This window comes from Agrobacterium cavarae (assembly GCF_004310285.1).
Lineage (GTDB): Bacteria > Pseudomonadota > Alphaproteobacteria > Rhizobiales > Rhizobiaceae > Agrobacterium > Agrobacterium cavarae.
The window spans coordinates 56,999-113,262 of the sequence record NZ_SISF01000023.1; the positions used below are offsets into that span (position 1 = coordinate 56,999).

Here is a 56,264-nt window from a genome sequence, read left to right on the forward strand (position 1 = left end):
CGCGCTCGCTCAGAACCCGTTATAACCAGCGCGTCGCAATCAAACGCGCCCCAAAGGGGGCGTGACGTCCTATTTGCGGGACAGCGTGACGAAGGCCGTGCCGCGCACGCGAACCGTCATTTCGCAAGGCGCGCTGTCGGTACGTTCGCAATAGCGCGGGTGCATTTTCAGCACGAAGACCATGTTGCCGAAGCGCTGGATGAAATCGTAGCCATAGATTGTTGCGGTGGCGATCAGAAGATAGCCGCCCTCTTTCACCTGCACATAAAAATTATAAGGGCAGCCATCGTCGTTGCAGGTGGTGCTCTTGTGACCGTCGCAGGTCAGGCCCCCACGATTGGTGACCGCATCCATCAGCCCGTCATTGTTGATATCGATGCGGGAGATGTAGTCCGGTCCGAACTCGGCAACCTTGCACTGCTTCTGGAAGAAAGCCTTCTCATAAACTTCCGGATCGCTCACCAACTCCTGTTGGGCGCGCGCTGGCGTCATCGGGCTCAAAAGCGCCAGAAGGCAGAGCATGGATGAGAAGAGACGTGTCAAGGCCGTGTCCTTCGTGGTCTGATCGCTGCCGTCAGAGGTGTCCATAAGCAAAACGACTTCACCTTTACCGGATTTGCGTTATGGATGGCGCAGCATGTTGATGGCGAGGTCTATAACCCGCCGCGCTTGCGTCACACTGACCGTCACTGCGAAAATGAGGAGCGCCTCGTCATGTCACTTCTGGCTTTCCTCGATTATGCGGGTGTCGCGGTGTTTGCAGCGACCGGCGCGCTCGCCGCCTCGCGCAAGCAGTTGGATTTCATCGGCTTCATGTTCTTTGCCGCAGTGACCGGTATCGGCGGCGGCACGCTGCGGGATCTGGTGCTTGGGCGTGCGCCTGTCTTCTGGGTGGTCAACCCCACCTATATTCTTGTTTGCGTCGGGGTGGCGGCACTCGTCTATTTTACCGCGCACCTTTTCGAATCTCGTTACCGCCTGTTGATCTGGCTCGATGCCGTCGGCCTTTCGGCCTACTGCGTTATGGGGGCAGCAAAGGGGCTCGCGGCAACGGGTTCGCCCACGGTCGCCATTGTCACCGGAACGATGACCGCCACCTTTGGCGGCGTGCTTCGCGACATTCTGGCCGGCGAACCATCCGTGCTTCTGCGCCCGGAAATCTATATCAGTTGCGCGCTGGCCGGCGCCTGCGTGTTCACCGGCGTGCATTTCCTCGGCGCGCCACTGATCGTCTCGTCGACGGCAGGAGTTCTTACCGCTTTCGGCATTCGCAGCGGCGCACTGATATTCGGCTGGACTTTCCCGCCGTACAGGTCTCGCCCAGGCCGTCCGCCGGAAGATGTGATGTGAAGCCCGAAAACGATAAAGGCACCTTCCGGTGCCTTTTGATCAATCAATGCGGTGTCAGCGCTCTTTGCGCCGCAAACGGATGACGACATCCACATGGGCGATTTCCATACCCGCCGGCGGTTCGGGAAGATTGCCGATCTGCAGGTTGTTGACTGGAATATCGAGAACCTCGTTCTCACCTTCAACGAAAAAGTGATGGTGATCGGAGACATTGGTGTCGAAATAGGTCTTCGCACCCTCAACGGCCAGCACGCGGATCAGGCCAGCCTCGGTGAATTGGTGGAGAGTATTGTAGACGGTTGCAAGCGAAACGGGCACACCGGCCGTCACCGCCTCGTCATGCAGTTCTTCTACCGTCAGGTGGCGGTCGCCCTTCGCGAACAGAAGATCGCCAAGCGCAATGCGCTGGCGTGTCGGGCGCAGGCCGAAGCGGCGTAGCCGTGTTCCAATGTCCAGGGTGGCGTCAAATGCCATCGGTCAGGGTTCCTAAGAACGGTTATAAAGTGCGTCTTGACGATGCATATATCTTTTAAGGGCAGGGCTTTCAATAGTTTCCGGCGGAGACGCCTCGCCTATTGCCGGCGAAAGGGCCGTTTTTGCAATTTTCCTCTGGTTCCGTCCTTACGCTTCCTGTATGCGGGCGCCATATTGAGAACAGGCCCCTGGCAAGTTGGTCTGCTCCAATGTGTATGCGGCCCTTGTGGCGCTTCATTTTGAGCCTAACTTGCTTTACAGAAGTCTATAAACACGATGAGATGGGAAACGGAAGCAATGGCAACGAGGCAATCCAGCTATAATTATGAGGAAATCCTGGCATGTGGCCGCGGCGAACTGTTCGGTCCCGGCAATGCACAGCTTCCTCTGCCTCCAATGCTGATGGTTCATCGTATCACTGAAATTTCCGAGACCGGCGGCGAGTTCGACAAGGGCTTCATCCGAGCCGAATATGACGTGAAGCCGGATGACTGGTATTTCCCGTGCCACTTCCAAGGCAATCCGATCATGCCGGGCTGCCTTGGCCTTGACGGCATGTGGCAGTTGACGGGCTTCTTCCTCGGCTGGCTGGGTGAACCGGGCCGTGGCATGGCGCTTTCCACCGGCGAAGTAAAATTCAAGGGCATGGTTCGTCCTGAAACCAAGCTTTTGCAGTATGGCATCGATTTCAAGCGCGTGATGCGCGGCCGGCTCGTGCTCGGCACCGCCGATGGCTGGCTGAAGGCCGATGGCGAAACCATCTATCAAGCGACGGACCTTCGCGTTGGTCTGTCTAAGGAAAAGACCGCCTGACGTCTTTGACAAGACGGGCGCCACGCGCGCCATCTGCGGCAAGCTCTAAGAAAAGGTCACCTTCATGAGAAGAGTAGTAGTCACCGGCCTCGGTATCGTTTCATCGATCGGCAGCGACGCGGGCGAAGTCACGGCTTCCTTGAGAGACGCCAAGTCTGGCATTTCGTTCTCGCCAGACTTTGCCGAACACGGCTTCAAATGCCAGGTCTGGGGCAAGCCCTCGCTTGATCCGACCGATCTGGTGGACCGTCGCGCCATGCGCTTTCTCTCCCAGGGTGGGGCGTGGAACCATGTGGCGATGAAGCAGGCAATCGCCGATTCCGGCCTGGAAGAGGGCGATATTAGCGGCAATGAGCGCACCGGCATCATCATGGGCTCGGGTGGTCCGTCTACCCGCACCATCGTTGAAGCATCCGACATCACGCTGAAGAACAACAGCCCGAAGCGCATTGGCCCGTTTGCCGTGCCGAAGGCCATGTCGTCCACGGCATCGGCGACCCTTGCCACATGGTTCAAGATCCACGGCGTCAACTACTCCATCTCGTCGGCCTGCTCGACGTCTGCGCACTGCATCGGCAATGCGGCTGAAATGATCCAGTGGGGCAAGCAGGATGTGATGTTCGCCGGCGGCCATGAAGACCTTGACTGGTCCATGTCGAACCTTTTCGACGCCATGGGCGCCATGTCCTCCAAGTATAACGACACGCCTTCGGTCGCCTCGCGCGCCTATGACGTCAACCGCGATGGTTTCGTGATTGCCGGCGGCGCAGGCGTTCTGGTTCTGGAAGAGCTGGAGCATGCCAAGGCCCGCGGCGCGAAGATCTATGCCGAAATCGTCGGCTATGGCGCGACCTCGGATGGTTACGACATGGTCGCACCGTCTGGCGAAGGCGCCATCCGCTGCATGCGTCAGGCGCTTGCGACCGTGAAGGGTGACGTCGACTACGTCAACACCCACGGCACCTCCACGCCTGTCGGCGACAGCAAGGAAATCGGCGCGATCCGCGAAGTCTTCGGCGACAAGATCCCGCACATCCAGTCGACCAAGTCGCTGACGGGTCACTCGCTCGGTGCTGCCGGCGTTCAGGAATCGATTTACGGTCTGTTGATGATGCAGGAACGCTTCATCGGCGAGAGCGCCCACATCGAAACGCTCGATCCGGAATTCGACGGCGTTCCGATCGTTCGCAAACGCATCGATGATGCCAAGATCGACACCGTGCTCTCCAACTCATTCGGCTTCGGCGGTACCAACGCCACGCTCGTCTTCCAGCGCTATAACGGATAATTGCCCATGAACGGCATCATGCAGGGTAAACGCGGCCTCATCATGGGCGTCGCCAACAATCACTCGATCGCTTGGGGCATCTCCAAGGCGCTGGCCGCGCAGGGCGCGGAACTGGCTTTTACCTATCAGGGTGAAGCCCTTGGAAGACGCGTCAAGCCGCTCGCGGCTGAAGTCGGCTCCGATTTCATCGTGCCCTGCGATGTCGAAGATATTGCATCCGTCGACGCGCTTTTCGAGACCCTGCGCGAGCGCTGGGGTTCGATCGACTTCGTCGTTCACGCCATCGGCTTTTCCGACAAGAACGAGCTGAAGGGCCTTTATGCCGACACCACGCGCGAAAACTTCAGCCGCACCATGGTCATCTCCTGCTTCTCCTTCACCGAGATTGCCAAGCGGGCTGCAAGCCTGATGACGGACGGCGGCTCGATGCTGACGCTGACCTATAATGGCTCCCAGCGCGTGATCCCGAACTACAATGTCATGGGTGTGGCGAAGGCGGCTCTCGAGGCGTCTGTCCGCTATCTGGCAGCCGATTACGGTCCAAAGGGCATCCGCGTCAACGCCATCTCGGCAGGCCCGGTCCGCACGCTTGCAGGCGCCGGTATTTCGGACGCCCGGGCGATTTTTGCCTGGAACGCGAAGAACGCACCGTTGCGCCGAACGGCCGATATTGATGATATCGGTGGCTCTGCGCTCTATCTTCTGTCGAACCTCTCCCGCGGTGTCACTGGCGAATGCCATTATGTGGATTGCGGCTACAACATCACCTCGGTCCCGACACTGGATGAGCTTCGCAGAGCCGACGCCGATTAAGTCCCTCTGCGTGATATGGTTACGTTAAAAAGCCCGGCAGTGCCGGGCTTTTTTGTACCTGGTTGTGGGTTTTTTGTCTTTCTTCCGAGCCGCGCAAAAACGCGTCCACTGTGCTTTGCATGTCGAAAAACAGGACATGCGGCAAATGCGAGGATTTCCGAAAAGGAAATATAAAGAAAGCCCTCATAATGATCCTAATGCGAGACCATTCCCGCAAGATCAGTTTCCGCCAGAGATAGAAAAGCCCCATGCGAAGGCCAATGTTTCAGAAAGCATTACCTGGCAAGTTACTCCGCTCGCGCGACGGCTCCGCCGCGATCGAATTCGCCATCCTTGCCATACCCTATTTCATGGTGATCTTCGCAATCCTGGAAACGTTTATCGCGATGACAGGGGAGCAGCTTTTCGTCAACGCCACCGACACCATGGCGCGCAAACTGCGCACCGGACAGATCGCCAACACGGTGACAGCGGAAGACTTCCGCAAACAGTTCTGTAGCGAAGTGTCGATCATGGTGACGTGTGATGATAAAGAAAGCAAAGCGACTCCCAAGCTCTATATTGACCTACGCCAGTTCAATACCTTCGCAGATATCCCCAAAACCCTGCCGCTGATAAAGACCGGCGATTACTACGATCTGAACACCTCGGCCTTTGGCTTTAAACCGGGAGGGCCGGGCTCGATCAATATGCTGCGCGTCTATTATCGGTGGCCGGTAATTGTCGATCTCATTCGTCCCTATCTGACGAAGGTCCGCCCTGCCGATGGTTCGATGCCTTCCCACTTCCTCATCGTTGCGACCGATGCGTATCGCAACGAGAACTACTAGCGAGCGCAAAAAGATGAAGGTCAAATCCACGCCATCGCAGGCAAAGACCGGGGGCATCTTTCTACGCTTTGCCAAACACCGGGAAGGTGCAGGCGCAATCGAGTTTGCCATCATCTTTCCGCTACTGGTGTCGCTCTATCTCACATCGTTCGAACTGACGATGGGCTTCAGCGTCTATAAGCGCGCCACGCGTGCCGCGGGAATGATCTCCGATATCGTCTCCACTCAGACGAAGATCAACAAGGACTATCTGGCGACGATGAAGGATGTCGCCGCGGCGATCTTCGTTCCCTACGGTACCGATGGATTGAAGCTCAGAATTACCGGCATACAGGTCGACGCAAACCAAAAGGCGACAGTGGCGTGGTCATGGGATCAGGCCGGTGGCCGTCCCTATTCGGTCGGTACCCCAGTCGACGTGCCGGCAAACCTGCTCTCCATCAGCAACTTCGTGATCCATTCAGAACTGTCGGTGCCGCACAACCTGCTGATGTTCATGCCGACAATGGTTTCGGAAAACTCGACCATTACGATTGCCAAGGATTACTACTTCGCCAAGCGCGAGGGCGAACCGATTGTGTGCGGAGACTGCTGAGGCCTGTTGCGCAAAGGCGAACGGACTTGTGAAGAAGAAGGCGCGACGCCGCTTACCATGTGACGCGCAGATACCTCTGGACCAGCTTAAGACACGAAAAAGCTGCGAAACATGGACGTTTCGCAGCTTTTGTTTTGGTCACATGACGTGGTCAGGCGGGCATATCCAGCTTGCGGCTGAAGAATAGCGCCACAATGGTGCAGACTGCACCAGACAGCAGATAGATACCGACGGCGAAGAGGCCAAACTCCGAAGAGAATCCGAGCGCCACGAGTGGTGCGAAGCCTGCTCCGATCAGCCAAGAGATATCAGAGGTCAAAGATGCGCCGGTATAGCGATACTCTCGGCTGAAGCGTGACGCCAGCGCGCCACCTGCTTGACCGAAAGAAAGGCCAAGCAGCGAGAAGCCGATCAACACGAACAGATAGCGACCGATATCACCGGAGCCCATCAGGATCGGTGCGATGAAGCTGAAGACGCCGATCAACGATGCGGCAATCACCAGGAGTTTGCGGCGTCCAATGCGGTCGGCAAGGGCGCCGGACACGACGATCATCCCACCGCCGATAATGGCGCTGATGAACTGAACGAAGAGAAAGTCCGAAAGACGCTGCTGCGTGTGTAGAACCACCCAGCTGATCGGGAAGACGGTGACGAGGTGGAATAGCGCAAAGCTTGCCAGTGGAACGAATGCACCGGTGATGACGACGCGCGACTGGCTCCGCAGCATCTCGAAGACCGGCTTCGGCTCCAGTTCATGCTGCGCCAGCATCGCCTGGAATTCCGGCGTTACGATCATGCGCAGGCGGGCAAAGAGCGCCAGAACATTCAGCGCCAGAGCCACGAAGAACGGGAAGCGCCAGCCCCAGGCCAGAAACTCGGGGTTCGACAGCTGGGTGACGAAGATGATGAAGAACGCGCTCGCAAGACCAAAGCCCATGGCGGCGCCGATCTGCGGCATCATCGCATACCAGCCGCGCTGCTTTTCGGGCGCGTTCATGGCGAGAAGCGAAACCAGACCATCCCACGCGCCTCCAAGACCCAGACCCTGGCCGATACGGAAGACGGCAAGCAGCACCGGCGCCAGGACACCGACATCGCTGTAGGAAGGCAGGAAGCTGATCGCCATCGTCGACCCACACAGGGTGAAGAGGGCGGCGGTCAACTTGACCGCACGACCGAATTTGCGGTCGATCTGCAGGAAGATGAGCGAACCGATCGGTCGCGCAATGAAAGCGAGCGAGAACACGGCGAAGGAATAGAGGGTCGCAGTCAGCGGGTCCGCAAACGAAAAGAAGACGTAGGGGAACACCAGAACGGACGCGATCGCATAAACGAAAAAGTCGAAAAATTCGGTCATTCTCGCCAGAATGACGGCCATCGTAATGCGGTCGGGATCGACAGCAACGGGAGCCTGGCGTGACGGGGCATCAGAGCCCGGAAAAGTTGAGGCCGTATCGGTATAGCTCATAATAATCCCTCCAGCGTATTGCGAACCATGGCGTAACGCAGGCGGCTCCTCATCCGTTGCGTTACATGCGACGGATTGTCACACACCGCACTGCACCCGTCAAACGGAATTGCCTGAAATTGCTTGCCGATGGGGCTCTGTTTGGAGTAACAGCTGGGTAGAGAACGATTGCTTCGCCCAGCTGTCATTGCTGCGGCGCAAAAGGCCGCTGCACCGCGACAAAATTACACATTTATTAAATGACATTTGGCAACTAATCCCGGTCCATACCGAATAATCGAGTTGAAGAACGTGCGCACGATCAAGAAACTTACCACGGCCCTTGCGGGCCTGTCGTCGTTGCTGCTGCTCAGCGGCTGCAACCTCGTCGTCATGAACCCCTCGGGTGACGTTGCCCGCCAGCAGGCCGATCTGATCATCACCTCGACGGTTCTCATGCTGTTGATCATCGTTCCGGTCCTCGCGCTGACAATCTTCTTCGCCTGGAAGTATCGCGCGGCCGCCAAGGCGACCGATTACGATCCCGAGTGGCATCACTCCACCCGTCTGGAAATGGTCATCTGGTCAGCCCCGGTCGCCATCATCCTGATGCTCGGCACCGTCACCTGGATTGCCACCCATCGTCTCGATCCCTATCGCCCGCTCGACCGGATCGACGAAGCGCGCGAAGTGACGCCGGAAACCAAACCATTGACGGTCGAAGTGGTCGCCATGGATTGGAAGTGGCTGTTCTTCTATCCGGAACTCGGCATCGGCAGCGTCAATGAATTTGCCGCTCCTGTCGACGTTCCGATCAACTTCAAGATCACCGGCACGACGGCCATGAACTCCTTCTTCGTGCCAGCCCTTGCCGGTCAGATCTATGCCATGGGTGGCATGCAGACCAAGCTTCACGCCGTCATCAACCGCGAAGGTGTCTATGACGGCTTTTCATCGAACTTCTCTGGCCCCGGCTTCTCCTGGATGCGCTTCAAGTTCCATGGCGTGAGCCAGCAAGGCTTCGACCAGTGGGTCGCGAAGGTCAAGGAAGGCGGCAAGCCGTTCGGTCGCATGGAATACCTGGAACTGGCCAAGCCGAGCGAGCGCAATCCGGTGGAATACTTCGCCAATGTCGATCCTCAGCTTTATGACGCCATCCTCAATCGCTGCGTCGAGCCGAACAAGCTCTGCATGCGCGACATGATGCATGTCGACGCCAATGGCGGCGGCGGCAAGGAGGGCATCGATATCGCCAAGGCGCTGAATTCCGTCGTCTGCACGCCGCTCGCACCCTATGGTGTCGCCACCGGCCCGCAGTCCATGCCTGCTGCCATCGAAGGCCAGACCTTCGAGCCTGCCGCTCTGCCGCAGGTCAAGGCGGAAGCTGCGAAGGCGCCCGGCAACGCCGGCTGAAATTGAAACTGATGATCTGCGGCGCGTATTCGCGCCGCCCTTAAGACTTGAAGCAAGAGGCTAAAATGGTCGCCGCCACCACCGATCAAACGTCCTTCCTGTTCGGGAAGCTGACGCTGGACTCCATCCCGTACCACGAGCCGATTCTCATCGTCACCTTTATCGGGGTGGCCATCGGGGGCATCGCCGTGCTCGGTCTCGTCACCTATTTCCGGCTCTGGGGTTATCTCTGGAAAGAATGGTTTACGTCGATCGACCACAAGAAGATCGGTATCATGTATATCGTTCTGGCACTCGTCATGCTTCTGCGCGGCTTTGCCGACGCCGTTCTGATGCGTACCCAGCAGGCAATCGCCTCTGGCGGTTCGGAAGGCTACCTGCCACCGCATCACTACGACCAGATCTTCACCGCGCACGGCGTCATCATGATCTTCTTCATGGCCATGCCGATGATCACCGGTCTGATGAACTATGTCGTGCCGCTGCAGATCGGCGCGCGCGACGTGTCTTTCCCCTTCCTCAACAACTTCTCCTTCTGGATGACGACCGCCGGCGCCGTGATCACCATGATCTCGCTCTTCATCGGAGAATATGCCCAGACCGGCTGGCTGGCCTATCCGCCGCTGTCGGGGATCGAGGGAAGTCCGAATGTGGGTGTCGATTATTATATCTGGGGTCTGCAGGTCGCAGGTGTCGGAACGACCTTGTCGGGTATCAACCTGATCGTCACCATCATCAAGATGCGTGCACCTGGCATGACCATGATGCGCCTGCCGATCTTCGTCTGGACGTCGCTGTGTTCGAACATCCTGATCGTGGCATCCTTCCCTATCCTGACCGGCACGCTCGCCCTTCTGACGCTTGACCGCTACCTCGGCATGAACTTCTTCACCAATGACCTTGGTGGCAATCCGATGATGTATGTGAACCTCATCTGGATCTGGGGTCACCCGGAAGTGTACATCCTGGTTCTGCCTGCTTTCGGCATCTTCTCGGAAATCGTTTCGACCTTCTCCCAGAAGCGCCTCTTCGGCTACACCTCGATGGTTTATGCAACGGCCGTCATCACCATCCTGGCCTATGTCGTGTGGCTGCACCACTTCTTCACCATGGGCTCCGGTGCGAGCGTCAACGCCTTCTTCGGCATCACGACGATGATCATCTCGATCCCGACGGGCGCGAAGATCTTCAACTGGCTCTTCACCATGTATAAGGGCCGCATCAAGTTCGATGTCCCGATGCTGTGGGCGATCGGCTTCATGATCACCTTCGTCATTGGTGGCATGACCGGCGTTCTGCTTGCCGTTCCTCCGGCAGACTTCGTGCTGCACAACTCGCTGTTCCTGATCGCCCACTTCCACAACACGATCATCGGCGGCGTGGTCTTCGGTGTTCTGGCCGGTATCGTCTACTGGTTCCCCAAGGCCTTCGGTTTCCGTCTCGATCCGTTCTGGGGCAAGATGTCCTTCTGGTGCTGGTTCGTCGGCTTCTATGTCGCCTTCATGCCGCTCTACGTTCTCGGCCTGATGGGTGTGACGCGTCGTCTCAGCCAGTTCGAAGATACGTCCCTGCAGATCTGGTTCGTGATCGCGGCCATGGGCGCTGCCATCATTGCCGTCGGCATAGCCTCCTTCCTGCTGTCGATCGTCTTCGGCTTCCTGAAGCGCGAGCAACTGCGCGACGTCACCGGCGACCCCTTCGATGGTCGCACGCTGGAGTGGTCCACCTCTTCTCCGCCGCCTGCCTACAACTTCGCCTTCACGCCGGTCGTGCATGATGTCGATGCCTGGGCGGACATGAAGAAGCGTGGCGCCGAGCGTCCCGTGGATGGCTTCATCCCGATCCACATGCCGAAGAACACCGGCACGGGCGTTATCCTCAGCGCCATCAGCGTCGCCCTTGGTTTCGGCCTGGTGTGGCACATCTGGTGGCTTGCGGCAGCAAGCATGCTCGCGATCATCGTGGTCTCGATTGCTCACACCTTCAACTACAATCGCGACTACTACATCCCGGCAAAGGATGTAGCTGAAGTCGAAGCAGCGCGCACCAAGCTGCTGGCAACGCAGGCGTAACTCATGTCTCAAGCACCCGCACAGACCGCCGACAGCGCGGAAAAGCCGGTCTTCTATCTGAAGGAAGACCATCACACGGAAAACGGCACAGCGCTCGGTTTCTGGCTCTATCTGATGAGCGACTGCCTGATCTTCGCAACGCTCTTCGCAACCTACGCCGTCGTCGGCCGCAACTACGCGGCCGGACCGTCGGGCGCTGATCTCTTCGATCTGAAGCTCGTTGCGATCAACACCGGTTTTCTTCTCCTGTCGTCGATCACCTATGGCTTTGCCATGCTGGAGGCGCAGAAGAAGAAGGTCAATTCGACCCTGCTCTGGCTCGCCATCACCGGCGTCTTCGGCCTCTGCTTCCTCGGTCTCGAACTCTACGAGTTCCATCACCTCATCGAAGAAGGTGCCGGCCCGCACCGTTCGGCTTTCCTCTCCGCCTTCTTCGCACTCGTCGGTACCCACGGTCTCCACGTCACATTCGGCGTGATCTGGCTCGTGACGCTGATGGTTCAGGTGAAGAAGTTCGGTCTGCACGCCGATAACATGCGCCGTCTGACGTGCCTCTCGATGTTCTGGCACTTCCTCGACGTCATCTGGATCGGCGTCTTTTCCTTCGTCTATCTGGTTGGAGTTCTGTGATGAGTTCGAACACGCATACACACGACCACGCACATGGCCATGCCCATCATGGGGACGACCATCACCATGAGAGCGGCGAGGATCATGGCTCCTTCAAGAGCTACATGATCGGCTTCATCCTGTCGGTCATCCTCACCGCCATTCCTTTCTGGCTGGTGATGGGCGATGTTCTGGAGAACCGCACCGCCACCGTGATCCTGATCATGGTCTTCGGGGTCATCCAGGTCTTCGTCCATATGATCTACTTCCTGCACATGAACACCAAGTCGCAGGGCGGCTGGACCTTCATGTCGCTGCTCTTCACGCTGGTCGTCGTCATGATCGCGCTCGTCGGTTCGCTCTGGGTCATGTACAACATGAACAAGAACATGATGCCGACCATGACCATGGAGCAGATGAAGAATCTGCCCTGACGCACCGGTTCATCGATCAGGTTCGCGCCGAAAGCGGCGCGGACCTTCCCTCCGAGAAGACACATAACCCCATGAATCGGAGAGCGGATTCATGGGGTTATGTGTTTGAGCATGATGCTCTCAAGGAACACCCAATGCAGACCACCGCCAGAAAAGGCATTCGCCCCGCAGCCGTCGTCGTCATCATGATGACCGTCATTCTCACCGGCCTGTTGCTGGCGCTTGGCACATGGCAGGTAAAGCGGCTGTCCTGGAAGCTTGACCTCATTCAGCAAGTCGAGCAGCGAGCCCATGCCGCGCCGGTGGACGCGCCGGCGCCCTCGCAATGGGCATCGCTGACCAATCCTGCAGATTACGAGTATCGTCGGGTACGCCTGGCGGGAATCTTCCGTCATCAGGATGAGGTGCAGGTTTACACCGTCTCCGATCTCGGCCCAGGCTACTGGGTATTGACGCCGCTGCAGCGCGATGATGGATCTTTGGTGATCGTCAATCGCGGCTTCGTGCCGAGCGACAAGCGCGATCCATCGACGCGTCTGGAAAGCGAGTTGCCGGCCAGAGTGGAAATCGTGGGTCTCATGAGGGCGCCCGAAACCGGCGGTCTCTTCCTGCGCACGAACGATCCGCAGAACAATCGCTGGTACTCCCGTAACATAGCGCAGATTGCTGAGGCCAAATCGCTCGGCGCCGTGGCGCCCTTCTATGTGGACGCCGACGCGACGCCCAATCCAGGTGGCCTGCCAATCGGTGGCAAGACCATGCTTGTCTTTCCAAACAACCATCTCTCCTATGCCATCACCTGGTACGTGCTGGCCGCGATGACGGTCGCCGCTGGCTGGTACGTCACACGCAACCTCAATGCGCCGAAGCGAGACGAGGACGATAAGGCGGGCGGTCGGCCCCAATAAAGCGTTTCACCTTTTGCTCTGCGGTGCTCTATATATCGCCGTTACATAGCGACAATCATGTCGCGTCTTTCATGGTGAAGCATGGCACGCGCATTTCTGCTCGTTCTCGATTCCTTTGGTGTGGGCGGTGCGCCTGATGCCGAACATTACGGAGACCTAGGCTCCAACACGCTCGGCCACATCGCCGAGTTCTGCGCCGCAGGTGCGGCGGACAGAGCAGGCCTGAGATCCGGACCATTGAAACTTCCCAACATGTCGGCGCTTGGCCTTTTGGAGATCGCGACACTCGCCAGCGGAACCCGCCCGGCTGGCATGCCGCCCCCGGAACACATTTTCGGTCTGCATGGCTGTGCCAACGAAGTCTCGAAGGGCAAGGACACGCCCTCCGGCCATTGGGAAATTGCCGGAACGCCGGTGCGCTTCGAGTGGGGTTATTTCCCGACCGAGGGTGAAGCCTTCTCACCTGAGCTTGTCGACGCGATCTGCGAGAAGGGCAATCTTCCGGGCATCCTTGGAAATTGCCACGCGTCCGGCACAGACATCATCGCCCGTCTTGGCGAGGAGCATATTCGTACGGGCAAGCCGATCTGCTACACGTCGTCGGACTCGGTCTTCCAGATTGCGGCGCACGAGATGCATTTCGGGCTGGAGCGGCTGGTTGCGCTGTGCGAAATCGTCCGCAAGATTCTCGATCCGCTGAATATCGGCCGCGTCATCGCACGCCCCTTCATCGGGGAGAGTGCGGCGACATTTGCTCGAACGGGCAATCGGCGCGACTTTTCGGTTTTGCCGCCGGAGCCGACGCTTCTTGACCGCCTTGTCGAGCGGGACCGCAAGGTCCTGGCAATCGGCAAGATCGGCGATATCTATGCGCATCAGGGCGTGTCGCGGGTGATCAAGGCCAATGGTAACGATGCCTTGATGGAGGCGACGCTCGAAGCCATGGATGAGGCTCTAAACGGCGATCTCGTCTTCACCAACTTCGTCGATTTCGACATGAATTACGGCCACCGCCGCGATGTTGCAGGCTATGCGGCCGCGCTGGAGGCGTTCGATCAGCGTTTGCCGGAAATTCATCGCAAGATGCAGCCGGGCGATGTCACAATCCTGACGGCTGATCACGGCTGCGACCCGACTTGGCGCGGGACGGATCACACGCGCGAACGCGTGCCGATCATGGCCTTCGGTCCCGGTTTTCGCGAAAGAAATATTGGTATCCGCTCAAGCTATGCGGATATCGGCGAGAGCATCGCCGCTCACCTCAGCATACCGTCCGGACGGCACGGCAGGAGTTTTATGTGACCCATCAATTATTAAAAGCTGAAATCCATTGCCATCTGGAAGGTGCGGCTCCTCCCGCACTCGTGCTGGAACAGGCGCGCAAATACGATGTCGACACCAGCGCCTTCTTGCGTGACGGCGCCTATGTCTGGAATGATTTCGCCGAGTTCATCCGCTGCTATGACGACGTGGCGCAGGTTTTCAAGACGGAAGAAGACTACGCCGCTCTCGCGGAGGCCTATCTCCTCGAACTTGCGGGCGAAAATACCATCTACAGCGAGCTGATCATCTCTCCAGATCACGGCGATCGTATCGGCCTCGGTGCGGATGCCTACCTCTCCGGCATTACCGAAGGGATGCGTCGGGCCAAGGAAAAGACCGGAATAGAGGCCCGCATCATCGTTACCGGTGAGCGCCATTTTGGTCCAGAAAGTGTTATCGCCGCAGCCGAATACGCCGCGCGTGTTCGTCATCCTCTGATCACCGGCTTCAATATGGCGGGTGAAGAACGCATGGGGCGAGTGGCCGATTATGCCCGTGCCTTTGACATCGCCCGAGATGCGGGACTCGGCCTCACCATCCATGCCGGCGAAGTCTGCGGTGCCTTCAGCGTTGCCGACGCACTTGATCTCGTCAAGCCGCAGCGGATCGGCCATGGGGTTCGAGCCATCGAGGATGCGGCAGTCGTCGAGCGTCTGGTGGAACTCGGTACCGTGCTTGAGGTTTGCCCTGGCTCCAACATCGCGCTCAGCGTCTATCCGGATTTTGCAAGCCATCCCTTGAAGCGACTTCGCGATGCTGGCGTTCGCGTCTGCATCAGCTCGGACGATCCACCGTTCTTCGCCACCTCGCTGGCGCAGGAATATGAGATTGCCCGCCACGCTTTCGGCTTGTCGGATGCAGAGATCAACGCGCTGACGCGAACGGCGCTTGAGGCTGCCTTCGTCGATGAGGAGACGCGGAGCAGCCTTCTCGCACGCTTCGATGCCTCGACCGGTGCCGCGGCCTGACCAAAGGCTGCCGGCGCGGGAAACCTCTCACTTCCGGTCTTGCGAAATGCCCGCATTTGGTCGAAGAGAACAAAGATAAAAGCAAAAGGAAAGGCCAGTTTCCATGGACGGCGTAACAGTCATCGATCACCCGCTTGTGCAGCACAAGCTCACCTTCATGCGCAAGAAAGAAACTTCCACGGCCGGCTTCAGGCGGCTGCTGCGCGAGATTTCCACACTGCTCTGCTATGAAGTGACGCGCGATCTCGACCTCACGATGGAGACCATCGAGACGCCCATGGAAACGATCGAGGCACCGGTGCTGGAAGGCAAGAAGCTGGTATTCGCCTCGATCCTGCGCGCGGGCAATGGCCTTCTCGAAGGCATGTTGGAGCTCGTACCTTCAGCGCGTGTCTCGCATATCGGTGTCTACCGCGATCACGATACGCTGGAAGCCGTCGAATATTACTTCAAGGCACCGGAAAGCCTGGATGCGCGCCTGATCATCGTCGTCGATCCCATGCTCGCAACCGGCAACTCCTCGATTGCTGCCGTTGAAAAACTCAAAGAGCGCGGCGCGAAAAACATGCGCTTCCTCTGCCTGCTCGCAGCACCGGAAGGCATCAAGAACTTCCGCGAAGCCCACCCCGATGTGCCGATCTATACCGCGGCGATCGATCGCAAGCTGAACGAGAAGGGCTATATCGTCCCAGGTCTCGGCGACGCGGGCGACCGCATGTACGGCACGAAGTAAGCAGCGTCACAGCGCAAAGCGTGGCGCGATCTTTCAGGTTCGCTTCACACGCTTTCGCTGTTTGTTTACCGCATGCAGTCATCGCAAAACCACTGCCCACTTTTGCGTGGACCAAGCTTGAGTTCAGAAACTGGAAAAGCCCGCCGTCGGAAATGACAGGCGGGCTTTTTCAACTTCGATACTGGGATGATCGGGAGGCCTGCCTCTACCGCGCCAAACGTCCCCGGCTCAGGTCATGCAATGAAACGGCGCGGTCAGGGTTTCCTGCCGCGCCATTCTTATCAGGCATTGTTTTCGTTGATCAGTCGCTTCAGAAGCTCGACCTCATGGCCAAGCTTGCTATCGCCTGAGATCAATTCCTCGATCTTGCGAACCGCATGAAGCACCGTCGTGTGGTCGCGTCCGCCGAAACGGCGACCGATCTCCGGGAAGGAGCGGGGGGTCAGCATCTTGGCGAGATACATGGCCACCTGGCGCGGCTTGACGATGACGCGGGTACGGCGATTGGAGACCAGCTCCTGGCGCGAGACATTGTAGTGGCGAGCAACAATCCGCTGAATATCTTCGATGCGCACGCGCTTGGCTTCACCAGCGCCAACCAGATGGGCGAGCAGTTCATCCACGCGCTCGACCGACAGGTTGGGCTCAAATGAACGGCGGAAGATCAACTGGTTGAAGGCGCCTTCCAGTTCACGGCCGCTGGCGGTGACGCTACGGGCCACGTGGGAGACGATGTCTTCGCCAATGTCGAAGCTTGGATCTTCCTGGCGTGCAGTTGCGATACGCTGCTTCAGCATCTCGTAGCGCATGTCGTAATCGGGACCTTCGATCTCGATCGCCATACCGCCCTGAAGGCGCGAACGAACGCGTGGATCGAGCGACTCCAGTTCCCACGGCGCGCGGTCTGCGGCAACCACCACCTGCTTGGCGCTATCGAGCAGCATGTTCAGCAAATGGCAGAACTCGTGCTGGATCATCTTGCCCTGCAGGAACTGCATGTCGTCGATGATGAGAAGATCGATGTTGCGCAGCGTGTCTTTCAGCGTCAGCGCGTCATTGTCGCGGATAGCGGTGGCAAAGCGCCACATGAAGTATTCTGCCGTCAGATAGACGACGCGCGGATTGCGCGGGCTATCGACTGCGGCATTGGCGATCGCCTGGAGAAGATGGGTCTTTCCAAGGCCAACGCCTGCATGAATGAAGAGCGGATTGAAGCGTACCGCACCCGCACCAGCTTCGGCAATCGTCTTTGCGGCAGCAAGCGCAACGCGGTTGGACGATCCTTCCACAAAGGTGTCGAAGGTAAAGCGCGTGTCGAGCGGGGAGCCAAAGAGTGGACCGGAGCCAGAAGAGCGCGGTGCCATGCTGGGTGCAGACGAACCCGACTGGCTTGCAGCGCTGGTCATCTGCGGTGGGATGAAGGGCTTGGCACGCTGGGCGGAAGGCGTGGCATCCTGGACCGGCTGCGCTCTCTCATCGGTCGCGACAGCGCGAGCCGGACGGCTGGCCGAACGCACCAGGATCTCGACCTTCAGGACGTTGGCGTCTTCCGCCTGCACCAGAGTGGTTATCAGATCGATATAGCGGTTGTTGATCCAGGACTTCAAAAATGTCGTCGGAACGGTGAAGCGAACAACGCTCTTGGACACCGAGTGCAGCTTCAGCCGCGCGAACCAGCTTGCATAGACTTCAGGACCGACCTGCGCCTTCAGTCGCGCGCTAAAGCGCTCGAACAGCGCATCGTTCTTCATATTCGATATATTCCCCGCCGCATCATTGCAAACTGCATCACAAGCGTTCTGTGCGCGGTCCCCGTTTGCCACCGCACCCATTGCCAAATTCAATTGCATTCCTGCCGCCTTTCAAATTGCCAATCATAGCCTGGCAGAGCGTCAAGCTTCGCCAGAGATACCCCACCTACTGTCCCCGTAAGGATGGCCCCTCTAAAACCATCCTGAAGCGCAAGGCTTCAACCGCGAGCCGGCTATCCCGCTAACCTCTCCATCATGAAGAGGCATGCTACTCTCAATGCATACTCTCACATCACAACTCGGACACCCGTCACCAAGACACACGTCTATCTTTCTACAACCTGTGAGGTTGTAGCCAAACACATCCAGTGACTTGAAAAAACGGGTCCGAACAGAACCCGTCCGCAAGGAGCTTACGCCTTCGAACTTTGTTTCGAGATAGCTTGTGGATAGATATCCGCGCCCCTTGTCGAGATGCATTTAGGCAGGATCGCATACGGAGATCAATGGCGTTTTTTCTGTGGCTGAGCCGATCTGCCATTGACTCGTGGAGGGCCTTTTGCATGGCCGACAGGCTTGTTTGGAGAATCGCTTATGAATCAATGAGATTCATTTTCGAGCTATTTTTGAGGCCGGTTTTGACAGAAAAATAAAAAAATCCTTGACTCAAGATTGTGGCTGCCTTCCGCAGCGGAAAGATAGCGTCTCTTGAAAGACCTTCTGTAAGTCACTGAAATTAAACAGCTTTTTGCGTCACGCATTTGAAGCATAAATGTCATGCTCATTGCGAAACCGTTAACAGGTCGTTAGAATCGGAAAAAGCCCGGCCGAAGGGCCAGGCTTTTTCAATCACAATATTGTCTTAGCCGGATTAGGCCGAAAGGGCCTTCACGCGCTGCGCCAGACGAGAAACCTTGCGCGATGCAGTGTTGAAATGCATGACGCCCTTCGTAGCGGCGCGCTGGATTTCTGGCTGTGCAGCCTTGAGCGCTTCAGTCGCAACAGCGAGATCGCCAGTTGCCAGGGCCTCTTCGACCTTGCGAATGAAACCGCGGACGCGCGAACGGCGAGCCTTGTTGACTGCGGTACGGCGAGCGATCTTGCGAGTCGCCTTTTTCGCCGAAGTTGTATTGGCCATGTATGCCTCTCTTCGAATTCAAACCAAAATCCGCAACCACAGGATAGGGTCGTTCGAAGACCTCATGTTCCAAAATTGCGGGAGTAACTGGGACAAGCCGGATGACTTTCCCTAACCGTGGGCGGGCATATAACCCTAAAGCCGCTGCCCGTCAACGCGTTTTGCGTAAAAACACCGAGATTCCGACTCCCGACAGACACCGGCTTGGCGGGTGCCGCCGCCTATTTGTTATGGAAGAGCGGCTTTCTCTTTTCGATGAATGCCTCCATACCTTCTTTCTGATCGTCCGTGGCAAAAAGCGACTGGAACAGGCGCCGCTCGAAGCGCAAACCCTCCGACAGCGAAACCTCGAAGGAGCGGTTGACACTCTCCTTCGCCATCAGCACCGAGGCCCGAGACAGGGATGCAATCACGCTTGCGGCCTCGACAGCCTCGTCCAGCAGCTTGTTAGGAGTGACGATGCGCGAGACGAGACCGGCACGCTCGGCTTCAGCGGCATCCATCTTGCGACCTGTCAGCACGAGGTCCATGGCCTTCGCCTTGCCGACCGCGCGGGTCAGCCTTTGCGAACCGCCCATGCCAGGAATGATGCCCAGCGTGATTTCCGGCTGGCCGAACTTCGCCGTATCGGAGGCGATGATGAAATCGCACATCATGGCAAGTTCGCATCCTCCACCGAGCGCGAAGCCAGAGACGGCGGCAATCACCGGCTTGCGGCTTGCCGCCACATCATCCCATCCTCCCAGAAAATCGCCAAGATAAGCATCGACGAAATTGAGCGTACTCATCTCCTTGATATCGGCACCGGCGGCAAACGCCTTTTCCGATCCGGTGATGACGATGGCGCCAATGGAATCATCTGATGAGAAGGCCGAGAGAATATGGCGTAGCTCTTTCAGCAGCGTGGAGTTCAGCGCGTTGAGCGCTTTCGGGCGGTTGAGCGTAACGACGCCGACGGCATCGCGCTTCTCGACAATGATCGTCTCGTAATCCATGGCTTTCTTCCTCTCCCTTATTTCTGGCAGGCCGCGCAATAGAACGTGGAGCGTCCGCTCTGCGTAATCCTCTCGACCGTACCCCGGCAATCGGGGAAGCGGCAAGCATGGCCTTCTCGATCATAGACCGAAAAGGAATGTTGGAAATATCCAAGCGAGCCGTCGGTCTGGATATGATCGCGCAGCGACGAGCCGCCGGCTGCAATCGCATCAGCGATGACGTCGCGTATGTGCCGCGTCAACTCTTCCAGAGCAGGCTTCGGCTTGCCCTTCTTGGTGACAAGCGTCGACGCCGCACGAAGCGGCGAAAGATGGGAGCGCCAGAGCGCTTCGCATACATAGATATTGCCGAGCCCCGCAATGAGTTTCTGGTCGAGCAGGGCGCCTTTGAGCGGCTGCGTCTTTCCCTCGAAGCGGCTGGCAAGGTAGTCGGCGCTCAGAGCATTTCCGGTCGGCTCGGGACCAAGACCGGCAAAGGCCGGATAAAGGTCGATATCGGCACGGCGCACCAGATGCATGAAGCCGAAACGGCGCGGGTCATTATAAATGACGCGTGTCTTGTCCGCGCCGCGCGTCAGATGAAAGATCACATGGTCGTGCTTGCCATCCTTGGAGCGCGGGTGGTGAAACTCGCCGGGCGTCTCACCGGGTGTTTGAGCCTCCTCATTTCCGCTTTCGATGCGGAACGAACCGGACATTCCGAGATGCGAGACGATGGTCAGGCCATTGTCGAGTTCGATCAGCAGATACTTTGCCCGGCGCCCGAGCGACAGGATCTCGCGACCTTCCACGAGTTCGGCAAATCCTTCCGGAAAGGGAAAACGTAAGTCCGGGCGCGTGAGGAGCAGTCGTTCGATCCGCGCGCCTTCCATAACGGGCGCTAAGCCGCGTCGAACGGTTTCCACTTCAGGCAATTCGGGCATGGCACTCTCTTCACGTCTGTTTATCGCGGCGACCTTGTGGTCTATAGACGGCACACATACATGTCGCGGGCCATATCTATGGTGCAACAGATAGCGTTGCAGAGCCGTTTCCGCTATGTGTTGGTTTGAAGAGTTAGAGTCCTTTGTGCGTCTTAAAGGACGCACGGTACACTAGTTGTCATTGAGGAATGGAGACTGATCATGACCGAAGCCCGCACGACAGCCGAAGGCGGTATGGAAACCTCCTATGGCTTCCGTCAGGTCAATGAAGGCCAGAAGCAGGGCATGGTCAATGACGTCTTCCATAAGGTTGCCAAGCGCTATGACATCATGAATGACGTGATGTCAGCCGGCCTGCACCGGGTTTGGAAAGACGCCATGGTCGCCTCACTTTCCCCCCGCAAGGACCCATCCTACAAAGTTCTCGATGTGGCGGGCGGTACCGGCGATATTGCCTTCCGCATCGTCGAAGCCTCCAATCGTCTGGCGCATGCCACCGTTCTCGATATCAACGGCTCGATGCTCGGCGTCGGCGAGGAGCGGGCGGCCAAGAAAGGCCTGACGGAAAATCTGACCTTCGTCGAGGCCAATGCCGAAGAACTGCCCTTCGAGGCCAACAACTTCGATGCCTATACGGTCGCCTTCGGCATCCGCAACGTGCCGCGCATCGATGTGGCGCTGTCGGAAGCCTATCGTGTGCTGAAGCGCGGCGGACGTCTTCTGGTGCTGGAATTTTCCGAAGTGGAAATGCCGCTCCTCGACAAGGTCTATGACGCTTGGTCCTTCAACGCCATTCCGCAATTTGGCAAGATGATCACCGGCGACGCCGAGCCCTACCAGTATCTGGTCGAGTCGATCCGCAAATTCCCACGGCAGGATGACTTTGCCGCCATGATCCGGACCGCGGGCTTCTCGCGCGTCAGCTACACCAACTATACCGGCGGAATTGCCGCACTGCATTCCGGCTGGAAGCTCTGATCGATGGCATTTCCAGGACATAGCAGGGCATTCGCATGAGCACGCTTGGCGCATATTTTCGACTCGCCAAGGTTGGCTGGGTTCTCGTCCGCGAGGGTGTGGTTCTGGCGCTGCCCGACGAGGGGCTGCCCGCCTCTGCGAAATTCGTCAAGGGCATGTTGAAGCCTCTGGCGCGCAACAAGGCATTGAGAAGTGAGCGCAGCGATCGACTTTCGAAGGCTGTCAGCCGTCTTGGACCGTCCTATGTCAAGATGGGCCAGTTCCTGGCCACCCGGCCGGATGTGGTTGGCGCAGACTTTGCCGAAGATCTGGCCGGTCTGCAGGACCGCATGGATTTCTTTCCCGTTGCTGCTGCCAAGGCCAACATCGAAGGCTCGCTCGGTCGTCCGATCTCTGAGCTTTACGTGGAATTCGGCGATCCGATAGCCGCGGCCTCCATCGCCCAAGTTCACCCCGCCGTCATCGACACGCCATCAGGGCGCAAGAAGGTGGCGGTCAAGGTTATCCGCCCTGGCGTGCGCCAGCGCTTCCAGGACGATCTGGAAGCCATGTATCTGGTGGCCGATCTGCAGCAGCGTTTCGTCCGCTCCGCCCGGCGTCTGCGACCCGTCGAGGTCACCAAGACGCTGGAGCAGACCACCAAGATCGAGATGGACCTTCGCCTCGAGGCGGCGGCTCTTTCCGAGCTTGCCGAAAACACCAAGGGTGACCCAGGCTTTCGTGTGCCGGAGGTGGATTGGGAACGCACCGGTCGCGACGTCGTCACCATGGAATGGATCGACGGCATCAAGATGTCGGATACGGATGCGCTGAAGGCAGCCGGTCACGACCTCAATGCGCTCGCCGATACGCTGATCCAGTCCTTCTTGCGCCACACGCTGCGCGACGGCTTCTTCCATGCGGACATGCATCCCGGAAACCTTTTCGTCGATCCGACGGGCATTATCGTCGCAGTCGACATGGGAATTGCCGGACGGTTGGGCAAAAAGGAACGCCGCTTCCTGGCGGAAATCCTTTATGGCTTCATCACGCGCGACTACATGCGCGTAGCTGAAGTGCATTTTGAAGCGGGTTACGTACCGGCCCACCATGACATGGCAAGCTTCGCTCAGGCGATCCGCGCCATCGGCGAGCCGATCCACGGCCAGCCCGCCGAAACCATCTCCATGGGCAAGCTGCTGACGCTGCTTTTCGAAGTCACCGAACTCTTCGACATGGAAACGCGCCCCGAACTGGTCATGCTGCAAAAGACCATGGTCGTCGTCGAAGGCGTCTCACGTATCCTCAATCCGCGCTTCAACATGTGGAAGGCCGCAGACCCCGTCGTCAGCGGCTGGATCCGCGACAATCTCGGGCCAAAGCGTATCGTCACCGATCTGAAGGACGGCGTGAAGGCAGCGATCAAGCTGGCGGAAGCGGCACCCGAGATCGCGGCGAAGACCGAAAAGCTGCATTCCGAACTGATGTATATGAGCGAAAACGGCCTGCGCTTCGACGAACGCACGGCCGAAGCCATCGGCAGGTCAGAAGCCCGTCACACGCGCTGGGGTCGCCTGGCACTCTGGGTGATTGCGGTGACGCTGATCTATATCGCTGTCAGGATCAGTTGATCCGGTGGCAAGCGGTGCGCTCTCCGGGCATTTAGAGAGCGCCCCTTACGCGAGATCGGCGACGACCGAATCCAGGATCAGCATGCCCGACGGCGTGCAGCGGACGCGCGAATTTCCAAGCCGCTCGATGAAGCCGTGTTCCAGTAAAACCGCCTCGCGATCCGGGTCCAGATCGCGGCCCGAGAACTCGCTCCAGCGGGCAAGATCGACACCTTCGCGAAGCCGCAGTCCCATCAAAAGCAACTCGTCGGCCTGTTCGTCACGCCCCAGCATTTCCTGATCCACCATGCCGTGCCCATCGCGCTCCACGGCTTGCAGCCAAGTCTCCGGGTGACGCTCGGTCGCGGTTGCCAGTTTGGCGCCGCCCTTGGTCAGACGCCCATGGGCGCCGGGGCCGATCCCGGCATAGTCGCCGTAGCGCCAATAGGTGAGGTTGTGGCGGCTCTCAGCACCGGGACGCGCGTGATTGGAAACTTCATAGGCCGGGAGCCCATGGCGTGCGGTAATTTCCTGCGTCGCCTCGTAAAGCACAGCCGACTGTTCGCCGTCCGGAACGATCAGCTTGCCCGCCTTGTGGAGACCGTAGAAGGCCGTGCCTTCCTCGATCGTCAACTGGTAGAGAGACAGGTGATCGACCGCATAGGAGATTGCCTCTACGAGCTCCTTTTCCCATTCCTCAACTGTCTGATTGGGGCGGGCATAGATGAGATCGAAGGACATGCGCGGGAAGATTTCGCGCGCCAGCCGGATAGCCTTCAGCGCATCGGCCACATCATGCAGGCGTCCGAGGAACTTCAGATCCCGGTCATTCAGCGCTTGTACGCCCATGGAGACGCGATTGATGCCGGCGGCCCTGTAGCCACGAAAGCGTTCCGCTTCCACGCTGGAGGGATTGGCCTCCATCGTAATCTCAATGCCGTCCGGCACGCGCCAGAAACGGGCGATACCATCCAGAATGGCGCCGACCGTCTGCGGATCCATCAGCGACGGCGTGCCGCCGCCCATGAAAATGCTGGTGACGACCTTCGGGCCGCTCAACTGCCGCATCGTTTCCATTTCACGAAGGAAGGCGGCAACGAACCGCTCCTGATCCACCGGCTGGTGACGGACATGGCTGTTGAAATCGCAATAGGGACACTTGGCCGCGCAAAAGGGCCAGTGAATATAGATGCCGAAGCCGGGTTCACCCGTATCAGGCAAAAGGTCCGCATATCCGGACAGATGGGCGCCGGGCGCAGAAGAAAGGCCGCTCCCGGTCATCGTAATGCTCATGCCTCCAGGCAGGTTTCGACGAAGGTTTTGAAAGCGCGTGCGCGGTGCGACAGCGCTGTCGCATCGCCCTGGCGCCAGCCATGCTTTTCGTCGGAAGTCATCTCGCCAAAGCTGGTTGCGTAGCCTTCTGGCTGGAAGATCGGATCGTAGCCGAAACCGCTCGTGCCGCGAGGCGGCCAGACGATCGTGCCTTCCACTTCACCGCGGAAAAACTCGGTATGGCCGTCCGGCCAGGCCAGGCAAAGAACGCTGACGAAGCGGCCGGTGCGCTGCTCCGGTGCCGTCGCACCGCGCTCCTGAAGCGCGTTTTCCACCTTTTGCATCGCCATGGCGAAATCGCGTGTGCCGTTGCCGGTTTCCGCCCAGTCTGCAGTGTAGACGCCAGGCGCGCCGTCCAGCGCGTCGATCACCAGACCCGAATCGTCGGAGAGCGCTGGCATGCCGGATGCCTTGGCCGAAGCGAGCGCCTTGATCGCAGCATTTTCTTCGAAGGTCGTGCCGGTTTCAGCCGGCTCCTCAAAATTCAGCTCGGCGGCCGATTTCGCCGAAAAGCCGAGAGGGCCGATCAGATCGGCGATTTCGGCGATCTTGCCCTTGTTGTGGCTGGCAACGACGATGGTTCTGGTATCAAGCTTGCGCATGGTCTTGTCCCGTTCAGGCAATTGCCTGCTTCTGCATCTCGACGAGTTCCGCACAGCCAGCCTTGGCAAGGCCAAGCAGGGTCAGGAATTCTTCTTCCGAGAATGGCTTGCCCTCGGCGGTGCCCTGAATCTCGACGATGCCGCCAGAGCCGGTGATGACGAAGTTGGCGTCTGTTTCCGCAGAGGAGTCTTCCAGGTAATCGAGATCGATCACCGGCTGATTGGCGAAGATGCCGCAGGAGATGGCGGCGATATGGTCCTTCAGAACCTTTTCGACCTTCAGCATGTTGCGGCTTTCCATCCACTTCAGGCAGTCGTGAAGGGCAATCCAGGCACCGGTGATGGAAGCGGTGCGCGTACCACCATCGGCCTGGATGACGTCGCAGTCGATGCTGATCTGGCGTTCGCCAAGCGCTTGCAGATCAACGACTGCGCGCAGCGAACGGCCGATCAGGCGCTGGATTTCCTGCGTTCTGCCGCCTTGCTTGCCGGACGCTGCTTCGCGCTTCATGCGCTCGTTGGTGGAGCGGGGAAGCATGCCATACTCTGCCGTTACCCAGCCCTTGCCACTGTTGCGCAGCCATGGCGGCGTCTTTTCCTCGAGGCTGGCGGTAACCAGAACATGCGTATCACCGAACTTGACGAGACAGGAGCCTTCGGCATGCTTGGAGAAGTTGCGCTCGAAGGATACCTTACGCATCTGGTCGGTTTTTCTGCCTGAGGGCCGCATATCGTTTCTCTCCGTCTCTTAACTTCCCGCCTTCTAAGGTCAGGGCGACGCTTTTGCAAAGGAAAAGCGGACGAGCAGGGCCTAGAGCCGAATTTCCGTTTTCACTTGGAAGACCGAGTGACTATATTCAAGACAGTCAAAACAGCTTGGGGAACAACGAGCGGCATGGGCATAACTCCTCCCATCGGCAAAGAGCCAGGTGCGCTTCTGGACGATCGCTCACGCGAGATCTTCAGGCGCATTGTGGAAGGCTATCTGGAAACGGGCGAACCGCTCGGTTCGCGCAGTCTCTCTCGCCTGCTTCCCATGTCGCTGTCGCCCGCATCTGTGCGTAACGTCATGAGCGATCTGGAGGAGCTCGGCCTTATCTATTCGCCGCATGTCAGCGCTGGCCGCCTGCCAACCCAGACCGGGCTTCGCTTCTTCGTCGATGCCTTCATGCAGGTCGGCGAGCTGCCGGAGGCCGAGCGCGCCAATATCGACCGGCATATCGGCCCGATCTCCGGGCGCGAACAGTCTCTCGAAGGCCTGCTGTATGAGGCAAGCAGCATGCTCTCCGGCATGTCGCGCGGGGCAGGGCTGGTGCTGACCGCCAAGAACGATGCCGTCCTCAAACATGTGGAGTTCATCCGGCTGGAGCCGACCAAGGCGCTCGCCGTTCTGGTCGGTGATCATAACCAGGTCGAAAACCGCATCATCGAGCTGCCGGCCGGCATTACTTCGTCGCAATTGACCGAGGCCGCCAACTTCATCAACGCGCATCTCGGCGGCCAGACGCTGCCGGAACTGCGAAGCCAGATAGCCCGACAGAAGAACGAGCTGCAAAGCGCGCTGAGCACGCTGGCGCAGGATCTGGTGGAGCGGGGGCTTGCCGTCTGGTCCGGCGACAATGAGGAAGGCAAGCTTGGTCGTCTGATCGTGCGCGGCCGCTCCAATCTTCTCGAAGGTCTGGCCGGCGAAGAGGATATCGACCGGGTTCGTCTTCTCTTCGACGATCTGGAACGCAAGGAAAACCTCATCGAGATCCTCAATCTGGCAGAGACAGGATCCGGGGTCAGGATTTTCATCGGCTCGGAAAATAAGTTGTTTTCCCTGTCGGGCTCATCGCTGATCGTCGCGCCCTATAAGGACGATGAGAACCGGGTCGTCGGCGCTGTCGGGGTTATCGGCCCGACACGGCTGAACTATTCCCGCATCGTGCCGATGGTGGATTACACCGCCCAGATCATGGCGCGGCTTTCCACCAAGCGACGTTAGAGCGTTTCCATTTGACCTTTCCATCTGAAAGGAAACGTTCTAACCGCGCAGGTCGCTTGAAAAACCGCTCCTTTTTCCCGTAAGCCTTGATTTTTGCATGGCAAAGCTCGATATCGGGCTCAATCTCATTGCAAGCCACAATACACATGTAATTTGGAGAACGTCATGACTGACACCAACAAGACCGGACCTGACGCAGGCGCTGCCGACGAAGCAGTGGAAGCGACCACGGCGGAGAATGCGGTGCCGGAGCAGGCAGAACCCGATCCGATCGATGTGCTGAAGGCGGAAAACGCCGATCTTCGCGACAAATTCCTGCGTCTGGCCGCTGAGATGGACAATCTTCGCCGTCGTACCGAACGCGAGGTCAAGGATGCAAAGGCCTATTCCGTTGCCGGCTTTGCGCGTGACATGCTGGCCGTCTCCGACAATCTTCGCCGCGCGCTCGACACCATTCCCGAAGAGCTGAAGGCAAGTGCCGAAGCCAATATCAAGGGCCTGATCGAAGGCGTCGATATGACAGAGCGCTCCATGCTCTCCGCACTTGAGCGTCACGGCGTGAAGAAGATCGATGCCGAAGGTGAGAAGTTCGATCCGAACTTCCATCAGGCCATGTTCGAAATCCCCAACACCACCGTGCCGAACAACACTGTCGTTCAAGTGGTGCAGGCTGGCTTTACCATCGGCGAGCGCGTTCTGCGTCCAGCCATGGTCGGTGTCGCCAAGGGTGGCCCGAAGGTTGAAGCGCCGGCAGGTGCTGAGCCTGGCACAAGCGGTCTCAACGAGAAAGACGCCTGAGCGCCTTCTTCGTCTTCATCTGATCAATAGCAAAAGGCCCGGATATCTGATCGATATCCGGGCCTTTGTTTTACAGCATCGGCCCGAAAATCGGTCTCGATTTTCGGAAAGCACGATGCGTCGATTCAAAAAGGTAAAGCGCCGTGCGTCCAATAGGACGCACGGCGCTTTAAACGTCGAGGCTATGTCCGCGTGAACCCAAACTTGGCGTTCAGGCCGCGTTCACCTGCTCCTGGTTAAGAAAGGTGTAGATCGCCGTATCGGAATCAGTCGCGCGCAGTTTCGCCACCAGTTCCGGGTCGCGCAGAACGCGGGCAATCCGCGACAGGGCTTTCAGGTGGTCGGCGCCAGCACCTTCCGGCGCGAGCAGAAGAAATACGAGATCGACCGGCTGGTCGTCGAGTGCTTCGAAGTCGACGGGTGTTTCCAGGCGTGCGAAAACGCCGGTAATGGAGGAAATGCTGCTCAGCTTTCCATGGGGAATGGCAATGCCATGACCGACGCCGGTGGAGCCGAGCCGCTCACGCTGCAAGATGACGTCGAATACGTCCCGCTCGGTAACCCCGGTGATACGGGATGCCTTTGCTGCCAGTTCCTGAAGGAGTTGCTTCTTGGAATTGACCTTCAGCGCGGGAATAATCGCATCTTGGTGCAGCAAATCTGCCAATGCCATTTCTTTTTCCTTCATGCCATCGAGACGAACCGGAAGACGCTTGAGGGCGCCTTCCGGGTCCTTAGACTTCAGCTCTTGATCATCGCCGCGTCGACCCAGCCGATGTTTCCATCGTTGCGACGGTAGACGATGTTGAGTTCTTTCGACGGGCTGCGAAACAGCAGAACTGGCTCATCGGTCATATCGAGAGCCATGACTGCGCTTGCAACCGTCATGGTTTTGATCTGTTTGGAAGTCTCGGCCACGATTGTTGGCGCGAAATCTTCCGCGATTTCCTCATCCTCATCCGGGACTGCATCCATCACCCGGTAGGCGACTTCCTCATCGATCCCCTTGGACGCTGAACCGTTATGGTGATCCTTGAGCCTGCGCTTGTAACGACGCAGGCGCTTTTCAATGCGCTCTGCCGCCGCGTCGAAGCTGGCTTGCGGATCGTTGGCCTGTCCTGCCGCGTGCAGAACGACCCCAGTATCGAGGTGGATCTTGCAATCCGCAGCAAAAAGCTGGCCGGACTTCGCGACCGTCACCTGGCCGGAATACCCCCCATCGAAGTATTTGGTAACGGCTTGGCTTATATTGTCCTCGATCTTTTGACGGAAAGACTCGCCCACATCCATATGTTTACCAGATACACGCACACTCATGGAATTTTTCCTTTTTCAGTGATTTGCGTATACCAGCTTACGTCAAGCTGAGCGCTCATCCAAGCGTTTCGCGACCTCTTTCGTGCCTTTGCAGACGAATGCCGCTGCCCCTTGAATGCAATTCCCTCTTCAGACCCCCGCCTTGTCTGCGGCGAGCTTCTAGCCTTGTCGGCTAGGCAAGTCAATTGTCAATCTTAAGTGTCTGTAAACTATAATAAAAGGTCTCAAGCAGAGGCCATGCGAGCCATCGCCTTTTTCTCCCGACGGCGCTGTACGGAGGAGGGGATGTTCATCGCTTCACGATATTTTGCGACAGTCCGTCGCGCCAGATCGATACCACTTTTTTTCAGCTGATCGACGATATCGTCGTCGGACAGAACCGAGCTGGGCGCTTCCTGCGCGATCATCGTGCGGATGCGATGACGAACCGCTTCTGCCGAGTGATTGTCGCCGCCCTCCGACGAGCCGATGGAGACGCTGAAGAAATATTTGAGTTCGAAGACGCCACGCGGCGTCAGCATGTATTTGCGCGATGTGACGCGGCTGACCGTCGATTCATGCATCTTGATGGCATCGGCGACCTGCTTCAGATTGAGGGGGCGCAAGTGATCCACGCCATGCAGCAGAAACGCATCCTGCTGCCGGACGATTTCGCTCGCCACCTTCATGATCGTCCTCGCCCGCTGGTCGAGGCTGCGCGTCAGCCAGTTGGCCGTCTGCATGCAGGTGGAGAGGAATTCGCCGTCTTCCCCCGCGCGCGGTTTCAGCTTGGATACTTCCGTGAAATAGCTGTGATTGACCAGGACGCGCGGCAGAGTCTCCGGGTTGAGGTCGATCAGCCAGCTTCCGTCGGTGGAGGGATGGACAATGATGTCCGGTATGATGGTTTCGCACGAGCCCGTCTCGAAGCCAGCACCGGGACGCGGATTGAGACCACGGATCTCGCTCAGCATGTCGAGAAGGTCGTCCTCATCGACGCCGCAAAGCTTTTTGAGCGTGGCAAAATCGCGCTTGGCCAAAAGATCGAGGTTGCCAACGAAAGCCTGCATCGCCGGGTCCAGCCGATCTCTCTGTTGCAGCTGGATCGACAGGCATTCGCTGAGTGAGCGAGCGAAGACACCCGGCGGATCGAAACTCTGCAGGATGCGCAAGATCGCCTCGACGTCCTTTTCCGGCCGTCCCAGCCGCTCTGACACATCGCTGACGGCGTCAGCGGAGATATAGCCGGTCTCGTCGAGATGATCGAGCAGAGCGTCGGCTGTCATGCTGTCGGTGAGACCGGTGACCGAGAACGGCACCTGCTGTGCGATGTGGTCGCGCAGGCTAGGTTTGCGCGCAACGAAATCATCAAGATCGTAGTCGTCGCCAGCCTCGGCGCCGGGCATGGATTTCCATTGGCCGAGAAGCTCCGGCGCGTCGGCCTTGCGTCCGCTCTCATCATCCGGAAACACATTGGCGAAATTGGTGTCCAGCGCCTCGTTGAGAACAGGGGCGTCATCGCCGTACCATTCCGCCGTCTCGCTCGTATGGGACGATTCAATACTCTCTGAGGCTTGCGAACTCGTAGCTTCGTCGCTGCCGAATGTTTCGCCAGGATCGCTATCATTTGCCGCAATTTCAAGCAGAGGGTTCTTTTCGACTTCCTGGGCGATGAAGCTGACCAACTCGATATGCGTCATCTGAAGCAGCTGGATCGACTGCATCAGCTGCGGAGTCATCACAAGTGACTGATTTTGACGCAGCAACAGGCTGGCTGACAAGGCCATGGCGGACACTCGACTCCCAAACACGCCCCTGTTTTGCAGAAAATTTTTGTTGTTCGGCAAAACAAGGAGAACTTGGCCCAAAAATTGCTTTTTATTTGGGTTTGGTCAAGGTCAAGAGTGAGGTGCAGAGCAAGATTCTTTGACGGGAATGCTGTGATATCATCACCTTCCCGTTAAGACTGCCGCGCTTTCAGGCCGGAAAATGCGGCCCTCAGAGGCTGAAGTTGTTTCCGAGATAGAGGCGACGAACATCGGCATTGTTGACGATCTCGTCGGCCCGACCGTGCGTCAGCACTTCGCCCGCATGAATAATGTAGGCGCGGTCGATGAGACCCAGCGTTTCGCGCACATTATGGTCGGTGATCAAAACGCCGATCCCGCGTGCCGTCAAGTGGCGCACTAGATTCTGAATGTCGCTGACGGAAATCGGATCGACGCCCGCAAAAGGCTCGTCGAGCAGCATGAAGGTCGGATCGGTCGCGAGAGCACGGGCGATTTCAAGACGACGGCGTTCGCCACCCGAAAGAGCGACCGCTGGAGACTTGCGCAGCTGCGAGATGTGAAACTCTTCCAGCAACTCGTCGAGCTTTCGGTTTCTCTTCTTCTCGTCCTTCTCATGCACTTCCAGGACCGCGCGAATATTGTCTTCGACGGTCAGGCCGCGAAAGATCGAAGCTTCCTGCGGAAGATAGCCGACGCCAAGGCGCGCGCGGCGATACATCGGCATGCCCGTCACATCATTGCCGTTGATGGCGATCTTGCCATCATCCACGGGAACGAGGCCGGTGATCATGTAGAAGCAGGTGGTCTTGCCCGCACCGTTCGGCCCCAGCAGTCCGACAGCCTCTCCGCGACGCACGACGAGCGACACGCCGTTGACGACGCGACGCGTGTTATAGGTCTTGGTCAGGCCATGGGCAATCAAGGTGCCTTCATAGCGAGATTTATCGCCCGCATTCGCGTCGGTTGTCGACGGACGTGCGGAATCTCTGCCAAGAAGCTTTGAAATCAAGGGCATTTTCACGATGAGCGGCTTACTGCTTTTTCTGCGACTTGGGATCGAGCATGATGCGGACGGGACCGCCGCAGCTCTCTAGCTTGGCTTCACCGGTATTCATCAGCACCGTCAGCTTGCAGCCGGTGAAGACGTTGGAGTCCTGCGACAGGACGACCTGCTTGCCGGAAAGCGTAAAGGTCTGCGAGGCCATGTCGAACTCGCCATGATCGGCCGTCGCCTTTTGTGTACCGGATGTCAGGTAAACGGAATTGTCGACGAAAATCTTGTCGATATCGGCATCACCGCCGGTCACCGATGTCGTTTGCCCGTCGCCCTTGTTCTTGTAGAGAACCGTCATCTTGCCAGCCTGCAGCGTGGTCGTTCCCTGAACAACCTTCACGTTGCCGGTGAAGTAGGCCTTGTGCTCCTGATCGCGCACCTCGAGCTGATCGCTTTCAATCGCAATCGGCTGGTCGCTGGAAAGCTTCATGCCGTCCATCTTGCTGGTGGTGTTCTGAGCAAAGGCCGGTGTGGAAAGACATGCCAGAACAATGGCAGCCGAAATTCCGGCGGTTCTCTTGAAGGGGGCGTTGCGGGAAATCTGCATCATCTGGTCGGGCTCTCACTTGCCTGCGTTCTGAATGGTGGATGCAGCAATACGAGCTCGTACCTGCCCCGAAAATACAATCGTTCTGCCATTATCGGCTATGCGTAGGCTTTCCGCAACAATCGAGCCTTCCTTCGTGGTGATGTCGACCGGCTGGTCGCTCTCCATCGTTCCCGCTTTCAGGTCGACATTGGCAGACTGAAATTTGGCTTTTAGGCCATTGCTCAGATTGATGTCAAAGGGCGCCGTCATTTTCAACTTATTTGTCGTGCGGTCGAAGATGCCTTCCTGCGCCACCACCTGTGCCACGATGTCATTCATCGGCACGGCTGCCAGCACTTTCTCAAGCGTCATCAGGTTAGGCGTCGTCACGTCCTGAAGCGCGCGCTCGGCATTCATCGAGTAGTCGAAACCCTTGTTGTTGCGCCCCGCCAGAGCCGGCTTTTCCATGACGATCTTGCCGTCCTCGATCGAGGCGCTTTGCAGCGACACTTCGGCGGGAAGCCATGTGCGGGCAAGCGAGACGCCGATGAAAGCAAGCGAAACGATCGCTGCTGCGATCGGAAGCCCGATCTTCAACTTTTTTACGCGCGCGGAGTGACGCTTCGCCAGAGCATACGCATCGGGCAGATTGTCAGCCACCGAAAATCCCGGTGCCGGTTGATTAAGTCTTTCGAGCATTCGTCAAATCCGGAGGTCTACAAGTACAGCTTAAAGTCGCACACAGACCTTTATATATTCATCTAACGTGTTTGGCACGATGGCCTTGCGCTGCCAATATGGTTTTTATCAGAAAGAGCGCAAGAGCCGGGTGTTTTTTATAAAAACCGCACATTGCAAGTTCACGCGCTTGCAAGAGGTCGTTACAAGGTTCATATGCGCCGAGGCGCAGTTGAAGCTTAACTGCTGTGAAGCGAAGGTGATTTGATGGACCAGATGGCAATCGCAGACCGCAGGCACCTGCGCCGCAAGCTGACATTCTGGCGGGTTGCTGCAGTTCTCTTGCTGATAGCGGCCCTCTTTGTTGTCTATCGCTTCGCTGTCGCGGAGCCGGAATCGAGCGCAAGGCCGCATATCGCCAAGATCGAGATCAGCGGCCTGATCCAGGACGATACCGAACTCCTGGAGCGGCTTCAAAAAATTGCAGACAGCACCAGCGCCAAGGGCCTGATCGTTTCCATCTCTTCGCCCGGTGGCACAACTTACGGCGGCGAGCGCATCTTCAAGGCGATCCGCGCCGTAGCGGACAAGAAGAAGCCGGTCGTATCCGACGTCCGCACGCTTGCAGCCTCCGCCGGCTATATGATTGCGACCGCCGGCGACACGATCGTCGCAGGCGATACCTCGATCACCGGCTCCATCGGTGTGATCTTCCAGTATCCGCAGGTCGGACCGCTCCTCGACAAGCTCGGCGTGTCGCTGCAGGAAATCAAATCCTCGCCGATGAAGGCGGAGCCGTCGCCTTTCCACGAGCCGCCGGAAGAATCGAAGGTCATGATCCGCAACATGGTCATGGACAGCTACAACTGGTTTGTCGATCTGGTGGCCGACCGGCGCAAGCTGCCGCGTGACGAAGTGTTGAAGCTTGCCGATGGGTCGATCTTCACCGGACGTCAGGCCGTTGCCGTCAAGCTTATCGATACGCTCGGCGGCGAAACCGAGATCAAGTCCTATTTCGAAAGCCGCGGTCTGGACAAGGATTTGCCCATCATCGAATGGACGGCACCATCGAAGCGTTCGCCCTTTTCCATCTTCAGCGTCGCAGGTCTTGCAAAAATGCTGGGCTTGGATGAATTTTTCCCGATTGCAGCGTCTCGCCAACTCGGCACCGACAAGTTGTTTCTTGACGGTCTTGTTTCGGTTTGGCAGGTTGATGGCCGATAAAAACCTAATCCTTTCAGGGGGCAACTGTGATTAAGTCTGAACTGGTGCAGATCGTTGCTGCGCGTAACCCGCACCTGTATCACCGCGATGTCGAAAATATCGTCAATGCGGTTCTTGATGAAATCACCGATGCGCTTGCTGCCGGCAATCGTGTCGAACTTCGTGGATTTGGCGCATTCTCGGTAAAGAACCGGCCCTCTCGTTCTGGACGGAACCCGCGCACGGGTGAGTCCGTTTTTGTCGAGGAAAAATGGGTTCCCTTCTTCAAGACCGGCAAGGAGCTTCGCGAAAGGCTCAACCCGGGCATGGGCGACGTCGAAGACGAGGATTGAGCGCAATCGACGCTCGACAATCCTTAAGTCCGGCGTGACGTTCGTCCAGATTGCATGAAGGCCCCCAAAGACGGAGTACCTTGAATGTCGAAGAAGATCGTCAACCTGTTGATCCTTCTGCCACTGGCCATCATTCTGATTATCCTGTGCGTGGCAAACCGTGAGAGTGTGACGCTGGCGCTCAATCCGTTCCAACCCAGTGACAGCGTTCTCTCCTTCACGGCACCCTTCTTCGTCTTCATTTTTCTGTCGGTTCTGTTCGGCATTCTCCTCGGCTCGGCCGCGACCTGGATTTCGCAGGGCAAGCACCGCAAGCGCGCTCGTCTCGAGGCGCGAGAAGCCATTCGCTGGCACGATGAGGCCACCAAGGCAGCGGCTAACACGCAAACGGCATCGCCCGTGTCGAGACAGCTTGCCGCAAAATAGGCGGCGGCTCTCGGTTCTTTGATCCGTCGCCATGGCGCATCATTTTGCCACGCCCTTTGATAATCCCCCATTCTAATGATATGCGCTTTCCAACCGCATCCGGGCCGCCATTCGCCCGGGGATGCAGACTGGAAAGCGCAAGTGGTACGGCCAATCTCCGTACCTCTCGCGTCGAGACGTGGAAAGACCGTCGTTGAAGAAGAAAGACAACCGCCAGGGCGCTAAACCGCGCGCCGGACAGGACAATCGCTCAGGCAAGCCCGGTAGCAAGCCGCCTCGCCAGAAGGATGCTGCGCGCGCACGCGCTCCAGATTACGTTCGCCCCGCTGCCACCGCCCCAAAGGAAAAGGTTCAAGCCTCCGCTCCAGCCGTCGAAGCCGCCCCTCCGCGCCCGTTGAAGGAGCGCTCCGGCGCCCTTCCGACCGAGCAGGTGCCGGTCATTCTTGAATCGCTCGGTGCTGGTGACTTTCACCTGATCGACAGCGGCAATGGCCTGAAGCTCGAGCAATATGGCGAGTACCGCATCGTTCGTCCCGAGGCGCAGGCGCTTTGGCGGCCGAGCCTTGCCGAACGGGTCTGGGACAATGCCGATGCGATCTTCACCGGTGATACGGATGAAGAAGGCAGTGGACGCTGGCGTTTTCCAAAGCAAGCGCTTGGCGAGACATGGCCGCTGTCTCTGCTCGGCGTCGGTTTCCTCGGCCGCTTTACCGCGTTTCGCCATGTGGGTGTCTTCCCCGAACAGATCGTCCATTGGGAGTGGTTGAAGCAAACAATCGAAAAGGCCGATCGACCGCTGAAAGTGTTGAACCTCTTCGGTTACACCGGTGTCGCGTCGCTTGTCGCGGCGTCCGCTGGAGCGGAAGTCACCCATGTGGACGCCTCGAAAAAGGCGATCGGCTGGGCGCGAGAAAACCAGGCGCTTGCCGGTCTTGAAAATGCGCCGATCCGCTGGATCTGCGAAGACGCCATGAAGTTCATCCTGCGCGAGGAACGTCGCGGCAACAGCTACGATATCATCCTCACCGATCCGCCGAAATTCGGCCGCGGTACCCATGGCGAGGTCTGGGATCTCTACGATCATCTGCCGCTGATGCTGGATGTCTGCCGCGAAATCCTGTCGCCTAAGGCGCTGGGATACGTGCTGACCGCCTATTCCATCCGCGCCAGCTTCTACTCCATGCACGAGTTGATGCGCGAAACCATGCGCGGTGCAGGTGGCGAGGTTACCTCCGGCGAACTCGTCATCCGCGAAGCGGGTCTTGATGGCAAGACGCCGGGCCGTGTGCTTTCAACCTCTCTCTTCAGCCGCTGGGTGCCGAAATGAATGATCGTCATGAAAACGGCCCACGCAGGGTAGGGCAGGTCAAGGAAGTTACCAGCCTCGCCAATCCGATCATCAAGGACATCAAGAACCTCACCCAGAAGAAGGGCCGCGAAGAGAGCGGCACCTTCATGGCGGAGGGGCTGAAGCTTGTCATCGATGCGCTGGAACTCGGCTGGACGATCCGCACGCTGGTCTATGCCAAGGCCGCCAAGGGCAAGCCGCTGGTCGAGCAGGCTGCGGTGAAGACGGTGGCGTCCGGTGGTCTCGTGCTGGAAGTCAGCGAAAAGGTGATCTCATCCATCACCCGCCGCGACAACCCACAGATGGTCGTCGGCATCTTCGATCAGAAATGGAAGCCGCTCAGAGATATCCGGCCTGCTGCGGGTGAGACTTATGTCGCGCTCGACCGGGTGCGCGACCCTGGCAATCTCGGCACGATCATCCGCACGGCAGATGCAGCCGGTGCCTCCGGAGTCATTCTCGTCGGCGATTGCACCGATCCTTTCTCGCTCGAAACCGTGCGGGCCACGATGGGCTCGGTGTTTGCGATGCCTGTTGCGCGCGCATCGGTGGATGAATTCTTGAGCTGGAGAAAGACTGCCGGCGTCAGCGTCGTCGCAACCCATCTCGCCGGCTCGGTAGATTACCGCACCATCGACTACGCGAAAAAGCCGGTCGTGCTTTTGATGGGCAACGAGCAGTCGGGCCTTCCGCCGGAGCTTGCCTCGCAGGCGGACCAGCTTGCCCGCATCCCGCAACAGGGTCGGGCCGACTCCCTCAATCTGGCGATCGCAAGCGCAGTCATGCTGTTTGAAGCGCGTCGACATCTTCTCGAACTTGCGATGGTAAAGTAATGGCCAAGCCCGCTCTCTTCTCCAGACCCGCTCCCGCCATCGCCCTCATTCTTCTGGCGCTGCTTGCCGATCAGATCATCAAGGTGCTGGTGGAAAAATATCTGCCTCTGCAGGAGATGGTGCCGGTCATTCCGTTCCTGGCGCTCTACCGCACCTACAATCTTGGCGTGGCCTTCTCCATGCTGTCGGGCATGGAGGGCTGGGCCATCGTCACCATGCGGCTCCTCATCGTCGCCTTCGTCATTTGGCTGTGGCGAAAGACGGATGCCGACCGCACCTTTGCCCATCTCGGCTTTGCGCTGATCATCGCCGGTGCTGCGGGAAACATCTTCGACCGGTTTCTTTACGGGCACGTCGTGGACTACATTCTCTTCCACACGGAAACGTGGTCCTTCGCGGTCTTCAACCTTGCCGATTCCTTCATCACCATCGGCGCAGGCTGCGTCATTCTGGATGAGTTGCTGCAGGCCAAGGCGGCACGAAAGAAAACCTGAACGACTGCTACGCAAGACCGGATCGCGAAATTTAGTTTACGCAACGTCACTTACGCGGCTAACTGTCACTGTTTTGTCGTCAAGAAGTGATTTATGACGCCAAGATCAAACGGTGGCGGGGCGATTCTCCATGGTCTCGGAAGTTCTGGAACGCAGCATTGTTGGCACGGGCTTGGGCGGCGCTGTTTTGCCAGCTGCCGAAAAGCGGGACGCCGACGTCTTTGGTCGTATCGGCTCCCTCGAAACACGCCTCGCCAGAAATGAGCGTGAAATCGACGCAGCCCAGCAGGTCCGCTTCCGCGTCTTCGTCGAAGAGATGGGTGCCCGGCTTCCGGCAGACGCGATGCGTCGCGGTCGCGACATCGATGCCTTCGACGCCGTCTGCGACCATCTCCTGGTTCTCGACAATGCCATAGAAGGTGATCCCGAAGATCAGATCGTCGGCACCTATCGCCTGCTCAGGCAGGAGACGGCGTTGGCGAATAAGGGTTTTTACTCGGCAAGCGAATTCGAAATCGAGAGCCTGATCGCGCGCCATCCGGATAAGCGCTTCATGGAGTTGGGACGCTCCTGCGTGCTGCCTGAGTATCGCACCAAGCGCACCCTCGAACTTCTCTGGCAAGGCAACTGGGCCTACGCCGTCCGTCACCGCATGGATGCGATGATCGGCTGTGCCTCCTTCCCAGGCATTCAGCCGGAAGCTCACGCGCTGGCGCTGTCCTTCCTGCATCACAGCTGCGGCTCCAAGGCTGAATGGCGGACCGAGGCACTGCCGGAACTCTATCGCGAAATGGATATGATGCCGCTTGAAGCGATCAATCCGCGTCGGGCGCTCAACGCCATGCCGCCGCTGATCAAGGGCTATATGCGTCTTGGCGCCATGTTCGGTGCCGGTGCCGTGGTCGACCATGCCTTCAACACCACCGACGTGCTGGTGATCCTGCCGGTCTCATCGATTGCCGGCCGCTACATCAATTACTATGGCGGTGACGCAGAGCGCTTCAACGGCTGATACCGTTCCAGCATCAAGCTTCCTGTGGGTTCGTCGTTCTGCGTGTTGTTCTTGGAGAGCCGCGCCGGTAATCTCCGGCTTTGTTTTCTCAAAGCCCCAAGCAGATACGATCACGCCATTGACGGACGTTCATTCCACCGCCTCGCTCATTTCCGAAGAGAGCCGCGCATCGGCAACGCCGATGATGGAGCAGTATATCGAGATCAAGGCGAACAATCCCGGTTCGCTGCTTTTCTATCGCATGGGCGATTTCTACGAACTGTTCTTCGACGATGCGGCGGAAGCCTCGCGCGCACTTGGCATCACCCTCACCAAGCGCGGCCAGCATCTGGGTCAGGACATTCCCATGTGCGGCGTTCCGGTCCATGCGGCGGATGACTATCTGCAAAAGCTGATCATGCGCGGCTACCGCGTTGCTGTGTGCGAACAGGTGGAAGACCCGGCGGAAGCCAAGAAGCGTGGCTCGAAATCGGTGGTCAAACGTGACGTCGTGCGCCTTGTCACACCCGGCACGCTGACCGAAGAAAAGCTGCTCTCGCCGACCGAATCCAACTACCTGATGGCACTTGCGCGCATCCGCGGCAGTTCGGAGGCGCAGTTTGCGCTTGCCTGGATCGATATCTCCACCGGCGTTTTCAGACTGGCGGAAACGACATTGACTCGGCTGCTGGCCGACATCTGGCGCATCGATCCGCGCGAGTTGATCGTGGCCGACAGCCTGTTTCACGACGAAGAACTGCGACCGACCTTCGATGTGCTGGGTCGCGTGGCCGTCCCTCAACCTGCCGTCCTGTTTGATAGCGCGACCGCCGAAGGCCGCATCGCGCGCTACTTCAACGTCTCGACGCTGGATGGCTTCGGAGCTTTCTCCCGTGTGGAACTGGCAGCCGCCGCTGCCGCCGTCGCCTATGTCGAGAAGACGCAGATTGCCGAGCGCCCGCCTCTTGGTGCGCCGGAGCGCGAAAGCTCTGCCTCGACGCTGTTCATCGATCCTGCGACCCGCGCCAATCTGGAATTGACCAAGACGCTTGCCGGAGAACGCGATGGATCGCTGTTGCAGGCGATCAACCGCACGGTCACCGGCGGCGGTGCGCGGCTTCTGGCGGAACGGCTGATGTCGCCGCTGACCGATCCTGAACGGATCAACGCCCGCCTTGATGCGGTGGCCTATCTGATCGACGATGTATCCTTGAGCGATGGTCTGCGCGAGGCTCTGAAACAGGTGGCAGACATGCCGCGCGCGCTGTCGCGCCTGGCGCTCGATCGCGGCGGTCCGCGTGATCTCGGTGCCATTCGCCAGGGACTTTCCGCTGCCGCGATCGTCGGTCAGTTGCTTGATCAGGGTCTGTTGCCCGACGAACTGGCGGCAGCGCTCGCCGATCTCAAAGCCTTGCCAGCCTCGCTCGAAGCCATGCTGTCGGAGATGTTGGCGGACGATCTTCCGCTCCTGAAGCGCGATGGCGGCTTCATTCGTGAAGGCTCGAACCCGGAACTCGATGAGGTGCGGGCGCTGCGCGACCAGTCGCGTCGGGTGATTGCCGGCTTGCAGCTGCAATATGCGGAAGAGACCGGGATCAAGTCGCTGAAGATCAAGCACAATAATGTGCTCGGCTACTTCATCGAGGTGACGGCTGGCAATGCCGATGTGATGACGGGAAGCGACGACGCCAAGGCGCGCTTCATCCACCGCCAGACGATGGCCGGCGCCATGCGCTTTACCACCACCGAACTTGCCGATCTGGAAAGCCGCATCGCCAACGCCGCCGCCCAGGCGCTGACCATGGAATTGCAAGCCTTCGACCGGATGGTGCAGGCGGTGGTGGCCGAAGCCGAAGCCATCAAGGCGGGCTCTCTGGCACTTGCTGCTATCGACGTGGCAACGAGCCTCGCACATCTTGCATCCGAACAGGCCTATTGCCGCCCGGTGGTCGATGGCTCCATGACCTTTGCAATCCGCGGCGGGCGTCACCCGGTCGTGGAGCAGGCCTTGCGCCGTCAGTCGAGCGGACCCTTCATTGCCAATAACTGCGATCTCTCAGCCGTCGATGGCAATCGCAACGGCGCGATCTGGATGCTGACCGGTCCGAACATGGGTGGTAAGTCGACCTTCCTGCGTCAGAATGCGTTGATCGCCATCCTCGCCCAGATCGGTTCCTTCGTTCCGGCAGAGGCTGCCCATATCGGCATTGTCGACCGGCTGTTCTCGCGCGTCGGCGCCTCCGACGATCTCGCCCGTGGCCGCTCGACCTTTATGGTCGAAATGGTCGAGACGGCTGCAATCCTCAATCAGGCAACGGAACGTTCGCTCGTCATCCTCGACGAGATCGGGCGCGGTACTGCAACCTTTGACGGTCTGTCCATCGCCTGGGCGACGGTCGAGCACCTGCACGAGGTGAACCGCTGCCGCGGTCTTTTCGCCACCCATTTCCATGAGCTGACGGTGCTGTCTGAAAAGCTCGGCCGCCTCTCCAACGTCACCATGAAGGTGCGGGAATGGGAAGGTGACGTGATCTTCCTGCATGAGGTTGGTCCCGGTGCTGCGGATCGTTCCTATGGCATTCAGGTGGCCCGCCTTGCCGGCCTTCCCGCCGCGGTGGTGGAGCGGGCAAGAGAGGTTCTCAACCAACTCGAAGATGCCGATCGCAAAAACCCGGCGAGCCAGTTGATCGATGATCTGCCGCTGTTTCAGGTCGCGGTCCGGCGCGAAGCGGCAAGCGCCAAGGGCAACTCGAAGGTGGATGAGGCGTTGAAGGTGCTGAATCCGGATGAGATGACGCCGCGCGAGGCACTGGATGCGCTCTATGCGCTCAAGAAACAACTTGGCAACGCTTGATGCGTAGAGTGCCTGTCCATTCGGCCTCAAAATCGCTATAGCGCTGTGCCATCAGCGCAAGACGCATGGAATGGATATTGCCTCAATGGCCTCTAAGGAACTGGATTTCTCCGCGATACTGGATGTCGCAGCACTGAAGCATCAATGCGATCTCGTCTTTCAAGGCGATGGAAAGCGCGTTTCGGATGTGCGCTCCGACCTTTTGCCCATCTTCAAGAAGGCAAGCAGCGACGGACGGCAAATGGCGCGCGATCTTCTCGATTCCGAAGGCGGCGGCATTGACTGCGCAAGGCGTATTTCCTGGCTGCAGGATCGTCTGATCGAGGTGCTCTACGATCTCGCCTGCCAATATGTCTATCCGAAGGATGCGCCAGGCATCGCCATCACCGCTGTCGGCGGCTATGGGCGCGGTACGCTGGCACCCGGATCGGACATCGATCTTCTGTTCCTGCTGCCGCTCAAGAACACGCCGGACATGCACAAGGCGATCGAGTTCATTCTCTACATTCTTTGGGATGTCGGCTTTAAGGTCGGCCACGCCACCCGCACTGTGGATGAGTGCATCAAGCTGTCCAAGGCGGATATGACGATCCGCACCGCCATTCTCGAAATGCGCCCGATCTGCGGAAAGAAGTCGCTCGCCGACGAGTTGGAGCGCCGATTCGAAACCGAAGTCGTCACCAATAGCGGTCCGGAATTCATCGCCGCCAAGTTGGCCGAGCGCGACCAGCGCCACCGCAAGGCAGGCGACACCCGCTATCTGGTCGAGCCGAATGTGAAGGAAGGCAAGGGCGGTCTGCGTGATCTCCACACGCTCTTCTGGATCGCCAAATATTATTACCACGTGCGCGACACGGCAGAGCTGGTGAAGCTCGGCGTTCTTTCCAGAAGCGAACTGAAGCTCTTCGAAAAGGCCGATGACTTTCTCTGGGCGGTGCGCTGCCAGATGCACTTCATCACCGGCAAGGCCGAGGAGCGGCTTTCCTTCGATATCCAACGCGAGATTGCCGCCGCCCTTCATTACCAGCCTCGCCCCGGCCTTTCGGCGGTCGAGCGCTTCATGAAGCACTATTTCCTCGTGGCAAAGGATGTGGGTGACCTGACGCGCATTCTTTGCGCTGCTCTTGAGGACCGCCAGGCGAAGGATGTGCCGGGGCTTTCCGGCGTTCTCAGCCGCTTTGCGCATCGGCTTCGCAAGATCCCGGGCTCTAGTGAATTCGTCGAAGACCGCGGTCGCATTGCGCTCGCCAATGCCGATGTCTTCCGCAATGATCCGGTCAGCCTGATCCGGCTTTTCCATGTGGCCGATATCAACAATCTCGAACTGCACCCGGATGCCCTTCGCGTCGTGACCCGCTCACTCGGTCTCATCAATCATGAGCTTCGCGAGAATGAGGAAGCCAACAGGCTGTTCCTCGCCATCCTGACCTCGAGGCGCGATCCGGCACTGACGCTACGGCGCATGAACGAGGCGGGTGTTCTCGGCAAATTCATCCCCGAATTCGGCAAGATCGTCGCGATGATGCAGTTCAACATGTATCATCACTATACGGTCGATGAGCACTTGATCCGCTCGGTCGCAATCCTCGCCGAGATCGATAAGGGGCAGGCGGTCGATACCCATCCGTTGGTCAACCAGTTGATGCCAGCCATTGAAGACCGCGACGCTCTCTATGTCGCCGTTCTCCTTCACGATGTGGCAAAGGGCAGGCAGGAGGATCACTCCATTGCCGGTGCACGCGTGGCCCGCAAGCTCTGCCAGCGCTTCCGTCTCTCCACCAAGCAGACCGAGACGGTGATGTGGCTGATCGAGCAGCATCTCCTGATGTCGATGGTGGCCCAGACCCGCGATCTGCATGACCGCAAGACGATCACCGACTTTGCCGACAAGGTTCAGTCGATGGAGCGGCTGAAGATGCTGTTGATCCTCACCGTCTGCGACATCCGCGCCGTTGGGCCGGACGTCTGGAATGGCTGGAAGGGGCAGTTGCTGCGCACGCTTTACTACGAAACCGAGCTTCTTCTCTCCGGCGGCTTTTCGGAAAGCTCGCGCAAGGAGCGCGCCAAGATCGCCCGTCAGCGCCTTTACGATGCGCTGGATGACTGGGGTCAGAAGGCGCGCCGCAAGTACAGCAAGCTGCATTATGATGCCTATCTTCTGTCGGTCGCCTTGGAGGACCAGGTCCGCCACACCCGCTTTCTGCGTGAGGCGGACAAGCAGGAAAAGGCGCTGGCGACCATGGCCCGCACCCATTCCTTCCACGCCATCACCGAGATCACGGTTCTGGCGCCCGACCATCCGCGCCTGCTGTCGATCATCACCGGCGCCTGCTCCGCTGCCGGCGCCAACATCGCCGATGCTCAGATCTTCACGACATCAGACGGCCGCGCACTCGATACGATCCTGATCAACCGCGAATTCCCGATCGATGAGGATGAGACCCGCCGCGCCACCAACATCGGCAAGCTGATCGAAGAGGTTCTGGCCGGCAAGAAGCGGCTTCCCGAGATCATCGCGACGCGGACCAAGAGCCGCAAGAAGAGCAAGACCTTCACTATCCCGCCGTCGGTGACGATTTCCAACGGGCTTTCCAACAAATTCACCGTCATCGAGGTCGAATGCCTTGACCGTCCCGGCCTTCTGGCGGACATGACGGCGGTGCTGGCCGATCTGTCGCTGGATATCACCTCCGCGCGTATCACCACCTTCGGCGAAAAGGTCATTGATACCTTCTATGTCACCGATCTCTTCGGCCAGAAGGTGATGACGGAAAACCGTCAGTCCAATATCGCAATGCGGTTGAAGGCCGTTATGGCGGAGCAGGAAGATGAACTGCGTGATCGTATGCCCTCCGGCATCATCGCGCATCCGGATGTAGCAGCCCTTCCTGCTGCGCGCACCGCAAAGGCTTGAACAAAAAATGAGTTTGATCGGCAAATTCGCCACCGTCGGCGGTGCGACGCTTGGAAGCCGCCTGTTCGGCTTCATCCGTGAAATGCTGATGGCGGCAGCCGTGGGTACAGGACCGGTGGCGGACGCCTTCAACGCGGCCTTTCGCTTTCCCAACACCTTCCGCCGCCTGTTTGCCGAGGGCGCTTTCAACTCCGCCTTCGTGCCGCTCTTTGCCAAGGAAATCGAAGCCAACGGCATGGAGGGCGCGCGCCGCTTCTCGGAGGAGGTTTTCGGCGTCCTCTTCACGGTGCTGATGGCGCTGACGATCGTCATGGAACTCTCCATGCCGTTTCTCGTCAGAACGGTGATTGCACCGGGCTTTGTCGATGACCCGACGAAATTCGAAAACACGGTGCGCCTCGCCACCATCATGTTCCCCTATCTCGCCTGCATGTCGCTGGCGGCAATGATGGGCGGGATGCTGAATTCGCTGCACCGTTACTTCGCCGCGGCGATCGCGCCGGTCTTTCTCAATGTCATCCTCATTGGCGTTTTGGCGCTCGCCTGGTGGAAGCACTACGATGCGCTACAGGTCGGCTACGCACTCTCTTGGGGTGTCATGGCCGCAGGTTTCGTTCAGCTTGCCATCGTCTGGGTTGCTGTGCGTCATGCCGGTATCAAGATCGGCTTTCGCCGCCCGAAACTGACGGGCAACGTCAAGCGCCTGCTGGTTCTGGCGCTGCCGGCCGCAATCACCGGCGGCATCACCCAGATCAACTTGCTGATCAACACCAATATCGCCTCCGGCGGAGACGGCGTGATCTCCTCGCTCGCCTATGCCGACCGCATCTATCAGCTGCCGCTCGGTGTCGTCGGCATTGCGGTGGCGACGGTTCTTCTGCCGGAACTGGCGCGCGCGCTTCGCGGCGGCCATGCGGTGGAGGCGGCCAATCTGCAGAACCGCTCCGTCGAGTTCGTGCTCTTCCTGACGCTGCCGGCCGCTGCAGCGCTGCTGGTCATGGCGGAGCCGATCGTTCGTTTCCTCTATGAGCGCGGCAATTTCTCGCCGTCCGCCACGGTCACTGTTGCGGAAATCCTCGGCATCTACGGCCTCGGCCTGCCGGCCTTCGTTCTGATCAAGGCCTTCATTCCCGGCTTCTTCGCTCGCGAGGACACCCGCACGCCGATGATCTTTGCGGCGATTTCCGTGGGGGTGAACGTCTCGCTCGCGCTCACCCTTTTTCCCTCATACGGCGGTCCGGGGATTGCGACGGCGGAAATCACCGCCGGTTGGGTGAATGCTGCTTTGCTCTTCGGCATGCTGATGTGGCGTGGGCACTGGAAGCTCGATCTGCCGCTTCTCCTGCGCATCCCGCGGCTGCTGATCGCGGCAGGTCTCATGGCGTTCGCCATTCATTATGCGCTGTCCTATTTTTCCTACGAACTGTCATCGGCCTCGAACCTCGCGGTCCGGGCAGGCACATTGCTTGCGCTGGTCGTCGGCGCCATGGTCATCTATTTCGGCGTAGCCTTCGCCTCCGGTGGGGCAAACCTTGGGATGGTCAAGCGCGGCATGAAGCGCAAGCCAAAGACGGATGTCCAAAGCGAGATCGAGCCATGAGTTCCGGCTACACCTCCATGCGCCACATCGCGCTCGTCTCTCTGGTGGTGGACGATTACGATCGCGCCAAGGCGTTCTACTGCGACAACCTTGGCTTCGAATGCCTTTCGGACCAGCCGATGCCGGACGGCAAGCGCTGGCTTGTCGTCAAACCGAAAGGTGAGGGGGCGAGCGGGCTTCTTTTGGCGCAGGCTGATGGAGAAGCGCAGGCTGCCGCGATCGGCAACCAGACCGGCGGTCGGGTTGGTTTCTTCCTTTACACGGATGATTTCGACGCAGATTTTCACCGCATGAAAGCCAACGGGATTCGCTTTCTGGAGGAGCCGCGTCGCGAAGTTTACGGCACGGTTGCCGTTTTCGAAGACCTCTACGGCAACAAATGGGACCTGCTCCAGCCAGCCGCTGAAACCCCTTGATTGCAACGGGTTCCGGGTGCATAAGCGCGGCCACATCAATGCGCGGGGCAAGGCCCTCCACAAGCCTTTTCGAGGACGATCATGAACGCATTCAAGCCGCTGGTTTTCTCCGGGGTTCAGCCCACCGGCAATCTCCACCTTGGCAACTATCTCGGTGCCATCCGCAAGTTCGTCGCATTGCAGGAAGACAATGACTGCATCTATTGCGTCGTCGACATGCACGCCATCACCGCACAGTTGGTCCATTCGGACCTGAAAGCGCAGACGCGTTCGATTGCGGCCGCCTTCATTGCGTCGGGCATCGATCCGGTGAAGCATATCGTCTTCAACCAGTCGGCCGTGCCGCAGCATGCCGAGCTTGCCTGGGTGTTCAACTGCGTCGCGCGCATCGGCTGGATGGAGCGCATGACCCAGTTCAAGGACAAGTCCGGCAAGAATGCCGAGCAGGTTTCGCTTGGACTGCTGGCCTATCCGAGCCTGATGGCGGCAGACATTCTGGTGTATCGCGCGACCCATGTTCCGGTCGGTGACGACCAGAAGCAGCATCTGGAACTCGCCCGCGACATCGCCCAGAAGTTCAACATCGATTTCGGCGATCATATCCGCAAGGCTGGCCTCGGCCTCGATATCACCGTCGGCGACGAACCGGTTCACGCCTATTTCCCGATGGTCGAACCGCTGATCGGCGGTCCGGCACCGCGTGTCATGTCCTTGAAGGATGGCACCAAGAAGATGTCGAAATCGGATCCGTCGGATCTGTCGCGCATCAACCTGATGGATGATGTCGACGCGATCTCCAAGAAAATCAAGAAGGCCAAGACCGACCCGGACGCGTTGCCGAGCGAAGTCGAAGGCCTTAAAGGTCGTGCCGAGGCGGAAAACCTCGTCGGAATCTATGCGGCGCTGTCCGACAAGACCAAGGCGGATGTGCTTGCCGAATTCGGTGGGCAGCAGTTTTCGGCCTTCAAGCCGGCGCTTGTCGATCTGGCGGTCAACGTGCTTGCACCGATCAACAACGAGATGCGCCGCCTTCTGGATGACGTCAGCCATATCGACGCAATCCTGAAAGATGGCGGCGAGCGTGCTGGTGCCATTGCACAAAAGACGATGGACGAAGTCCGCGACATCATCGGTTTCCTGCGGTGATTTTGTCTGCGCCTCTCGCCGTCCGGTGAGAGGCGTTTTTCTAAATGCCGAGGCGTCGCACCGGCACATTCGCCTTTTAGGAAAATCGATTCCGCTTTCCATTGTGATACGATAAGCTTCGCCCAAACCGGCGGGCGGCGATTCATGCCACGGCGGAAACAGGGAGTGCTGAATGGTTTCAAAACGGCTGTCGCGCCTGGAAGGGCACCGGCGAAAATTTCTGGTGGTCATCGATGGCACACCGGAATGCGAAAGAGCCGTGCATTATGCCGGCCGCCGCGCCAAGAACTCCAATGGCGCCCTCGTTCTGCTCTTCGTCATCCCAGAAGGGGATTTCCAGCAGTGGCTGGGCGTCGAGCAGATCATGCGTGCCGAAGCCCGCGAAGAGGCTGAAGCCTCGCTGGCGAAGGTCGCACAACGCGTGCGCGAGACGGTCGGCATCGAGCCCGAGGCGGTGATCCGCGAAGGCAATGCCGCCGAGCAGATCCACGGTCTGATCGAAGAAGATCGCGACATCGCCATCCTTGTATTGGCTGCTGGCTCCACCAAGGACGGCCCAGGTCCGCTCGTCTCCTCCATTGCAGGACGCGGCGCTGCCTTCCCCATTCCCGTCACGGTCCTGCCCGATACGCTGACGGACGAGGAAATCGACGCCCTCTGCTGACCGCTGTCCATCAAGCGCTTTTGCCACGAAGAATCCTGTTCGGCTTTGGCGAAAACGGGTGTAGAACAGGGCGGAAGATTTCTTGAACGGGATTGTCATGTCAGGGCTTGAAGTCGCTCTTCGTCCGGCATATTTTGGAAGCATTCTAAATTACGGGGCAAGCATGCCCTGACCGGGGCGCTGCCTCGAAGGAGATCGAAATGTTCATTCAAACGGAATCCACGCCAAACCCGACGACCCTTAAGTTCCTGCCGGGCAGGGTGGTTCTGGAAAGCGGCACGGCGGAATTCCTGAGCGCTGAGCAGGCGCAATCTTCGCCGCTCGCAGCAACGTTGTTTGAAATTCCGGGTGTCACCGGCGTCTATTACGGCTTCGATTTCATCACCGTCACCAAGGACGGTGCCGAGTGGCAGCACCTGAAGCCAGCAATCCTCGGTTCGATCATGGAGCACTTCATGTCCGGCCGCCCGCTGATGGGCACCGCGATCCATGCCGAGATTTCCGACGAGGAAGAAGAGTTCTTCGAAGAGGGTGACGAGACGATCGTTGCGACCATCAAGGAACTTCTCGAAACCCGCGTCCGTCCGGCTGTGGCGCAAGATGGCGGCGACATCACCTTCCGTGGTTTTCGCGATGGCACGGTGTTCCTCAACATGAAGGGCGCATGCTCCGGCTGCCCATCTTCCACGGCAACCCTGAAGCACGGCGTGCAGAACCTGCTCCGTCACTTCGTGCCGGAAGTACAAGAGGTCGAGGCTGTTTGATAAACGGCTGAGCTAATCGATCGATACTGAGGCGAGGCGCGTGACTGCGCCTCTACTCATAAGCGGCGTTGCCACGAGCCTCGTTCGTCTCGTTCGTGGCTTGCGCTTTGGACAGGCATAAGGTTCAGCTTTTCAGATGATCATTCTCTCCATCGATACATCCGGCGTGGATTGCTCTGCCTGTATTTATGACAGTGAAAACGATACTGTCCTCGGCGAAGTGACGGAAAACATCGGCAAGGGCCATGCCGAATTGCTGATGGGCATTATCGATGGTGCGCTTTCCAAGGCTGGTCTGACGCTCAACGCCGTCGAGCGTCTCGCCGTCACCATTGGTCCTGGTTCTTTCACCGGCATTCGCGTGGGTGTGGCCGCCGCGCGCGGCTTTGCGCTCTCGCTCGATGTAGAGGCGGTCGGCATCACGACGCTTGAGACGCTTTCCGCTCACCACCAGCGGCAGCAGCCCGGCCAGCCTGTTGCGGTCGGTCTCGATGCCAAGCGCGGCGAATGCTATCTCCAGATTTTCGCAGCCGATGGCGCGCCTCTGACAGAGGCCGCGCTGGCGTCTCTCGATGACGCCAGACAATCGCTTGTCGGCTTTGACGGCGCAATCATAGGCTCCGCCGCGCCCTTCTTTGCTGGTGCGGAGACGGGTTCGGGTCCGGATCATTTTCCCATCGCCACCGTCGCGCGTGTCGCTGCGACGAAACCCGCGCATCAGCCAAAGCCCGCACCGCTTTACCTGCGTGGCCCGGATGCCCGCCCGCAATCTGGCTTCGCATTGGAACGCCTATCGCCCGCCTGAAAGCGCGCCCTTTCGCCCGGCCGAAATCGATTTCGATTTGCCGGACAATGCTGTAGCCCTCTTGCATTCAAGGTGGATGATTCCCTGCAATGTTCGACGACTATCTGAGCTGGAAACCTTTTTTTGAAATCGTGCCGATGGCGCATGCTGATTGCGCCGATGTCGCCGAGCTTCACACCTCCCGCTTCCCTCAGGCGTGGAGTGAGGGCGAGTTTTCGAGCCTTCTGTCACAGAATACTGTCTTCGGCGCCGTGGCGCGTCAAACCAACGCCTTCTTCAGCCAGCCGCTCGGCGGCTTCGTGTTGTCGCGTGAGGCGGGCGGAGAAGCTGAAATTCTGACCGTTGCCGTCAGCGACAAATTTGCCGGTGCCGGGCTTGGCTGGCGCCTGATGCAGGCTGCCATGCGCGAAGCGCTGATGCGCGGTGCCGAAACCATGTTTCTGGAAGTGGATGGTTCCAACGGTCCGGCCGTGCATCTCTACCGCAAGCTCGGCTTCAAGACGGTCGCAGAGCGCAAGGCCTATTACACGGCCAAGGATGGGACGAAATCCACAGCGCTTGTCATGCGCCGCGATCTTCGATAGTTCCGTGACGGTGAGACACTCTGCCACCAATATGGTGGACCAACGCAGCATCTGAAGGCCTGATTATCGTGGTAGACCTTTCGAAAACCCTTGAAGAAATATGTGCGGAGCGCGGAATGCGCATGACCGACCAGCGGCGTGTCATCGCCCGCGTTCTTCAGGAATCGGAAGACCATCCGGACGTGGAGGAGCTCTATCGTCGCTCATCTGCGGTCGATCCAAAGATTTCGATCTCCACCGTCTATCGCACTGTTAAACTGTTTGAAGACGCGGGCATCATCGAGCGCCATGATTTTCGCGATGGCCGCTCTCGTTATGAGACCGTACCGGAAGAGCACCACGATCATCTGATCGACCTGAAGACCGGTGTCGTCATCGAATTTCGTTCCGCTGAGATCGAAGCACTGCAGGAAAAGATTGCCCGCGAGCATGGCTTCAGGCTCGTCGAACATCGGCTTGAACTTTACGGCGTTCCGCTGAAACCAGAAGAGCGTTGAGGCAATTTTCCATGGCCACGGAGCAAGTGCGGCGATGACTTGGCTTCGGATTGCCTATGCGGTTTTCATTCTCTCCATCGTGACCCTTGTGCTGTTGCCCGTGCAGCTCATCGGCCTCTGGCTGGATTTGCCGATCCGCCGCAGGGTGCCGCGCCTGTGGCACCGGATGGCCTGTCGATCGATCGGTATCAGGGTTCATGTCCATGGCGGGCTGGAGACCGAACGACCTCTGCTGCTGATCGCCAATCACGTCTCCTGGAAGGACATATTGGTGTTGGGCAGCGTTGCGGATGTCGCTTTCATTGCCAAGACCGAAGTGCGCGACTGGCCGATCTTCGGCAAGCTGGCGCGTTTGCAGAAAACCGTCTTCGTTACCCGTGAACAGAAACGCACGACAGGCGTGCAGGTCAACGAGATTGCCGAAAGGCTGGCAGGCGGCGAGATCATCGTGCTCTTCCCCGAGGGCACGACGTCCGATGGCAATCGGCTTTTACCGATCAAGTCCTCGCTATTCGGAGCAGCATCAAGTGCCGCCGATCAGGTTCCGAGCCAGCTAGTCCATGTCCAGCCCGTTGCGATCGCCTATACCGGCATTCAGGGCATGGCGATGGGGCGTTACCATAGACCCGTTGCCGCCTGGCCTGGAAGCATCGGCTTGCTGCCGTCGTTGGTGGGGTTGGTAAAGGCCGGCGCAATCGAGGTTGACGTCACGTTTGGGGAAGCGATCCCCTTCCGCAAGGGTGATAATCGCAAGGCGCTGAGCATCGAAGCGACCACCGCACTTCGCACCATGTTGAATTTTAGCCTTCGCGGCGGCTGGCGAAAGTCGCGATAGCCTCTATTTCCGCATTTTTCTATTTAACTGGTGGCCGAAAATCATTAGATACGCGCCATGACCCAGGACACGCTTGGCCTCGACGCCACCCCGATCGCTATGGCTCATGGAGCCAACAGCCGCAAGGTCTTCATCAAGACCTATGGCTGCCAGATGAATGTCTATGATTCCTTGCGCATGAGCGATGCTCTGGCAAAGGATGGTTACGTTCAGACGGAGGATATGGGCGAGGCGGATCTCGTTCTGCTTAACACCTGTCACATACGGGAAAAGGCGGCGGAAAAGGTCTATTCCGCGCTCGGTCGTTTGCGCGACATGAAGAAGTTGCGCGAGGAAGAAGGACGCGAATTCGTCATTGGCGTCGCCGGTTGTGTGGCCCAGGCCGAAGGCGAAGAGATATTGCGCCGTGCGCCCGCCGTCGATGTCGTCATCGGCCCGCAGACCTATCATCGCCTGCCGCAAGCGCTGGCCCGCGTTCGCGATGGTGAGCGGGTGATCGAGACCGATTATGCGGTCGAAGACAAGTTCGAGCATCTGCCGGTAGCCGAAAAGGCAAAGCTGCGCTCGCGTGGCGTGACGGCCTTTCTTACCGTTCAGGAAGGCTGTGACAAGTTCTGCACCTTCTGCGTCGTGCCCTACACGCGCGGATCCGAAGTTTCCCGGCCCGTCAGCCAGATCCTCGATGAGGCGATGAAGCTCGTCGATGCCGGCGTGCGCGAGATCACGCTGCTTGGTCAGAACGTCAATGCCTGGCGCTCGACGGGTCCGAAGGGCGAAGAATGGGGGCTCGCGGAGCTTCTCTATCGCCTGGCCGAAATCCCTGGCCTCGCACGTCTACGCTATACGACAAGCCACCCGCGCGACATGGATGATCGCCTGATCGAGGCGCATCGCGAGCTGCGCGCACTGATGCCCTATCTGCATCTGCCGGTTCAGGCTGGCTCCGACCGCATTTTGAAAGCCATGAACCGCCGCCATACGGGCGAGGAATATTTGAGGCTGATCGAACGAATCCGCACCGCCCGCCCTGATATCGCCATGTCCGGGGATTTTATTGTGGGCTTCCCCGGCGAGACGGATCAGGACTTCGAAGACACGCTCGCAATCGTGGAAGCGGTGAAATACGCGCAGGCCTTTTCGTTCAAATATTCGACGCGTCCAGGGACGCCCGGCGCCGATTTGACCGATCAGGTGCCGGAAGATGTCAAGGCCGAACGGCTCGAGAGATTGCAGGCGCGGCTGTTGAAACAGCAAAACGACTTTGCCCAGTCGCTCGTTGGAAAGACCATGGATGTGTTGCTGGAAAAGCCCGGTCGCATGCCCGGACAGCTGATTGGTCGTTCTCCCTGGCTGCAGTCTGTGAATCTTGATGCAAAGAACATGAAAATCGGTGACATTATTCATGTACGAATCACCGCAACCGGTCCAAACAGCTTGTTTGCCGAGGTGGCATAGAGTTAGAGTTGGGAACCGGAACTGACCTCGGACAGGAGCCTGACCGCTTGAACGCACACGAATTGGTCTCACCATCATCGCGCCAGCCACGTTCACCCGCGACCGACGCCAATCACTTCGTCCTCACGTTCGAGAATAACAGAATAGCCGGAGAGCTATTCGGTCAGTTCGATCAAAACCTGAAATTGCTGGAGCAGAAGCTCAACATCGATGCCCGCCCACGCGGCAATTCGGTGGCGATCACCGGCGACATGGTTGCGACCAACCAGGCCCGCCGCGCTCTGGATTTCCTCTATCAGCGCCTGCTGAAGGGTGGCACAGCCGAACTTTCCGACGTCGAAGGCGCAATCCGCATGGCGGTCGCGGCAGACGACCAACTGACCCTGCCGACGATGGAGCGCAAAGCCAAGGTGTCGATGGCCCAGATTTCTACCCGCAAGAAAACCATTGCTGCCCGCACACCGACACAGGATGTCTATATGCGGGCTCTGGAGCAGTCGGAGCTCGTCTTCGGTGTCGGGCCAGCCGGCACCGGCAAGACCTATCTGGCCGTCGCCCATGCCGCCCAGCTTCTGGAGCGTGGTGCGGTGGATCGCATCGTTCTTTCTCGTCCCGCCGTCGAAGCGGGCGAGCGTCTTGGCTTCCTGCCGGGCGACATGAAGGAAAAGGTCGATCCCTATCTTCGTCCGCTCTATGACGCCCTTTACGACATGATGCCCGGCGACAAGGTGGAGCGTGCCATTCAGGCAGGCGTTATCGAGATTGCGCCACTCGCCTTCATGCGTGGCCGCACACTCGCAAACGCTGCCGTCATTCTCGACGAGGCGCAGAACACCACGACCATGCAGATGAAGATGTTCCTGACCCGCTTGGGCGAGAATGGCCGCATGATCGTGACGGGCGACCCAAGCCAGGTCGACCTTCCGCGTGGCGTGAAATCCGGTCTGGTCGAGGCCTTGCAGATCCTGGACGACGTTGAGGGCGTTTCCGTGGTTCGCTTCAAGGACGTCGACGTCGTGCGTCACCCGATGGTGGCGCGTATCGTCAAGGCCTACGAATCCCACACGGCCGTGCCGGATGAGAGCCTTCCAAGACAAGGTTACTGAAGCCGAGACGATGACGGTTCTGGATATTCAAATCTCTGTCGAGGCCGATGACTGGTCCTCGGAGGAAGAGCTTTTGGCCTTCAGCACGAAAGTGCTGGAGGCCACTGTTTCCTATCTGAAAGACGAAGAGCAGCAGCCGTTCCCCGCCATGCCGGTGGAACTGTCGCTGGTTTTCACCGATGACGCTGCCATCAAGGAAATAAATGCGGAATGGCGCAACAAGGACAAGGCGACGAATGTCCTGTCTTTTCCGGCCTTTCCGCTGGAGCCGGGCGGCATGCCGGGGCCCATGCTCGGCGATATTGTCATTGCGCATGAAACTGTCATGCGCGAAGCTCTTGATCTCGAGAAGAGTTTCGAGGATCATTTGACCCATCTGCTGGTGCATGGATGTCTGCATCTTTTCGGTTATGACCATATGGAAACCGAAGAGGCGGAAGAAATGGAGGGGCTTGAGACTCGCATTTTGGCGACTCTTGGCCTATCTGATCCCTATGCGGGTCAGGACCCGCTTTGATCGAACTGTTTGGGACAATGAACGAACATTCTGCAAGACCGCCCCAAGAGGGCAAGGACGCCGGGGAACAATCCTCATCGGAGGAGGGCAGTAGTCCGTTACGACAGGACTATCAAGCAAAGCCCCGCTCGACCATCTGGTCGAGAATTTCCCGGATCTTGAAGCCATCGCAGGGCGAGCGCCTTCGTGAAGATCTGACCGACGCGCTGATGACCGATACGGATATCGGCGCCGCCTTCACGCCCGACGAGCGGGCGATGCTCAACAATATTCTCCGCTTCAGAGAAGTCACGGTCGAGGACATCATGATCCCGCGCGTCGATATTGACGGGCTCGATCAGGAGACGACGATCGGTGAAGCGATGATCCGCTTCGAGGCGACCGGACGCTCGCGCATGCCGGTCTATGACGAGACGCTCGACGATCCCAAGGGCATGATCCATATTCGCGACCTGTTGTCCTATGTGGGCAAGCAGGCGCGCAACAAGCGCAGAAGCGGTACACGCGTGCCAGCCAATGGCGAGGCGAAGGCGCCGCGCACACCGCGCTCGAATTTCGATCTCGCCCGCGTCGATCTCGAAACGACGCTGGCCGAAGCCGGAATCATACGCAAGATCCTGTTTGCGCCGCCCTCCATGCTCGCATCCGATCTCTTGAAGACCATGCAGGCACAGCGCACTCAGCTTGCGGTGATCATCGACGAATATGGTGGCACCGACGGGCTTGTGTCCCACGAGGACATCGTGGAGATGGTCATTGGCGACATCGACGATGAGCATGACAAGGACGAGGCGATGTTCGTCCGCGTGTCGTCCGACGTCCTGATCGCGGATGCGCGCATCGAACTGGCGGAACTTGCCCAGGCGATCGGTCCGGATTTCGATGTTCGAGAGCATGCCGAGGAGATCGATACGCTGGGTGGCCTCGTCTTCTTTGCGCTTGGCCG

General features: G+C 58.7%; 56 protein-coding genes and 1 pseudogene (2 of these 57 running past the window's edge). 41 read left to right on the plus strand and 16 right to left on the minus strand.

The genetic code is table 11. The features are described 5' to 3' along the window. Nucleotides 1–65, plus strand: the end of a protein-coding gene (locus EYC79_RS03340) for a YoaK family protein (protein WP_112520021.1). 652 nt of this gene lie to the left of the window's left edge; the window shows 65 of its 717 coding nt (coding positions 653–717); the start codon falls outside the window, past its left edge; its stop codon occupies nucleotides 63–65. A gap of 4 nt (nucleotides 66–69) precedes the next feature. Here the strand turns inward: EYC79_RS03340 and EYC79_RS03345 are convergent, their stop codons facing one another. Continuing rightward, nucleotides 70–522 (minus strand): hypothetical protein, encoded by a 453-nt coding sequence (locus EYC79_RS03345; protein WP_112520199.1) that lies wholly within the window; start codon nucleotides 520–522, stop codon nucleotides 70–72. A 192-nt stretch (nucleotides 523–714) separates the two neighbouring features. On the opposite strand from EYC79_RS03345, the gene EYC79_RS03350 reads away from it, so the two are divergent. Further along, the gene (locus tag EYC79_RS03350; protein ID WP_062427313.1) at nucleotides 715–1,350 is read left to right on the plus strand and encodes a trimeric intracellular cation channel family protein; all 636 of its coding nucleotides are present in this window, start codon (nucleotides 715–717) and stop codon (nucleotides 1,348–1,350) included. A gap of 54 nt (nucleotides 1,351–1,404) precedes the next feature. On the opposite strand, the gene irrA is transcribed toward EYC79_RS03350, so the two are convergent. Continuing rightward, entirely contained in the window at nucleotides 1,405–1,824 is a 420-nt protein-coding gene (gene irrA / locus EYC79_RS03355) for an iron response transcriptional regulator IrrA (protein ID WP_062427148.1), read from the minus strand. A gap of 297 nt (nucleotides 1,825–2,121) precedes the next feature. Between irrA and fabA the strand changes: the two genes are divergently transcribed. From fabA to EYC79_RS03380, 5 genes are all read left to right on the plus strand, one after another. Continuing rightward, on the plus strand, nucleotides 2,122–2,637 hold the full coding sequence (fabA, locus tag EYC79_RS03360) for a 3-hydroxyacyl-[acyl-carrier-protein] dehydratase FabA (RefSeq protein WP_062427147.1): 516 nt from the start codon (nucleotides 2,122–2,124) through the stop codon (nucleotides 2,635–2,637). 64 nt (nucleotides 2,638–2,701) lie between these two features. Next, entirely contained in the window at nucleotides 2,702–3,925 is a 1,224-nt protein-coding gene (fabB, locus tag EYC79_RS03365; protein WP_062427146.1) for a beta-ketoacyl-ACP synthase I, read from the plus strand. Between the two features lie 6 nt (nucleotides 3,926–3,931). Then, nucleotides 3,932–4,738, plus strand: coding sequence for an enoyl-ACP reductase FabI (gene fabI / locus EYC79_RS03370; RefSeq protein WP_111850123.1), 807 nt, complete (start codon nucleotides 3,932–3,934; stop codon nucleotides 4,736–4,738). Nucleotides 4,739–4,998: 260 nt separating this feature from the next. Continuing rightward, on the plus strand, nucleotides 4,999–5,568 hold the full coding sequence (locus EYC79_RS03375) for a TadE/TadG family type IV pilus assembly protein (protein WP_062599181.1): 570 nt from the start codon (nucleotides 4,999–5,001) through the stop codon (nucleotides 5,566–5,568). A gap of 13 nt (nucleotides 5,569–5,581) precedes the next feature. After that, complete coding sequence (locus EYC79_RS03380) at nucleotides 5,582–6,163, plus strand: TadE/TadG family type IV pilus assembly protein (protein ID WP_130977144.1); 582 nt, start codon at nucleotides 5,582–5,584, stop codon at nucleotides 6,161–6,163. A gap of 151 nt (nucleotides 6,164–6,314) precedes the next feature. Here the strand turns inward: EYC79_RS03380 and EYC79_RS03385 are convergent, their stop codons facing one another. Continuing rightward, complete coding sequence (locus tag EYC79_RS03385; protein WP_062427141.1) at nucleotides 6,315–7,634, minus strand: MFS transporter; 1,320 nt, start codon at nucleotides 7,632–7,634, stop codon at nucleotides 6,315–6,317. Nucleotides 7,635–7,925: 291 nt separating this feature from the next. Here EYC79_RS03385 and cyoA point away from each other — a divergent pair, with 291 nt between their 5' ends. The 8 genes from cyoA (at nucleotide 7,926) to upp (ending at nucleotide 16,073) form a co-directional block, all read left to right on the plus strand. Then, the gene (gene cyoA / locus EYC79_RS03390; protein ID WP_236760277.1) at nucleotides 7,926–9,026 is read left to right on the plus strand and encodes a ubiquinol oxidase subunit II; all 1,101 of its coding nucleotides are present in this window, start codon (nucleotides 7,926–7,928) and stop codon (nucleotides 9,024–9,026) included. A 65-nt stretch (nucleotides 9,027–9,091) separates the two neighbouring features. Then, nucleotides 9,092–11,098, plus strand: a complete 2,007-nt coding sequence (gene cyoB, locus EYC79_RS03395; protein WP_112358698.1) for a cytochrome o ubiquinol oxidase subunit I — start codon at nucleotides 9,092–9,094, stop codon at nucleotides 11,096–11,098. Between the two features lie 3 nt (nucleotides 11,099–11,101). Beyond that, nucleotides 11,102–11,728, plus strand: a complete 627-nt coding sequence (gene cyoC, locus EYC79_RS03400) for a cytochrome o ubiquinol oxidase subunit III (protein ID WP_062427139.1) — start codon at nucleotides 11,102–11,104, stop codon at nucleotides 11,726–11,728. Then, entirely contained in the window at nucleotides 11,728–12,141 is a 414-nt protein-coding gene (cyoD, locus tag EYC79_RS03405) for a cytochrome o ubiquinol oxidase subunit IV (protein WP_062427138.1), read from the plus strand. The genes cyoC and cyoD overlap by 1 nt, the downstream gene beginning before the upstream one ends. A 134-nt stretch (nucleotides 12,142–12,275) precedes the next feature. Further along, nucleotides 12,276–13,049: an SURF1 family protein gene (locus EYC79_RS03410; protein ID WP_165456951.1), complete on the plus strand. Its 774-nt coding sequence runs from the start codon at nucleotides 12,276–12,278 to the stop codon at nucleotides 13,047–13,049. A gap of 81 nt (nucleotides 13,050–13,130) precedes the next feature. Beyond that, a complete protein-coding gene (locus EYC79_RS03415; RefSeq protein WP_130977146.1) occupies nucleotides 13,131–14,351 on the plus strand; it encodes a phosphopentomutase in 1,221 nt (406 codons plus the stop codon). Further along, complete coding sequence (locus EYC79_RS03420; RefSeq protein WP_130977147.1) at nucleotides 14,348–15,340, plus strand: adenosine deaminase; 993 nt, start codon at nucleotides 14,348–14,350, stop codon at nucleotides 15,338–15,340. The genes EYC79_RS03415 and EYC79_RS03420 overlap by 4 nt, the downstream gene beginning before the upstream one ends. 103 nt (nucleotides 15,341–15,443) lie before the next feature. Then, entirely contained in the window at nucleotides 15,444–16,073 is a 630-nt protein-coding gene (gene upp, locus EYC79_RS03425) for a uracil phosphoribosyltransferase (protein ID WP_062427135.1), read from the plus strand. A 281-nt stretch (nucleotides 16,074–16,354) separates the two neighbouring features. On the opposite strand, the gene dnaA is transcribed toward upp, so the two are convergent. The 4 genes from dnaA to mutM form a co-directional block, all read right to left on the minus strand. Next, a complete protein-coding gene (dnaA, locus tag EYC79_RS03430; RefSeq protein ID WP_418121963.1) occupies nucleotides 16,355–17,905 on the minus strand; it encodes a chromosomal replication initiator protein DnaA in 1,551 nt (516 codons plus the stop codon). A 790-nt stretch (nucleotides 17,906–18,695) separates the two neighbouring features. Next, on the minus strand, nucleotides 18,696–18,962 hold the full coding sequence (rpsT, locus tag EYC79_RS03435; protein ID WP_062427133.1) for a 30S ribosomal protein S20: 267 nt from the start codon (nucleotides 18,960–18,962) through the stop codon (nucleotides 18,696–18,698). Nucleotides 18,963–19,183: 221 nt separating this feature from the next. Beyond that, a complete protein-coding gene (locus tag EYC79_RS03440; protein WP_130977149.1) occupies nucleotides 19,184–19,957 on the minus strand; it encodes an enoyl-CoA hydratase in 774 nt (257 codons plus the stop codon). 17 nt (nucleotides 19,958–19,974) lie between these two features. Then, complete coding sequence (mutM, locus tag EYC79_RS03445; RefSeq protein ID WP_130977150.1) at nucleotides 19,975–20,880, minus strand: bifunctional DNA-formamidopyrimidine glycosylase/DNA-(apurinic or apyrimidinic site) lyase; 906 nt, start codon at nucleotides 20,878–20,880, stop codon at nucleotides 19,975–19,977. A gap of 201 nt (nucleotides 20,881–21,081) precedes the next feature. Here mutM and ubiE point away from each other — a divergent pair, with 201 nt between their 5' ends. After that, complete coding sequence (ubiE, locus tag EYC79_RS03450; protein ID WP_130977151.1) at nucleotides 21,082–21,858, plus strand: bifunctional demethylmenaquinone methyltransferase/2-methoxy-6-polyprenyl-1,4-benzoquinol methylase UbiE; 777 nt, start codon at nucleotides 21,082–21,084, stop codon at nucleotides 21,856–21,858. Nucleotides 21,859–21,893: 35 nt separating this feature from the next. Beyond that, nucleotides 21,894–23,468: a 2-polyprenylphenol 6-hydroxylase gene (gene ubiB / locus EYC79_RS03455; protein WP_112358690.1), complete on the plus strand. Its 1,575-nt coding sequence runs from the start codon at nucleotides 21,894–21,896 to the stop codon at nucleotides 23,466–23,468. A 45-nt stretch (nucleotides 23,469–23,513) separates the two neighbouring features. Here ubiB and hemW read toward each other — a convergent pair whose 3' ends face one another. Genes hemW through rph form a run of 3 tightly spaced genes read right to left on the minus strand, consistent with a single transcriptional unit; the run spans nucleotide 23,514 to nucleotide 26,111 of the window. Continuing rightward, nucleotides 23,514–24,728: a radical SAM family heme chaperone HemW gene (gene hemW, locus EYC79_RS03460; RefSeq protein ID WP_130977352.1), complete on the minus strand. Its 1,215-nt coding sequence runs from the start codon at nucleotides 24,726–24,728 to the stop codon at nucleotides 23,514–23,516. Between the two features lie 8 nt (nucleotides 24,729–24,736). Further along, entirely contained in the window at nucleotides 24,737–25,381 is a 645-nt protein-coding gene (rdgB, locus tag EYC79_RS03465) for an RdgB/HAM1 family non-canonical purine NTP pyrophosphatase (RefSeq protein WP_130977152.1), read from the minus strand. 13 nt (nucleotides 25,382–25,394) lie between these two features. Continuing rightward, entirely contained in the window at nucleotides 25,395–26,111 is a 717-nt protein-coding gene (gene rph / locus EYC79_RS03470; RefSeq protein WP_112520010.1) for a ribonuclease PH, read from the minus strand. A 165-nt stretch (nucleotides 26,112–26,276) separates the two neighbouring features. Here rph and hrcA point away from each other — a divergent pair, with 165 nt between their 5' ends. Together hrcA and grpE are read left to right on the plus strand one after the other, a co-directional pair. Continuing rightward, on the plus strand, nucleotides 26,277–27,368 hold the full coding sequence (gene hrcA, locus EYC79_RS03475; protein ID WP_062443036.1) for a heat-inducible transcriptional repressor HrcA: 1,092 nt from the start codon (nucleotides 26,277–26,279) through the stop codon (nucleotides 27,366–27,368). 165 nt (nucleotides 27,369–27,533) lie between these two features. Further along, on the plus strand, nucleotides 27,534–28,166 hold the full coding sequence (gene grpE / locus EYC79_RS03480; protein ID WP_062427125.1) for a nucleotide exchange factor GrpE: 633 nt from the start codon (nucleotides 27,534–27,536) through the stop codon (nucleotides 28,164–28,166). A gap of 211 nt (nucleotides 28,167–28,377) precedes the next feature. Here grpE and ptsN read toward each other — a convergent pair whose 3' ends face one another. The 6 genes from ptsN to lptC all read right to left on the minus strand — a co-directional run bounded on the left by ptsN (nucleotide 28,378) and on the right by lptC (nucleotide 33,534). Then, nucleotides 28,378–28,839 (minus strand): PTS IIA-like nitrogen regulatory protein PtsN, encoded by a 462-nt coding sequence (gene ptsN, locus EYC79_RS03485; protein WP_130977153.1) that lies wholly within the window; start codon nucleotides 28,837–28,839, stop codon nucleotides 28,378–28,380. Nucleotides 28,840–28,907: 68 nt separating this feature from the next. After that, nucleotides 28,908–29,483, minus strand: coding sequence for a ribosome hibernation-promoting factor, HPF/YfiA family (gene hpf, locus EYC79_RS03490; RefSeq protein WP_062427124.1), 576 nt, complete (start codon nucleotides 29,481–29,483; stop codon nucleotides 28,908–28,910). Between the two features lie 224 nt (nucleotides 29,484–29,707). Next, nucleotides 29,708–31,249, minus strand: coding sequence for an RNA polymerase factor sigma-54 (gene rpoN / locus EYC79_RS03495; RefSeq protein ID WP_130977154.1), 1,542 nt, complete (start codon nucleotides 31,247–31,249; stop codon nucleotides 29,708–29,710). 211 nt (nucleotides 31,250–31,460) lie between these two features. After that, nucleotides 31,461–32,267, minus strand: coding sequence for an LPS export ABC transporter ATP-binding protein (lptB, locus tag EYC79_RS03500; RefSeq protein ID WP_245495192.1), 807 nt, complete (start codon nucleotides 32,265–32,267; stop codon nucleotides 31,461–31,463). Nucleotides 32,268–32,283: 16 nt separating this feature from the next. Continuing rightward, nucleotides 32,284–32,856, minus strand: a complete 573-nt coding sequence (locus tag EYC79_RS03505; protein WP_130977155.1) for an LptA/OstA family protein — start codon at nucleotides 32,854–32,856, stop codon at nucleotides 32,284–32,286. 12 nt (nucleotides 32,857–32,868) lie between these two features. Then, the gene (gene lptC, locus EYC79_RS03510; protein ID WP_062599197.1) at nucleotides 32,869–33,534 is read right to left on the minus strand and encodes an LPS export ABC transporter periplasmic protein LptC; all 666 of its coding nucleotides are present in this window, start codon (nucleotides 33,532–33,534) and stop codon (nucleotides 32,869–32,871) included. Between the two features lie 246 nt (nucleotides 33,535–33,780). Here lptC and sppA point away from each other — a divergent pair, with 246 nt between their 5' ends. From sppA to EYC79_RS03620, 22 genes and pseudogenes are all read left to right on the plus strand, one after another. Next, nucleotides 33,781–34,737 carry a signal peptide peptidase SppA gene (gene sppA / locus EYC79_RS03515; RefSeq protein WP_130977156.1) on the plus strand — a complete coding sequence of 319 codons (957 nt, stop codon included), beginning with the start codon at nucleotides 33,781–33,783 and terminating at the stop codon, nucleotides 34,735–34,737. Nucleotides 34,738–34,763: 26 nt separating this feature from the next. Then, a complete protein-coding gene (locus tag EYC79_RS03520) occupies nucleotides 34,764–35,069 on the plus strand; it encodes an integration host factor subunit beta (protein ID WP_062427118.1) in 306 nt (101 codons plus the stop codon). A gap of 84 nt (nucleotides 35,070–35,153) precedes the next feature. Next, nucleotides 35,154–35,495 (plus strand): LapA family protein, encoded by a 342-nt coding sequence (locus tag EYC79_RS03525; protein ID WP_062443025.1) that lies wholly within the window; start codon nucleotides 35,154–35,156, stop codon nucleotides 35,493–35,495. A 193-nt stretch (nucleotides 35,496–35,688) separates the two neighbouring features. Beyond that, nucleotides 35,689–36,822, plus strand: a complete 1,134-nt coding sequence (locus EYC79_RS03530; RefSeq protein ID WP_130977157.1) for a class I SAM-dependent rRNA methyltransferase — start codon at nucleotides 35,689–35,691, stop codon at nucleotides 36,820–36,822. Continuing rightward, on the plus strand, nucleotides 36,819–37,676 hold the full coding sequence (locus EYC79_RS03535; RefSeq protein ID WP_130977158.1) for a TrmH family RNA methyltransferase: 858 nt from the start codon (nucleotides 36,819–36,821) through the stop codon (nucleotides 37,674–37,676). Before EYC79_RS03530 ends, EYC79_RS03535 begins: the two co-directional genes overlap by 4 nt. Next, nucleotides 37,676–38,170, plus strand: a complete 495-nt coding sequence (gene lspA, locus EYC79_RS03540) for a signal peptidase II (protein ID WP_062427114.1) — start codon at nucleotides 37,676–37,678, stop codon at nucleotides 38,168–38,170. The genes EYC79_RS03535 and lspA overlap by 1 nt, the downstream gene beginning before the upstream one ends. 205 nt (nucleotides 38,171–38,375) lie before the next feature. Next, nucleotides 38,376–39,182: pseudogene (olsB, locus tag EYC79_RS03545) on the plus strand (l-ornithine N(alpha)-acyltransferase); the annotation flags it as partial. Between the two features lie 181 nt (nucleotides 39,183–39,363). Then, complete coding sequence (gene mutS, locus EYC79_RS03550; RefSeq protein ID WP_130977353.1) at nucleotides 39,364–42,015, plus strand: DNA mismatch repair protein MutS; 2,652 nt, start codon at nucleotides 39,364–39,366, stop codon at nucleotides 42,013–42,015. An 85-nt stretch (nucleotides 42,016–42,100) separates the two neighbouring features. Beyond that, nucleotides 42,101–44,929, plus strand: coding sequence for a [protein-PII] uridylyltransferase (locus EYC79_RS03555; protein WP_130977160.1), 2,829 nt, complete (start codon nucleotides 42,101–42,103; stop codon nucleotides 44,927–44,929). Nucleotides 44,930–44,936: 7 nt separating this feature from the next. Then, complete coding sequence (murJ, locus tag EYC79_RS03560; protein WP_130977161.1) at nucleotides 44,937–46,529, plus strand: murein biosynthesis integral membrane protein MurJ; 1,593 nt, start codon at nucleotides 44,937–44,939, stop codon at nucleotides 46,527–46,529. Continuing rightward, nucleotides 46,526–46,945 carry a VOC family protein gene (locus EYC79_RS03565; RefSeq protein WP_130977162.1) on the plus strand — a complete coding sequence of 140 codons (420 nt, stop codon included), beginning with the start codon at nucleotides 46,526–46,528 and terminating at the stop codon, nucleotides 46,943–46,945. The genes murJ and EYC79_RS03565 overlap by 4 nt, the downstream gene beginning before the upstream one ends. A gap of 81 nt (nucleotides 46,946–47,026) precedes the next feature. Next, nucleotides 47,027–48,091: a tryptophan--tRNA ligase gene (gene trpS, locus EYC79_RS03570; protein WP_062427111.1), complete on the plus strand. Its 1,065-nt coding sequence runs from the start codon at nucleotides 47,027–47,029 to the stop codon at nucleotides 48,089–48,091. Between the two features lie 172 nt (nucleotides 48,092–48,263). Further along, a complete protein-coding gene (locus EYC79_RS03575; protein ID WP_062427110.1) occupies nucleotides 48,264–48,755 on the plus strand; it encodes a universal stress protein in 492 nt (163 codons plus the stop codon). A gap of 200 nt (nucleotides 48,756–48,955) precedes the next feature. Continuing rightward, complete coding sequence (locus EYC79_RS03580; protein WP_062443010.1) at nucleotides 48,956–49,519, plus strand: NifU family protein; 564 nt, start codon at nucleotides 48,956–48,958, stop codon at nucleotides 49,517–49,519. A 136-nt stretch (nucleotides 49,520–49,655) separates the two neighbouring features. Then, nucleotides 49,656–50,324, plus strand: a complete 669-nt coding sequence (tsaB, locus tag EYC79_RS03585) for a tRNA (adenosine(37)-N6)-threonylcarbamoyltransferase complex dimerization subunit type 1 TsaB (RefSeq protein ID WP_130977163.1) — start codon at nucleotides 49,656–49,658, stop codon at nucleotides 50,322–50,324. An 89-nt stretch (nucleotides 50,325–50,413) separates the two neighbouring features. Next, the gene (locus tag EYC79_RS03590; protein WP_112955515.1) at nucleotides 50,414–50,908 is read left to right on the plus strand and encodes a GNAT family N-acetyltransferase; all 495 of its coding nucleotides are present in this window, start codon (nucleotides 50,414–50,416) and stop codon (nucleotides 50,906–50,908) included. 68 nt (nucleotides 50,909–50,976) lie between these two features. Further along, nucleotides 50,977–51,405 (plus strand): Fur family transcriptional regulator, encoded by a 429-nt coding sequence (locus EYC79_RS03595; protein ID WP_062427106.1) that lies wholly within the window; start codon nucleotides 50,977–50,979, stop codon nucleotides 51,403–51,405. Between the two features lie 34 nt (nucleotides 51,406–51,439). Next, entirely contained in the window at nucleotides 51,440–52,240 is an 801-nt protein-coding gene (gene olsA, locus EYC79_RS03600) for a lyso-ornithine lipid O-acyltransferase (protein WP_130977164.1), read from the plus strand. Between the two features lie 57 nt (nucleotides 52,241–52,297). After that, nucleotides 52,298–53,695, plus strand: coding sequence for a tRNA (N6-isopentenyl adenosine(37)-C2)-methylthiotransferase MiaB (miaB, locus tag EYC79_RS03605; RefSeq protein WP_130977165.1), 1,398 nt, complete (start codon nucleotides 52,298–52,300; stop codon nucleotides 53,693–53,695). Nucleotides 53,696–53,742: 47 nt separating this feature from the next. After that, entirely contained in the window at nucleotides 53,743–54,801 is a 1,059-nt protein-coding gene (locus EYC79_RS03610; protein ID WP_130977166.1) for a PhoH family protein, read from the plus strand. Nucleotides 54,802–54,811: 10 nt separating this feature from the next. Then, nucleotides 54,812–55,318 (plus strand): rRNA maturation RNase YbeY, encoded by a 507-nt coding sequence (gene ybeY / locus EYC79_RS03615; protein WP_062442992.1) that lies wholly within the window; start codon nucleotides 54,812–54,814, stop codon nucleotides 55,316–55,318. Nucleotides 55,319–55,335: 17 nt separating this feature from the next. After that, on the plus strand, nucleotides 55,336–56,264 hold the 5' portion of the coding sequence (locus EYC79_RS03620; RefSeq protein ID WP_130977354.1) for a hemolysin family protein. The gene runs 208 nt beyond the window's last position; only the first 929 of its 1,137 coding nucleotides appear in the window; it begins with the start codon at nucleotides 55,336–55,338; its stop codon lies beyond the right edge, outside the window.

Excerpts from the sequence above, each read along its gene's own strand:
- EYC79_RS03375 (WP_062599181.1), top strand. The coding sequence starts at position 4,999 with ATGTTTCAGAAAGCATTACCTGGCAAGTTACTCCGCTCGCGCGACGGC.
- tsaB (WP_130977163.1), top strand. The coding sequence starts at position 49,656 with ATGATCATTCTCTCCATCGATACATCCGGCGTGGATTGCTCTGCCTGT.
- hpf (WP_062427124.1), bottom strand. The coding sequence starts at position 29,483 with ATGAGTGTGCGTGTATCTGGTAAACATATGGATGTGGGCGAGTCTTTC.
- ptsN (WP_130977153.1), bottom strand. The coding sequence starts at position 28,839 with ATGGCATTGGCAGATTTGCTGCACCAAGATGCGATTATTCCCGCGCTG.
- fabA (WP_062427147.1), top strand. The coding sequence starts at position 2,122 with ATGGCAACGAGGCAATCCAGCTATAATTATGAGGAAATCCTGGCATGT.
- fabB (WP_062427146.1), top strand. The coding sequence starts at position 2,702 with ATGAGAAGAGTAGTAGTCACCGGCCTCGGTATCGTTTCATCGATCGGC.
- EYC79_RS03590 (WP_112955515.1), top strand. The coding sequence starts at position 50,414 with ATGTTCGACGACTATCTGAGCTGGAAACCTTTTTTTGAAATCGTGCCG.
- fabI (WP_111850123.1), top strand. The coding sequence starts at position 3,932 with ATGAACGGCATCATGCAGGGTAAACGCGGCCTCATCATGGGCGTCGCC.
- rdgB (WP_130977152.1), bottom strand. The coding sequence starts at position 25,381 with ATGCGCAAGCTTGATACCAGAACCATCGTCGTTGCCAGCCACAACAAG.
- EYC79_RS03380 (WP_130977144.1), top strand. The coding sequence starts at position 5,582 with ATGAAGGTCAAATCCACGCCATCGCAGGCAAAGACCGGGGGCATCTTT.
- grpE (WP_062427125.1), top strand. The coding sequence starts at position 27,534 with ATGACTGACACCAACAAGACCGGACCTGACGCAGGCGCTGCCGACGAA.
- cyoB (WP_112358698.1), top strand. The coding sequence starts at position 9,092 with ATGGTCGCCGCCACCACCGATCAAACGTCCTTCCTGTTCGGGAAGCTG.
- olsA (WP_130977164.1), top strand. The coding sequence starts at position 51,440 with ATGACTTGGCTTCGGATTGCCTATGCGGTTTTCATTCTCTCCATCGTG.
- ubiB (WP_112358690.1), top strand. The coding sequence starts at position 21,894 with ATGAGCACGCTTGGCGCATATTTTCGACTCGCCAAGGTTGGCTGGGTT.
- upp (WP_062427135.1), top strand. The coding sequence starts at position 15,444 with ATGGACGGCGTAACAGTCATCGATCACCCGCTTGTGCAGCACAAGCTC.
- trpS (WP_062427111.1), top strand. The coding sequence starts at position 47,027 with ATGAACGCATTCAAGCCGCTGGTTTTCTCCGGGGTTCAGCCCACCGGC.
- cyoD (WP_062427138.1), top strand. The coding sequence starts at position 11,728 with ATGAGTTCGAACACGCATACACACGACCACGCACATGGCCATGCCCAT.
- lptB (WP_245495192.1), bottom strand. The coding sequence starts at position 32,267 with ATGCCCTTGATTTCAAAGCTTCTTGGCAGAGATTCCGCACGTCCGTCG.
- lspA (WP_062427114.1), top strand. The coding sequence starts at position 37,676 with ATGGCCAAGCCCGCTCTCTTCTCCAGACCCGCTCCCGCCATCGCCCTC.
- EYC79_RS03350 (WP_062427313.1), top strand. The coding sequence starts at position 715 with ATGTCACTTCTGGCTTTCCTCGATTATGCGGGTGTCGCGGTGTTTGCA.
- rpsT (WP_062427133.1), bottom strand. The coding sequence starts at position 18,962 with ATGGCCAATACAACTTCGGCGAAAAAGGCGACTCGCAAGATCGCTCGC.
- EYC79_RS03575 (WP_062427110.1), top strand. The coding sequence starts at position 48,264 with ATGGTTTCAAAACGGCTGTCGCGCCTGGAAGGGCACCGGCGAAAATTT.
- EYC79_RS03580 (WP_062443010.1), top strand. The coding sequence starts at position 48,956 with ATGTTCATTCAAACGGAATCCACGCCAAACCCGACGACCCTTAAGTTC.
- ubiE (WP_130977151.1), top strand. The coding sequence starts at position 21,082 with ATGACCGAAGCCCGCACGACAGCCGAAGGCGGTATGGAAACCTCCTAT.
- irrA (WP_062427148.1), bottom strand. The coding sequence starts at position 1,824 with ATGGCATTTGACGCCACCCTGGACATTGGAACACGGCTACGCCGCTTC.
- hrcA (WP_062443036.1), top strand. The coding sequence starts at position 26,277 with ATGGGCATAACTCCTCCCATCGGCAAAGAGCCAGGTGCGCTTCTGGAC.
- EYC79_RS03415 (WP_130977146.1), top strand. The coding sequence starts at position 13,131 with ATGGCACGCGCATTTCTGCTCGTTCTCGATTCCTTTGGTGTGGGCGGT.
- mutM (WP_130977150.1), bottom strand. The coding sequence starts at position 20,880 with ATGCCCGAATTGCCTGAAGTGGAAACCGTTCGACGCGGCTTAGCGCCC.
- EYC79_RS03345 (WP_112520199.1), bottom strand. The coding sequence starts at position 522 with ATGCTCTGCCTTCTGGCGCTTTTGAGCCCGATGACGCCAGCGCGCGCC.
- lptC (WP_062599197.1), bottom strand. The coding sequence starts at position 33,534 with ATGCTCGAAAGACTTAATCAACCGGCACCGGGATTTTCGGTGGCTGAC.
- EYC79_RS03525 (WP_062443025.1), top strand. The coding sequence starts at position 35,154 with ATGTCGAAGAAGATCGTCAACCTGTTGATCCTTCTGCCACTGGCCATC.
- dnaA (WP_418121963.1), bottom strand. The coding sequence starts at position 17,905 with ATGGGTGCGGTGGCAAACGGGGACCGCGCACAGAACGCTTGTGATGCA.
- sppA (WP_130977156.1), top strand. The coding sequence starts at position 33,781 with ATGGACCAGATGGCAATCGCAGACCGCAGGCACCTGCGCCGCAAGCTG.
- EYC79_RS03535 (WP_130977158.1), top strand. The coding sequence starts at position 36,819 with ATGAATGATCGTCATGAAAACGGCCCACGCAGGGTAGGGCAGGTCAAG.
- EYC79_RS03385 (WP_062427141.1), bottom strand. The coding sequence starts at position 7,634 with ATGAGCTATACCGATACGGCCTCAACTTTTCCGGGCTCTGATGCCCCG.
- rpoN (WP_130977154.1), bottom strand. The coding sequence starts at position 31,249 with ATGGCCTTGTCAGCCAGCCTGTTGCTGCGTCAAAATCAGTCACTTGTG.
- cyoC (WP_062427139.1), top strand. The coding sequence starts at position 11,102 with ATGTCTCAAGCACCCGCACAGACCGCCGACAGCGCGGAAAAGCCGGTC.
- rph (WP_112520010.1), bottom strand. The coding sequence starts at position 26,111 with ATGCGGCCCTCAGGCAGAAAAACCGACCAGATGCGTAAGGTATCCTTC.
- mutS (WP_130977353.1), top strand. The coding sequence starts at position 39,364 with ATGATGGAGCAGTATATCGAGATCAAGGCGAACAATCCCGGTTCGCTG.
- EYC79_RS03565 (WP_130977162.1), top strand. The coding sequence starts at position 46,526 with ATGAGTTCCGGCTACACCTCCATGCGCCACATCGCGCTCGTCTCTCTG.
- EYC79_RS03440 (WP_130977149.1), bottom strand. The coding sequence starts at position 19,957 with ATGGATTACGAGACGATCATTGTCGAGAAGCGCGATGCCGTCGGCGTC.
- ybeY (WP_062442992.1), top strand. The coding sequence starts at position 54,812 with ATGACGGTTCTGGATATTCAAATCTCTGTCGAGGCCGATGACTGGTCC.
- hemW (WP_130977352.1), bottom strand. The coding sequence starts at position 24,728 with ATGACCGGGAGCGGCCTTTCTTCTGCGCCCGGCGCCCATCTGTCCGGA.
- miaB (WP_130977165.1), top strand. The coding sequence starts at position 52,298 with ATGACCCAGGACACGCTTGGCCTCGACGCCACCCCGATCGCTATGGCT.
- EYC79_RS03410 (WP_165456951.1), top strand. The coding sequence starts at position 12,276 with ATGCAGACCACCGCCAGAAAAGGCATTCGCCCCGCAGCCGTCGTCGTC.
- EYC79_RS03555 (WP_130977160.1), top strand. The coding sequence starts at position 42,101 with ATGGCCTCTAAGGAACTGGATTTCTCCGCGATACTGGATGTCGCAGCA.
- EYC79_RS03505 (WP_130977155.1), bottom strand. The coding sequence starts at position 32,856 with ATGATGCAGATTTCCCGCAACGCCCCCTTCAAGAGAACCGCCGGAATT.
- murJ (WP_130977161.1), top strand. The coding sequence starts at position 44,937 with ATGAGTTTGATCGGCAAATTCGCCACCGTCGGCGGTGCGACGCTTGGA.